The 53739-nt window shown below is 68.4% G+C and carries 59 protein-coding genes (2 of these 59 only partly in view); 29 read left to right on the top strand and 30 right to left on the bottom strand.

Features of this window, described 5'->3' with window-relative positions:
* A protein-coding gene (locus ACK4FB_RS02600) for an S-(hydroxymethyl)glutathione dehydrogenase/class III alcohol dehydrogenase (protein WP_409747530.1) crosses the window boundary here: on the bottom strand, positions 1 to 1010 show its 5' portion. 97 nt of this gene lie to the left of the window's left edge; the window shows 1010 of its 1107 coding nt (coding positions 1–1010); its start codon is at positions 1008 to 1010; the stop codon falls past the left edge of the window.
* Between the two features lie 60 nt (positions 1011 to 1070).
* Here ACK4FB_RS02600 and ACK4FB_RS02595 point away from each other — a divergent pair, with 60 nt between their 5' ends.
* A complete protein-coding gene (locus ACK4FB_RS02595) occupies positions 1071 to 1781 on the top strand; it encodes an NAD-dependent deacylase (protein ID WP_409747528.1) in 711 nt (236 codons plus the stop codon).
* Here ACK4FB_RS02595 and ACK4FB_RS02590 read toward each other — a convergent pair.
* Positions 1778 to 2350, bottom strand: a complete 573-nt coding sequence (locus ACK4FB_RS02590; protein ID WP_409747526.1) for an OmpA family protein — start codon at positions 2348 to 2350, stop codon at positions 1778 to 1780. The genes ACK4FB_RS02595 and ACK4FB_RS02590 overlap by 4 nt on opposite strands.
* A gap of 300 nt (positions 2351 to 2650) precedes the next feature.
* Here ACK4FB_RS02590 and ACK4FB_RS02585 point away from each other — a divergent pair, with 300 nt between their 5' ends.
* A complete protein-coding gene (locus ACK4FB_RS02585; protein WP_409747524.1) occupies positions 2651 to 3463 on the top strand; it encodes a hypothetical protein in 813 nt (270 codons plus the stop codon).
* Between the two features lie 37 nt (positions 3464 to 3500).
* On the opposite strand, the gene ACK4FB_RS02580 is transcribed toward ACK4FB_RS02585, so the two are convergent.
* Genes ACK4FB_RS02580 through ACK4FB_RS02570 form a run of 3 tightly spaced genes read right to left on the bottom strand, consistent with a single transcriptional unit; the run spans position 3501 to position 6799 of the window.
* Positions 3501 to 4271: an RNA methyltransferase gene (locus tag ACK4FB_RS02580; RefSeq protein WP_409747522.1), complete on the bottom strand. Its 771-nt coding sequence runs from the start codon at positions 4269 to 4271 to the stop codon at positions 3501 to 3503.
* 36 nt (positions 4272 to 4307) lie between these two features.
* On the bottom strand, positions 4308 to 5771 hold the full coding sequence (locus tag ACK4FB_RS02575) for a tetratricopeptide repeat-containing sulfotransferase family protein (protein ID WP_409747520.1): 1464 nt from the start codon (positions 5769 to 5771) through the stop codon (positions 4308 to 4310).
* Between the two features lie 5 nt (positions 5772 to 5776).
* Positions 5777 to 6799 carry a S1/P1 Nuclease gene (locus tag ACK4FB_RS02570; RefSeq protein WP_409747518.1) on the bottom strand — a complete coding sequence of 341 codons (1023 nt, stop codon included), beginning with the start codon at positions 6797 to 6799 and terminating at the stop codon, positions 5777 to 5779.
* A gap of 141 nt (positions 6800 to 6940) precedes the next feature.
* Here ACK4FB_RS02570 and ACK4FB_RS02565 point away from each other — a divergent pair, with 141 nt between their 5' ends.
* Positions 6941 to 7462: a 3D domain-containing protein gene (locus ACK4FB_RS02565; RefSeq protein WP_409747516.1), complete on the top strand. Its 522-nt coding sequence runs from the start codon at positions 6941 to 6943 to the stop codon at positions 7460 to 7462.
* Between the two features lie 86 nt (positions 7463 to 7548).
* Complete coding sequence (locus ACK4FB_RS02560; protein ID WP_409747515.1) at positions 7549 to 9009, top strand: alanine/glycine:cation symporter family protein; 1461 nt, start codon at positions 7549 to 7551, stop codon at positions 9007 to 9009.
* Between the two features lie 58 nt (positions 9010 to 9067).
* On the opposite strand, the gene ACK4FB_RS02555 is transcribed toward ACK4FB_RS02560, so the two are convergent.
* Positions 9068 to 9388, bottom strand: coding sequence for an Mpo1-like protein (locus ACK4FB_RS02555; protein ID WP_045319004.1), 321 nt, complete (start codon positions 9386 to 9388; stop codon positions 9068 to 9070).
* 108 nt (positions 9389 to 9496) lie between these two features.
* Positions 9497 to 11353, bottom strand: coding sequence for a DEAD/DEAH box helicase (locus ACK4FB_RS02550; protein WP_409747513.1), 1857 nt, complete (start codon positions 11351 to 11353; stop codon positions 9497 to 9499).
* Positions 11354 to 11544: 191 nt separating this feature from the next.
* Between ACK4FB_RS02550 and ACK4FB_RS02545 the strand changes: the two genes are divergently transcribed.
* Positions 11545 to 11754, top strand: a complete 210-nt coding sequence (locus ACK4FB_RS02545; RefSeq protein WP_409747511.1) for a flagellar hook protein FlgE — start codon at positions 11545 to 11547, stop codon at positions 11752 to 11754.
* A gap of 47 nt (positions 11755 to 11801) precedes the next feature.
* On the top strand, positions 11802 to 12812 hold the full coding sequence (locus ACK4FB_RS02540) for a ThuA domain-containing protein (RefSeq protein ID WP_409747509.1): 1011 nt from the start codon (positions 11802 to 11804) through the stop codon (positions 12810 to 12812).
* A 177-nt stretch (positions 12813 to 12989) separates the two neighbouring features.
* On the opposite strand, the gene ACK4FB_RS02535 is transcribed toward ACK4FB_RS02540, so the two are convergent.
* A complete protein-coding gene (locus ACK4FB_RS02535) occupies positions 12990 to 13514 on the bottom strand; it encodes a hypothetical protein (RefSeq protein WP_409747507.1) in 525 nt (174 codons plus the stop codon).
* Positions 13511 to 14209, bottom strand: coding sequence for a winged helix-turn-helix transcriptional regulator (locus ACK4FB_RS02530; RefSeq protein ID WP_409747505.1), 699 nt, complete (start codon positions 14207 to 14209; stop codon positions 13511 to 13513). Before ACK4FB_RS02530 ends, ACK4FB_RS02535 begins: the two co-directional genes overlap by 4 nt.
* 57 nt (positions 14210 to 14266) lie before the next feature.
* Here ACK4FB_RS02530 and ACK4FB_RS02525 point away from each other — a divergent pair, with 57 nt between their 5' ends.
* From ACK4FB_RS02525 to ACK4FB_RS02505, 5 genes are all read left to right on the top strand, one after another.
* A complete protein-coding gene (locus tag ACK4FB_RS02525; RefSeq protein WP_409747503.1) occupies positions 14267 to 14704 on the top strand; it encodes a VOC family protein in 438 nt (145 codons plus the stop codon).
* A gap of 2 nt (positions 14705 to 14706) precedes the next feature.
* On the top strand, positions 14707 to 15369 hold the full coding sequence (locus ACK4FB_RS02520; protein ID WP_409747501.1) for a dihydrofolate reductase family protein: 663 nt from the start codon (positions 14707 to 14709) through the stop codon (positions 15367 to 15369).
* Between the two features lie 4 nt (positions 15370 to 15373).
* A complete protein-coding gene (locus ACK4FB_RS02515; protein WP_409747499.1) occupies positions 15374 to 15862 on the top strand; it encodes a VOC family protein in 489 nt (162 codons plus the stop codon).
* A 24-nt stretch (positions 15863 to 15886) separates the two neighbouring features.
* Positions 15887 to 16234: a DUF1428 domain-containing protein gene (locus tag ACK4FB_RS02510; protein WP_409747497.1), complete on the top strand. Its 348-nt coding sequence runs from the start codon at positions 15887 to 15889 to the stop codon at positions 16232 to 16234.
* Between the two features lie 82 nt (positions 16235 to 16316).
* Positions 16317 to 16799 carry a YbhB/YbcL family Raf kinase inhibitor-like protein gene (locus ACK4FB_RS02505; protein WP_409747495.1) on the top strand — a complete coding sequence of 161 codons (483 nt, stop codon included), beginning with the start codon at positions 16317 to 16319 and terminating at the stop codon, positions 16797 to 16799.
* On the opposite strand, the gene ACK4FB_RS02500 is transcribed toward ACK4FB_RS02505, so the two are convergent.
* A complete protein-coding gene (locus tag ACK4FB_RS02500) occupies positions 16796 to 18565 on the bottom strand; it encodes a methyltransferase domain-containing protein (RefSeq protein WP_409747493.1) in 1770 nt (589 codons plus the stop codon). The two genes, ACK4FB_RS02505 and ACK4FB_RS02500, sit on opposite strands and share 4 nt — an antisense overlap.
* 147 nt (positions 18566 to 18712) lie before the next feature.
* On the opposite strand from ACK4FB_RS02500, the gene ACK4FB_RS02495 reads away from it, so the two are divergent.
* Positions 18713 to 19927 carry an MFS transporter gene (locus ACK4FB_RS02495; protein ID WP_409747491.1) on the top strand — a complete coding sequence of 405 codons (1215 nt, stop codon included), beginning with the start codon at positions 18713 to 18715 and terminating at the stop codon, positions 19925 to 19927.
* A gap of 3 nt (positions 19928 to 19930) precedes the next feature.
* Here the strand turns inward: ACK4FB_RS02495 and ACK4FB_RS02490 are convergent, their stop codons facing one another.
* Complete coding sequence (locus tag ACK4FB_RS02490) at positions 19931 to 21184, bottom strand: TIGR02281 family clan AA aspartic protease (protein ID WP_409747489.1); 1254 nt, start codon at positions 21182 to 21184, stop codon at positions 19931 to 19933.
* 138 nt (positions 21185 to 21322) lie between these two features.
* Here ACK4FB_RS02490 and purQ point away from each other — a divergent pair, with 138 nt between their 5' ends.
* The 8 genes from purQ (at position 21323) to ACK4FB_RS02450 (ending at position 25851) form a co-directional block, all read left to right on the top strand.
* The gene (gene purQ, locus ACK4FB_RS02485) at positions 21323 to 21985 is read left to right on the top strand and encodes a phosphoribosylformylglycinamidine synthase subunit PurQ (protein ID WP_409747487.1); all 663 of its coding nucleotides are present in this window, start codon (positions 21323 to 21325) and stop codon (positions 21983 to 21985) included.
* Positions 21986 to 22040: 55 nt separating this feature from the next.
* Positions 22041 to 22181, top strand: coding sequence for a hypothetical protein (locus ACK4FB_RS02480; protein ID WP_409747485.1), 141 nt, complete (start codon positions 22041 to 22043; stop codon positions 22179 to 22181).
* 60 nt (positions 22182 to 22241) lie between these two features.
* The gene (locus ACK4FB_RS02475) at positions 22242 to 22910 is read left to right on the top strand and encodes a glutathione S-transferase (protein WP_409747483.1); all 669 of its coding nucleotides are present in this window, start codon (positions 22242 to 22244) and stop codon (positions 22908 to 22910) included.
* 81 nt (positions 22911 to 22991) lie between these two features.
* Positions 22992 to 23180 (top strand): hypothetical protein, encoded by a 189-nt coding sequence (locus ACK4FB_RS02470; RefSeq protein ID WP_409747481.1) that lies wholly within the window; start codon positions 22992 to 22994, stop codon positions 23178 to 23180.
* A gap of 107 nt (positions 23181 to 23287) precedes the next feature.
* Positions 23288 to 23761 carry a transcription elongation factor GreA gene (gene greA, locus ACK4FB_RS02465; protein ID WP_409747479.1) on the top strand — a complete coding sequence of 158 codons (474 nt, stop codon included), beginning with the start codon at positions 23288 to 23290 and terminating at the stop codon, positions 23759 to 23761.
* Positions 23752 to 24726 carry a mitochondrial fission ELM1 family protein gene (locus ACK4FB_RS02460; RefSeq protein ID WP_409747477.1) on the top strand — a complete coding sequence of 325 codons (975 nt, stop codon included), beginning with the start codon at positions 23752 to 23754 and terminating at the stop codon, positions 24724 to 24726. Before greA ends, ACK4FB_RS02460 begins: the two co-directional genes overlap by 10 nt.
* 4 nt (positions 24727 to 24730) lie before the next feature.
* On the top strand, positions 24731 to 25357 hold the full coding sequence (locus tag ACK4FB_RS02455; protein ID WP_409747475.1) for a 2OG-Fe(II) oxygenase: 627 nt from the start codon (positions 24731 to 24733) through the stop codon (positions 25355 to 25357).
* Positions 25358 to 25422: 65 nt separating this feature from the next.
* On the top strand, positions 25423 to 25851 hold the full coding sequence (locus tag ACK4FB_RS02450) for a hypothetical protein (protein WP_409747473.1): 429 nt from the start codon (positions 25423 to 25425) through the stop codon (positions 25849 to 25851).
* Here ACK4FB_RS02450 and ACK4FB_RS02445 read toward each other — a convergent pair.
* On the bottom strand, positions 25848 to 26084 hold the full coding sequence (locus ACK4FB_RS02445) for a hypothetical protein (RefSeq protein ID WP_409747471.1): 237 nt from the start codon (positions 26082 to 26084) through the stop codon (positions 25848 to 25850). The two genes, ACK4FB_RS02450 and ACK4FB_RS02445, sit on opposite strands and share 4 nt — an antisense overlap.
* 49 nt (positions 26085 to 26133) lie before the next feature.
* On the opposite strand from ACK4FB_RS02445, the gene trxB reads away from it, so the two are divergent.
* On the top strand, positions 26134 to 27144 hold the full coding sequence (gene trxB, locus ACK4FB_RS02440) for a thioredoxin-disulfide reductase (RefSeq protein ID WP_409747469.1): 1011 nt from the start codon (positions 26134 to 26136) through the stop codon (positions 27142 to 27144).
* Positions 27145 to 27147: 3 nt separating this feature from the next.
* On the opposite strand, the gene ACK4FB_RS02435 is transcribed toward trxB, so the two are convergent.
* The 4 genes from ACK4FB_RS02435 to ACK4FB_RS02420 all read right to left on the bottom strand — a co-directional run bounded on the left by ACK4FB_RS02435 (position 27148) and on the right by ACK4FB_RS02420 (position 30533).
* Positions 27148 to 27555: a response regulator gene (locus tag ACK4FB_RS02435; protein WP_409747468.1), complete on the bottom strand. Its 408-nt coding sequence runs from the start codon at positions 27553 to 27555 to the stop codon at positions 27148 to 27150.
* Positions 27556 to 27611: 56 nt separating this feature from the next.
* Positions 27612 to 28688 carry a sensor histidine kinase gene (locus ACK4FB_RS02430; RefSeq protein ID WP_409747466.1) on the bottom strand — a complete coding sequence of 359 codons (1077 nt, stop codon included), beginning with the start codon at positions 28686 to 28688 and terminating at the stop codon, positions 27612 to 27614.
* Between the two features lie 94 nt (positions 28689 to 28782).
* Positions 28783 to 29964, bottom strand: a complete 1182-nt coding sequence (locus ACK4FB_RS02425; RefSeq protein ID WP_409747464.1) for a cell wall hydrolase — start codon at positions 29962 to 29964, stop codon at positions 28783 to 28785.
* A gap of 95 nt (positions 29965 to 30059) precedes the next feature.
* Positions 30060 to 30533, bottom strand: a complete 474-nt coding sequence (locus tag ACK4FB_RS02420) for a Dps family protein (protein WP_409747462.1) — start codon at positions 30531 to 30533, stop codon at positions 30060 to 30062.
* Between the two features lie 184 nt (positions 30534 to 30717).
* Between ACK4FB_RS02420 and ACK4FB_RS02415 the strand changes: the two genes are divergently transcribed.
* The 6 genes from ACK4FB_RS02415 to ACK4FB_RS02390 all read left to right on the top strand — a co-directional run bounded on the left by ACK4FB_RS02415 (position 30718) and on the right by ACK4FB_RS02390 (position 39039).
* A complete protein-coding gene (locus ACK4FB_RS02415; protein WP_409747460.1) occupies positions 30718 to 34374 on the top strand; it encodes a PAS domain S-box protein in 3657 nt (1218 codons plus the stop codon).
* 145 nt (positions 34375 to 34519) lie between these two features.
* Positions 34520 to 35602, top strand: a complete 1083-nt coding sequence (nadA, locus tag ACK4FB_RS02410; protein WP_409747458.1) for a quinolinate synthase NadA — start codon at positions 34520 to 34522, stop codon at positions 35600 to 35602.
* Positions 35602 to 36438, top strand: coding sequence for a metalloprotease (locus tag ACK4FB_RS02405; protein WP_409747456.1), 837 nt, complete (start codon positions 35602 to 35604; stop codon positions 36436 to 36438). The genes nadA and ACK4FB_RS02405 overlap by 1 nt, the downstream gene beginning before the upstream one ends.
* Positions 36435 to 37955, top strand: coding sequence for an L-aspartate oxidase (locus ACK4FB_RS02400; protein WP_409747454.1), 1521 nt, complete (start codon positions 36435 to 36437; stop codon positions 37953 to 37955). The genes ACK4FB_RS02405 and ACK4FB_RS02400 overlap by 4 nt, the downstream gene beginning before the upstream one ends.
* Positions 37952 to 38791, top strand: coding sequence for a carboxylating nicotinate-nucleotide diphosphorylase (gene nadC, locus ACK4FB_RS02395; protein WP_409747452.1), 840 nt, complete (start codon positions 37952 to 37954; stop codon positions 38789 to 38791). Before ACK4FB_RS02400 ends, nadC begins: the two co-directional genes overlap by 4 nt.
* Before the next feature lie 44 nt (positions 38792 to 38835).
* On the top strand, positions 38836 to 39039 hold the full coding sequence (locus ACK4FB_RS02390; RefSeq protein WP_409747450.1) for a hypothetical protein: 204 nt from the start codon (positions 38836 to 38838) through the stop codon (positions 39037 to 39039).
* Here ACK4FB_RS02390 and ACK4FB_RS02385 read toward each other — a convergent pair.
* Positions 39036 to 40097, bottom strand: coding sequence for a cell wall hydrolase (locus ACK4FB_RS02385; RefSeq protein WP_409747448.1), 1062 nt, complete (start codon positions 40095 to 40097; stop codon positions 39036 to 39038). The genes ACK4FB_RS02390 and ACK4FB_RS02385 overlap by 4 nt on opposite strands.
* A 497-nt stretch (positions 40098 to 40594) precedes the next feature.
* Between ACK4FB_RS02385 and ACK4FB_RS02380 the strand changes: the two genes are divergently transcribed.
* Positions 40595 to 40780: a hypothetical protein gene (locus tag ACK4FB_RS02380; RefSeq protein WP_409747447.1), complete on the top strand. Its 186-nt coding sequence runs from the start codon at positions 40595 to 40597 to the stop codon at positions 40778 to 40780.
* Between the two features lie 22 nt (positions 40781 to 40802).
* Here the strand turns inward: ACK4FB_RS02380 and ACK4FB_RS02375 are convergent, their stop codons facing one another.
* The 8 genes from ACK4FB_RS02375 to ACK4FB_RS02340 form a co-directional block, all read right to left on the bottom strand.
* Complete coding sequence (locus tag ACK4FB_RS02375) at positions 40803 to 41324, bottom strand: methylated-DNA--[protein]-cysteine S-methyltransferase (protein ID WP_409747445.1); 522 nt, start codon at positions 41322 to 41324, stop codon at positions 40803 to 40805.
* Positions 41308 to 42411 (bottom strand): bifunctional transcriptional activator/DNA repair enzyme AdaA, encoded by a 1104-nt coding sequence (locus tag ACK4FB_RS02370; protein ID WP_409747443.1) that lies wholly within the window; start codon positions 42409 to 42411, stop codon positions 41308 to 41310. Before ACK4FB_RS02370 ends, ACK4FB_RS02375 begins: the two co-directional genes overlap by 17 nt.
* Before the next feature lie 51 nt (positions 42412 to 42462).
* Positions 42463 to 44982 (bottom strand): membrane-bound PQQ-dependent dehydrogenase, glucose/quinate/shikimate family, encoded by a 2520-nt coding sequence (locus ACK4FB_RS02365; protein WP_409747441.1) that lies wholly within the window; start codon positions 44980 to 44982, stop codon positions 42463 to 42465.
* Positions 44983 to 45124: 142 nt separating this feature from the next.
* Positions 45125 to 46120: an SDR family oxidoreductase gene (locus ACK4FB_RS02360; RefSeq protein WP_409747439.1), complete on the bottom strand. Its 996-nt coding sequence runs from the start codon at positions 46118 to 46120 to the stop codon at positions 45125 to 45127.
* Between the two features lie 99 nt (positions 46121 to 46219).
* The gene (locus ACK4FB_RS02355) at positions 46220 to 46525 is read right to left on the bottom strand and encodes a hypothetical protein (protein ID WP_409747437.1); all 306 of its coding nucleotides are present in this window, start codon (positions 46523 to 46525) and stop codon (positions 46220 to 46222) included.
* Positions 46522 to 49065 carry a cbb3-type cytochrome c oxidase subunit I gene (locus ACK4FB_RS02350; protein WP_409747435.1) on the bottom strand — a complete coding sequence of 848 codons (2544 nt, stop codon included), beginning with the start codon at positions 49063 to 49065 and terminating at the stop codon, positions 46522 to 46524. The genes ACK4FB_RS02355 and ACK4FB_RS02350 overlap by 4 nt, the downstream gene beginning before the upstream one ends.
* A complete protein-coding gene (gene coxB, locus ACK4FB_RS02345) occupies positions 49062 to 50039 on the bottom strand; it encodes a cytochrome c oxidase subunit II (RefSeq protein ID WP_409747433.1) in 978 nt (325 codons plus the stop codon). The genes ACK4FB_RS02350 and coxB overlap by 4 nt, the downstream gene beginning before the upstream one ends.
* Entirely contained in the window at positions 50008 to 50355 is a 348-nt protein-coding gene (locus ACK4FB_RS02340; RefSeq protein WP_409747431.1) for a c-type cytochrome, read from the bottom strand. Before ACK4FB_RS02340 ends, coxB begins: the two co-directional genes overlap by 32 nt.
* 125 nt (positions 50356 to 50480) lie before the next feature.
* Between ACK4FB_RS02340 and ACK4FB_RS02335 the strand changes: the two genes are divergently transcribed.
* Positions 50481 to 51152, top strand: coding sequence for a c-type cytochrome (locus ACK4FB_RS02335; protein WP_409747429.1), 672 nt, complete (start codon positions 50481 to 50483; stop codon positions 51150 to 51152).
* Here ACK4FB_RS02335 and ACK4FB_RS02330 read toward each other — a convergent pair.
* The 5 genes from ACK4FB_RS02330 to ACK4FB_RS02310 all read right to left on the bottom strand — a co-directional run.
* The gene (locus tag ACK4FB_RS02330) at positions 51085 to 51771 is read right to left on the bottom strand and encodes a cytochrome b (RefSeq protein ID WP_409747427.1); all 687 of its coding nucleotides are present in this window, start codon (positions 51769 to 51771) and stop codon (positions 51085 to 51087) included. The two genes, ACK4FB_RS02335 and ACK4FB_RS02330, sit on opposite strands and share 68 nt — an antisense overlap.
* The gene (locus tag ACK4FB_RS02325; protein WP_409747424.1) at positions 51768 to 52535 is read right to left on the bottom strand and encodes a cytochrome c oxidase assembly protein; all 768 of its coding nucleotides are present in this window, start codon (positions 52533 to 52535) and stop codon (positions 51768 to 51770) included. The genes ACK4FB_RS02330 and ACK4FB_RS02325 overlap by 4 nt, the downstream gene beginning before the upstream one ends.
* Before the next feature lie 53 nt (positions 52536 to 52588).
* A complete protein-coding gene (locus ACK4FB_RS02320; RefSeq protein ID WP_409747422.1) occupies positions 52589 to 52966 on the bottom strand; it encodes a hypothetical protein in 378 nt (125 codons plus the stop codon).
* 21 nt (positions 52967 to 52987) lie between these two features.
* Positions 52988 to 53323, bottom strand: coding sequence for a hypothetical protein (locus tag ACK4FB_RS02315; protein WP_409747420.1), 336 nt, complete (start codon positions 53321 to 53323; stop codon positions 52988 to 52990).
* A gap of 121 nt (positions 53324 to 53444) precedes the next feature.
* Positions 53445 to 53739, bottom strand: the final stretch of a protein-coding gene (locus ACK4FB_RS02310; protein ID WP_409747418.1) for a DUF6999 family protein. The gene runs 656 nt beyond the window's last position; only the last 295 of its 951 coding nucleotides appear in the window; its start codon lies beyond the right edge, outside the window; it ends in the stop codon at positions 53445 to 53447.

Raw genomic sequence — 53739 nt, 5'->3', positions numbered from 1 at the left:
TCGATCTCGATCTTGCCGTCCATGTACCAGTCCACGATCTTCGGCGTGTCGGTGCGGCCGCGCGCCCCGCCGAAGGCCGAGCCGCGCCAGACCCGGCCGGTGACCAGCTGGAACGGGCGGGTCGAGATCTCCTTGCCCGCCTCGGCCACGCCGATGACGATGCTCTCGCCCCAGCCCCGGTGGCAGGCCTCCAGCGCCTGACGCATGACCGTGGTGTTGCCGGTGCAGTCGAACGTGTAGTCCGCCCCGCCGCCGGTCAGCTCCACCAGATGGGCCACCACATCCGCATGGTCCTTCGGATTGACGAAGTGGGTCATGCCGAACTTGCGGCCCCAGTCTTCCTTGTCCGGGTTCAGGTCCACGCCGACGATCATGTCGGCGCCCACCATCTTCAGGCCCTGAATGACGTTCAGCCCGATGCCGCCCAGGCCGAACACCACGCAGTTGGCCCCCGGCTCCACCTTGGCGGTGTTGACCACCGCGCCCACGCCCGTGGTCACGCCGCAGCCCACGTAGCAGGCCTTGTCGAAGGGCGCGTCCTTGCGGATCTTGGCCAGGGCGATCTCGGGCAGCACGGTGTAATTCGAGAAGGTCGAGCAGCCCATGTAGTGGGCGATGGCCTGGCCCTTGTAGCTGAACCGGCTGGTGCCGTCCGGCATCAGGCCCTTGCCTTGCGTGCCGCGGATGGCGGTGCACAGGTTGGTCTTGCGGCTGAGGCACGACTTACACTGGCGGCATTCGGGCGTGTACAGCGGGATCACGTGGTCGCCCACCTCCACCGAGGTCACGCCCGTCCCCACCTCCACCACCACGCCCGCGCCCTCGTGGCCCAGGATCGAGGGGAAGATGCCCTCGGAGTCCAGCCCGTCCAGCGTATAGGCGTCGGTATGGCAGATGCCCGTGGCCTTGATCTCCACCAGCACCTCGCCCGCGCGGGGCCCTTCCAGATCGACCTCGACGATTTCGAGGGGACGTTTGGCTTCGAATGCGACGGCGGCGCGGGTCTTCATGGGCAGGCTCCAGAGTGATGGCCCCCCTTCTAGGCCATGCCGGGGATGCTATGAAACCGCATGAGCAAACGAAATCTCGTCGTCCTGACCGGCGCCGGCATCTCGGCCGAATCCGGCGTGCCCACGTTCCGGGCGGCGGACGGGCTGTGGCTGGGCCACCGGGTCGAGGACGTGGCGACGCCCGAGGCGTTCGAACGCGACCCGGCGCTGGTGCAGGACTTCTACAATCAGCGGCGCCGGCAACTGGCGACGGTGCACCCCAACGCCGCCCACCGGGCCCTCGCAGAACTGGCGGCGCGGTGGAATGGCGACTTCCTGCTGGTGACCCAGAACGTGGACGACCTGCACGACCGCGCCCATGCGGAGACGCCGCCGGGGCCGGGATTCAACCTGATCCACATGCATGGCGACCTTCGCAAGGCGCGCTGCACGGCTTCCGGCGTGGTCTGCGACTGCCCCGGAGATCTGGAGCCGGACCACGCCTCTCCCCACCATCCGGCCGGGCGGCTGCGGCCGCACATCGTCTGGTTCGGCGAGATCCCGCTGGAGATGGACCGCATCGAACAGGCGCTCGGCGGCTGCGACCTGTTCCTGTCCATCGGCACATCGGGCGCCGTCTGGCCGGCGGCGGGGTTCGTGCAGCTGGCCCGCATGGCGGGGGCGCGGACGGTCCAGATCAATCTGGAGCCGACCCGGGGCGGCCACCTGTTCGACGAAGCCGTGCATGGCCCCGCCGGACAGATTCTGCCGCCCTTTCTGGCCGACCTTTAGGACAGGACGACGATGGCGACGCGGCGGTTCTGGGCGCGGCCTTCAGGGGTGTCGTTGGAGGCCACCGGTTCCGACGGACCGTAGGAGATGGTGGACATGCGGTTCAGCGCCACGCCCTGACGGTTCAGATAGCGCCGCACCGCCTCGGCCCGGGCAAGACCCAGTTCGTCGTTATAGGCTTCGCTGCCGGTGGAGTCGGTGTAGCCTTGGATTTCAAGATAGACGTTGGCGTTCTCGGCGCGCAGGCGCTGGGCCAATTCACTGAGGCGCTGCTCGGCCTCCGGGGACAGGCTGGCCACATCGGTGGGGAACTTCACCGAGTCGTCCGACAGCACCACCTCATAATGAAACTTGCCTTCCGCCAGCACATGGGCGGCGTTGGCGCGGGCCAGGGCCTGACCGGCGGTGCCCTCCACGGTCGAGACCCGGGCGTCAGTCGCCGTCACGCGGTCATCGACCACCTGTACATTGTCGCGCACAAACTGATGGCTGGCGCAGGCGCTGGCCATGAGGCCCAGGGCGGCCACGGCGGCGCCGGTCTTCGCCAGTCGGTAAGTCGAGGTGCTCAAGTTCTTCACTCCATCCCTTGGGGTGCGCCAGGCCCATCGCCGCGCAACGTCACGTTTTTCGGCGCGCGCGGCGGAGTGATGACGCGCTTTTGACCGGAAAATGTCAGCTTCGCCGTAGAAACGATGCCTCTCTGTCAATAGTATTGTTCTTTGAGGAACTCCCTTCGCTCTATCTGCGTTGGGCCGCACGAGCCTATGGCCAGACGCGGACCGAAAATGATCTATCACTGATCTCATTTTCATGGCTACATCGTCTCAGGACGCCACGATGATGACGCGGACGAACTTTTTTCTGAGGCGGTGAGCGTTTTTTCCATATTCGACGAACGTAGGCCTCGACGTGGCGGCCTGTGGCTGCGGTTCGGGGTGCTGCTGGCGGTCAGCGCCATGCAGTTCGCCCTGTTCATGAGTCTGTCGCGCGTCGGGCCGACCCAGATGCTCATTGCGCCCCCGCCCATGATGGTGAGCCTGGTCACGCCGCCTTTGCCGGCGTCGCCTCCGCCCGTCACGCCTGAGCCCATTCCCGAAGACGCACCCGCCGCCGAAGCGGCCCCCGCGGACACAGCGCCCCGGGTCGCGCCGCCTTCACCACCCCCGCCGCCGGCCAGACCGCGCCAACCGCCGCCGCCGCAGGTGGAGATCGTAGCGTTGACGCCCTCCCCGCCCGCACTGCCGGTTCTGACGGCGTCGCAGACGGCAGGGGCGCGCACCGCCGGACCCGGCGCCGGAGGCGGCTCCGGCGGCGCAGGCTCCGGGTCCGGCGCGGGCGGGACCGGCGGCGGCTGCGACATGGTGCGCCGTTTGCAGGACGCCCTGCGGAGCAGCGCCTCCGTGCGCGCCGCCATCGATACGGCCGACCGCCGCCTGAACGCCTCAGGCCGCGCCATCCAGGTCTGGGACGGCGACTGGCTGAGAAGCGGCGATGAGGCGGGCAAGGGACTGGCGGGGGTGCGGCAGGCCATCGCCCTGGAAGTGGCGTTCGCCCCCGCCGATTGCCGCGCCGAGCCCATGCGCGGGCTGGTGGTTCTGTCGCTTGGCGACGCGCCCGGCGCATCCCGCATCGCCCTCGGAACATCGGCCTGGCGCTGGTCCGACCTGCTGGAGATCGACTGATCGCTATCTCCCTTCGCCCCTTGAGGGAGAAGGAACCTTATTCCCCCCGCGCCTTCTCCGCCATCTTCGCCAGCAACCGGCCGCGCCCCTTCGACAGGGCGTGGATCACGCCGCGAAAGGTGGCCACTTCCTGCTCGGTGAAGGCGGCGCGGCCCAGCATGACGCGCAGGTTCTGGCTCATGGAGCGCTTCTTCTCGGGCGGATGGAAGAAGCCCCCGGCGTCCAGTTCGGACTCCAGATGCTCGTACATGCCCAGCAGCAGGTCGCTGGACGCGGGCGGCTCGCCCTGGCGGAACTTCGGCGGCGGGGCGTCCAGCACAAGCATGCGCCACTCATAGGCGTTGATGGCCACGGCCTGGGCCAGGTTCAGGGAGTGGTGGCGCGGGTCTATGGGGATGGTGACGATGCCCGAGGTCAGGGCGATGTCGGTGGTCTCCAGCCCCGCCCGCTCGCCGCCGAACAGCAGGCCCGCCTTCAGGCCCGAGGCGGTGTCGTCGTAGAGCATGCGCGAGGCCTCGCGCGGGGTGCGCACGGGCTGGCGGGTCTCGCGGGGGCGGGCGGTGGTGGCGAAAACGGTGTTCAGGTCGGCGATGGCCTCGGCCACCGTATCGAACACGCGCACCCCCTCCAGCACCCAGTCGGCGCCGGAGGCGGTGGCCCAGGCGCGGTCCTGCGGCCAGCCGTCGCGCGGCGCCACCAGCCGCAGCTCGGTCAGGCCGAAGTTGGCCATCACTCGCGCCACCGAACCGATGTTGTCGGCCATTTGCGGCTTGTCGAGGATGACGGCGGGCGGGGTCAGGTCGGTCATGTCGCTCCCCTACAGCGCCGGGCGCGTCGGCGAAAGTCAGGCCCGGCCCAGGGCCGCCTTCAGCGACCCCAGATGGGGTTCGTAGTTGCGCCAGCGGCCCGAGGCCCGGCGATAGAGCGGCTCGCGCACCTGCCACACACTGGCTGTCCGCACAGCGTTGTCCAGGGCGTGGAATGACAGGCAGCCATCCTCCCAGTCCAGACCGCAGAAATTCAGCAAGCCGCGCACCTTCTCCTCGGGCTCGGCCACCAGGGCGTCGTAGTCGAGGGTGTAGATGTCGTCCGGCCACAAGGATTTCCAGTGATCCATCAGCCGCTCCTGCTGGATCAGCCAGTGGGCCGCGTCCTCCAGATCCAACGCCCATGGCATGGCGTGGCCCAGGTGCAGGAACCAGCACGACAGGCAGTTGTCGAGCGGATCGCGGCGGGTGTGGATGATGCGCGCCCGGGGGAACAGGGTCTTGATCAGGCCCACGTGCAGGAAATTATCCGGCCGCTTGTCTGTGACCACATCGGCGCCCGGCAGGCGAGTATGCAGGCCGTCCAGATAGGCCGCACGCAGGAACGCGATGCGCTGGCCATCCAGGTCCTTCAGGCTGTGCGGCCACGGTTGCAGTTCACGGCTGACAAGAGCGGGCAAAAGCTCAAGCTCGCCTCCCGGCGTGACCCGGCTGTGGGCGGCGAGTATCTGTTCGGTCAGGGTCGAACCGGAGCGGAACATTCCGCAGATGAAGATGGGCGCTTCTTCGCCCTCGCCGCCGCTCGTTGCGTTTGGAAACGCCGCGATGAGCCCGTCCACCACAGCCTCCTGCGCCCCCCGGTCATAGCGGGCTCCGGGCGGGCCGGAAATCAGGCGGCTGTCACGGTTGGCCTGTGCATAGACCGCGAAGGCCTCGTCGAAGGCTTTCGCCTCGTCCAGCATCCGCCCGAGGGCGAAGCCAAGGTCCGCCCGCGCCATACGCTCGTCCGGCGTCCCTGAGCCGATGACCTTCAGAGCCGCACGCAGCCGGGCGATCAGCGAATCGTCAGGCCCCGAGGCCCGCGCGACGCCCGCCAGTCGCGCCAGCGCCAGAACATTGCCGGGCTCCAGCGCCAGGGCCTGTTCATAGGCCGCGCGGGCCGGATCGCGCCGGCCCCGATCCTCATGCAGATTGCCCAGATTCAGCCAGGCGGCCGCGAAACGGGGATTCAGTGTGAGGGCGGCCTGCAGTTCGATCTCGGCCTCATCCGGCCGGTGCAAGTCCTCCGAAAGGATGACCGCCCGGTTCAGACGCGCCTCCTCGGGTCCGCGCACGTCCTGTTTCAGCGCCTGGTCATAGGCCTGAAGCGCCGCTTCCGGACGGCCGATCCGCCGGCGCAATCGTCCCAGATCGAACCACACGTCGGGCAGGCCGGGCTGCAGCGCCAGCAAGGCCTCGAACGCCGCCGTCGCCTCCTCCAGCCGCCCGGCGTTCTGATGGTCGACGGCCCGCCTGAGCCAGTCTTCGGACGACGGAGACAAAGGGTTCAGTCCGTCCCGATCATGGCGTCCCAGGGATCGGCGGTTCCGGCCTCCACCTCTGCAACCGCCACGGCCGGCCAGCCCACGCGGGCGTTGGCGCTCTCGCGCCAGGCCATTACGATCAGGTCGCGCAGTTCGCCCGCCCCGGCCCCCAGCCGTTCCACCGCAAAGGCGGCGCCGCGGGCGTCGCCCTCGTTAAAGGCGCCGTCGCGCTCCAGCCGGTAGAAGGGCGTCACCTGGACAAGGCTCTGGCCGAGATAGCGGGCGGTTCGCCGGTCGATGGCCGCGTCTCCCAGATCGGCGTCCGGCATGGCGGCCTCCACGGTGTCCAGCCGCGCAACCCGCCGCACATACGCGCCCTCGAACAGGCCGTGGGTCTGCCGGGAACGGGTGAAACCTTCCGGATTGGGGGTGTCGCGGTCCCAGCCGTTGTAATGAATCGAGGTGTGCAACGGCTGGCTGGCGTCCCCCACATAGTGGGACCAGACGCCCAGATCGCGGATGAGAAGGCCCTCGCGCCGACGGCGGTCCTCGGCGTACCACGCGCGCCTGGCCGGATCGGTCTCGCGGGCCTCGGCGGCGTTCAGCACGCGCCAGTAGGCGAAGTCGCGCACCAGTTGCTGCCAGCCGTCGATGAGGGCGTAGTAGAGCCAGCCGGCCGTGTCGACGCTGAGCCCCGCCTGCGTCAGCCGGGCTTCATATTCGCTGCGCAGCTCGGGCATGGCGTCGATGTGCGGCCCCTGGGGCGTCAGCACGTAACCGTTGTCGTCGAAATCAATGAAATGCGCCGTGTCCCGCTCCCGCGCGTGGGTGCGCGGTCCGCCCTTCCAGCGGTCCGGCTCGCGGGCCAGTTCGCCCACCTCGGTCGCGGCCTCCGTGGTGCGCAGGAAGGCGGGAATCTCGTCCGGCAGCGCCCGCATGGCCGCCACCGCGATCAGCCGGTGCCCGGTAGCGCCCCAGGCGCCCACATCGGCGGCGGGCGCGGCGATCAGGGCCACCGCAGCGAGGGCGATCAGGGTGCGTTTCATGGGGCGACTCCGATGATGATGGATGCGACTTAACGGATCGGGCGGACAGGCTCTACCGCCTCGCCACTTTTTCGCCCGGAGAGTGCGTCATTCAGCCCCCGCCGGCGATCACGGGGGCCGGCGCCACCCGAGTCCGAATTCATGCTGACCATCGCCGCCGCCATGGCCGCCCTGATGATGTTGTTTGTGGATCCGGCCCAGGCCGACCCCGCGCCGGAAGGCCCCGTGGCCTACACGCACATCGTCGCAGAGGAACAGGCTGAGGCGGAGGCGCAGGCGCTGCTGGAAGCGTCGCTGCACGAAGCCGAGCCAGACTGGCGGCTGTCGGCCCGGCTGTATCATGCGGGCGGGGGCGGCGCGACGGGGAGGGATTCCCTGGGTTGCCCGCCGGTGGCCATGCGTACCGTGGCGGTGGATCCCCGCGTGGTGCCGCGCCGCACCCGCCTGTACATCCGCGAAACGGTCGGCCTGCCCCTGGGCGATGGCCGCACCCACGACGGCTTCTGGTACGCATCCGACACCGGCGGGGCCATCAAGGGCGCCAAGATCGATCTCTACACCGGCCACGGCCGCGGCTCGATGGCGCCGGTCATGCCGCTGAACCTGGCGACCCTGACGGTGGTGGACGCAGGCTCGTTCGACGGCTGTCCTCCGGCGGAGTAATCCGGGGGCTGGTCACGTCGTCCGTTTACCGTCTAAGTAACCCCGAGTAACGGCCCGTGAGTGCGGGCGTTGGGGGATTATCCGATATGACGACACCGGCGCCGCAGGGCATCGAGGCCTTCTATGAGGCCGTGACCAACGTCAGCGATTTCATCTGGGCCGGGTTGTGGAACGGCGAGGCGCTGATTCCCTTCCCGCCAATGGTCATCGTGCTGCTGGGCGTCGGCGCCTGGATCATGATCGGCCTTCGTTTCTATCCGATCCTGAAGCTGGGCGAGGCCTTCGCCGGCCTGTTCAAGAAAGAGAAGTCGGGCAAGGGCGAGATCTCGCCCTTCGCGGCCCTGTCCACCGCCCTGTCGGGTCAGGTGGGAACGGGCAATCTGGCGGGCGTGGCCACGGCCCTGACCCTCGGCGGCCCCGGCGCCCTGTTCTGGATGTGGATCACGGCCCTGTTCGGCATGGCCCTGGCTTTCGCCGAGGGCTCCCTCGCCATCCGCTATCGCTCTGTCGGCCCTGACGGCGCCTATCGCGGTGGTCCCATGAGCTACATCATGATGGGCCTTGGCAAGAAGTGGACCTGGCTGGCCGTCCTGTTCTGTCTCGGCACCCTGTTCTCGGCGATCGCGACCGGCAACATGATCCAGGCGAACTCCATCGCCTCGTCGATCACCAACCTGGCGCCGATCCCGTCATGGGGCGCGGGCGTCATCGTCGCCCTGATCGTATTCGTGGTCATCATCGGCGGCATCAAGTCCATCGGACGAGTGGCGGAAAAGGTCGTGCCGTTCATGGCCATCGCCTATCTGCTGATGGCCCTGCTGGCCCTGATCCTGAATATCGAGGACCTGCCGGCCTCCTTTGCCCTGATTTTCGGCAGCGCCTTCACCGGCACCGCCGCCACCGGCGGCTTCCTCGGCGCCGGGGTCATGATGGCGATCCGGGCGGGCGTGGCGCGCGGCCTGTTCTCCAACGAGGCCGGTCAGGGCTCGACTCCCATGGCCCACGCCGTGGCGCGCACCGACGATCCCGCGCGTCAGGGCCGTTTCGCCATGATGGGCACCTTTATCGACACCATCATCATCTGCACCATGACCGCCCTGGTCCTGCTGACGGTGCAAGGCGCCTTCCCCGCCGGCGACGGCACGGTTGAGCACGTCTGGAACTCGGACCTGCGCGGGTTCGAGATGACCCTGGCGGCCTATTCGGCGGTGTTCCCGCACCTGCTGTTCGGCTCCACCACCATCGGCGGCTTCGTGGCCTCGGTCGTGCTGATCATGTTCGTGTTCACGACCCTGCTGACCTGGAGCTACTACGGCGAGCGGGCGGCGACGCATCTGTTCGGAACGAAGGTCGCCATTCCTTGGCGTCTGCTGTGGGTGGTCATGATCATGGTCGGCGCGGTGCAGGAGATCGAGTTCGTCTGGCGCTTCGGCGACATCGCCAACGCGGCCATGGCCCTGCCCAACCTGATCGCCATCGCCGCCCTGTCCGCCGTGGTCTTCGCCCTGGCGCGAGGCGAGAAGACGGCGGGCAAGGATCACGAGTGATCGCCGGGTCACCGCGAGACTGATCAGAGGCGGCGCTTCGGCGCCGCCTCTTTTGGTTTCAGAACTTCCGCTTCCCGCTGACCGTCTCGAAGAACAGGCGGAAGTCGCCCATCAGGCTCCACAGGGGGTATTTGAAGGTGGCGGGCCGGTTCTTCTCGAAGAAGAAATGCCCCACCCACGCAAAGCCGTAGCCGATCAGCGGCATGGCCAGCAGCCACCACGGGTTCAGGGTCACGATGGCCAGCGCCAACGCCCCGAACACCAGCCCTGTCCCCACCACATGGATGCGGCGGCAGGTGCGGTTGGAATGCTCGTGGATGTAATACGGATAGAAGGCTTCGAACGACGGATAGCGTTCGGCCGCTGCGGGCTGGGTCATGGCGTCCTCCGGCCCCAAGCTTGCGACGGCCCCGGCCTCACTGCAAGTCGGAGGCGGTGTCGCCAGACATCTCCCTTCTCCCGCAAGGGGAGAAGGGTATCGCTGAGCCTACTCTGACCGGTGCTTCTTCTTGAACGCCGGCTTTCCGGGCTTGGCGCCGGGTTTGAAGCCGGGCTTGGGCTTGCCCTTGTAGGGCTTGCGCTCGAACGGGCGAGCATCGCCTTCCGCCCGCGGCGGCGCCGAGGCCGTCCGTTCGGGGCGGTAGGGCGCGGGGCGGTTCTGGGCGTTGTCGTCGTCGCGGCGCTTGAACGGCTTCTTGGGGCGCGGTCCGCCATAGCCCTGGTTCGGGGCCTCGGACGGGGTGATCGCCACCTCGGCGCCCTTGGCCGCCTTCACCGAGGCGAGGAACCCGGCCTGGGCCGCCAGGGAAATCTCGAACCGGGTCTCGTCGGGGAACACGCGGATCGAACCGATGTCCTTCTTGGTGATTCCGCCCAGACGGCAGATCAGCGGGATCAGCCATTTGGGGTCGGCGTTCTTCTGGCGGCCGATGTCGGCGCGGAACCAGGTCACCTCGTCGGGCTGCAGCCGGTCGGTGGGCCAGGCGGAGGCGTTCGGCGCCGCGCCGGGCTCACGCCGTCCGCGCGGCCCCTCGCCCGGGTCCACCAGATCCTCGGGCGCCGGCATTTCCTTGCGCATCAGACGAACGAGCGCGCACGCCAGTTCTTCCGGCGTGCGCTCGGCGGCAAACTTCCTGGCCAGGGCGAAGTCCTCGTCGGTCACGGTCTGGTCGAAAATCGGGGTGGCCAGCAGGCGCTCTTCATCCCGGGCCAGAATCTCGTCGATGCCCGGCGCGGCGCTCCAGGTGGCTTCCAGCCCGGCTGAGCCCAGCAGCATCTCGGCCTTGCGGCGGCGGGTGGAGGGGACCAGCAGGACGGAGACGCCCTTCTTGCCCGCGCGCCCGGTGCGGCCCGAACGGTGAAGCAGGGTCGCCTTGTTGACCGGCAGTTCGGCATGGATCACCAGCCCCAGATCGGGCAGGTCCAGGCCGCGCGCCGCCACGTCGGTGGCCACGCACACGCGGGCCTGACCGCTGCGCAGGGCCTGCAGCGCATCGGTGCGCTCGCGCTGGCTCAACTCTCCCGACAGGCCGACCGAGGAGAAGCCGCGCTCGCGCAGGGCCGCCTGCAGATGCTTGACCGCCTCGCGGGTCGAACAGAACACCAGGGCGCCGGGCGCCTCGAAGAAGCGCAGCACATTGACCACCGCGTGCTCGATCTGGTTCGGCGCGATGCGCATGGCGCGGTATTCGATGTCGCCGTGCGGCTGGCTGCGGTTGGTGGTGTCGATGCGCACCGCGTCCCGCTGATAGCGCTTGGCCATGGTGGCGATTTCGCGGGCGATGGTGGCCGAGAACATCAGGGTGCGGCGCTCTGCGGGCGCCTGCTCCAGGATGTATTCAAGGTCCTCGCGGAAGCCCATGTCCAGCATCTCGTCGGCTTCATCCAGCACCACGACCTTCAGGGCCGACAGGTCCAGATTGCGACGGTCGATGTGGTCCTTCAGACGGCCGGGCGTGCCCACCACGATGTGGGCGCCGACGTTCAGGGCGCGGGCTTCCTGACGCGCGTCCATGCCGCCCACGCTGGTGGCGATGCGCGCGCCGGTGTCGGCGTAGAGCCAGGTCAGCTCGGTGGCCACCTGCATGGCCAGTTCGCGCGTCGGCGCGATCACCAGCGCCAGCGGGGCGCGGGTCTGGCCGAAGCGCTCCGCCTCGCCCAGCAGGGTCGGGGCCGCCGCCAAACCGAACGCCACCGTCTTGCCCGAGCCGGTCTGGGCCGAGACCAGCAGGTCGGCCTCGGTCAGCCCCGCTTCCAGAACGGCGTCCTGTACGGCGGTGGGTTCGGCGTAACCGCGCTGGACGAGCGCGCGATCGAGCGCGGGGTGAATGGCGGGAAAGGGCATTGGGAACCTGATCTGGACTTGGGCGGCCGTGGAAACGACCGCGCCCGGCCGGTTGTGCACCGGGCCGGGCGTTGGAAAGCGGGCACTATACACGAATAGCGGCGGTATTGCGTTCACTTATGGATTCACCCTGTTCCTGAACGGTCCGGTTACGCCGTCGCGTCACTGTGGCGGGGTAAGAGGAGACCGCCATGCAGGCCCTGTCCATCGCCGCCGCCGGAATGACAGCCGCCGCCGAACGTTTCGACGCCTCCGCGCGCCGCACCGCCGTCGCGCCGCTGGACAACCTTGCCGAAGACACCGTGGAGCGGATCACGGCCGAGCATGCGTTCAAGTCCAACGCCGTGGTCATCCGCACCGCCGTCGAGATGATCGGGACCCTGCTGGACAAGACGGTTTAACCCGCCCTCCCCCGCCGCTAGACTCCTGCCGTTCGCGGGAGGAAACCATGATCCATCGCCGTCAGGCGCTGCTGGGCGTCGGCGCCGCCGCCCTGGCCGCGCCCTCCATCGCCCATGCCCGGCCCCGCCGGGCCCAGCGCGTGCTGTATCTCAGCCAGTCGGTCGGATGGCTGCACGATACGGTGGCCCGGCCCGACGACGGCGGTCTGGCCATGTCGGAGCTGGCCATGACCCAGATCGGCCGCGCGTCCGGCGCCTTCACCACCCGTGCGACCCAGGACGCGTCCGAGATCACCTCCGCCCTGCTGGCCGAGCTGGACGTGCTGGTGGTCTACACCACCGGCGCCCTGCCCATTTCGCGGCAATCCTGGCAGGCCGTTCAGGCGTGGCTCGCTTCGGGCCGGGGCGGGTTCGTGGGTCTGCACAGCGCCGCCGACACGGGGATGGACTTTCCTGGCGGGCGCGAGGCCTGGGTCGGCATGGTCGGCGGCGATTTTGCGGGCCATCCGTGGAATCAGGGCGACGCCGTCAGCATCCGCAAGCACGGTGGCCATCCGACCGTGGACATGTGGCCCGAGGTCTTCAACTACCGCGAAGAGATCTACCAGTATCAGGGCTTCGACCCGACCCGGGTCCGGGTCTTGCAGAGCCTGGATTTCGCCGGGACGCCCACAAAGCGACCGTGGGCCGTGCCGGTGACCTGGGTGCGCCAGATCGGCCATGGGCGGCTGTTCTACACCAACCTTGGTCACACCCCATCCACCTGGAGCGACCCGCGCTTCCGCGACCAGATCGTCCAGGCCGTGCAGTGGGCGGGCGGCGCCGGGCGGATCGATGCGGACCCCAACCCCGTGGATCAGGCGGCGGACGCCATCGCCGCCCTGCTGGCGTGGTCGGGCGACGATCCCGCCATCGCGCAAGGACTGACCGACCAGCGTCCGGCCTGGCTGCTGAGCATGGGCCGGCGCATCACCGCCCTGATCGAGCACGAGGGCGACGACGACGCCCTGGCCGCCGCCGCCACGCCCCTGCGGCGTGAGGTGTTGGAGAGAGCGTAGGCCTGAGGGGCACTTCCAGGATCGCCGATGCCGAGGGTCCGCTGCCAGGCATAAAGCCTAGGGGGCTCACGACCCGAAGCGGACGTTACAGAATTCCGCTTTCAAACTCTGACAGGCGCACCGCCCTGACATTTCATGCCTGTGCCACTTTCCGCAATGGTGGGCGGAAAGGCATCTTCATGGAACAGAGAAGTCCGTCACCCATAGCTCCCATCCGCCGAACTCGCCCGCCGGTCTAAGGTCCCCGATGAAAATGATCGGGTAGGCTACCCAACCGCCACGACGACCGTTTCGAACGCTGCTCAAATACTCGTCCAATGCCTCTCGCCGTCCCGGTGACATGGCCCCGGTCCGGACACCAAAGCCGACATTGGCGCAACTGGGCGAGGTGAAGCCGCTGTGCAGTTCGTCCGACTCGTAGACTCCTTCGACAGCGATGGTCCTTCCGCCAAATGACATTCTGTCAGCATAGGCCGAGCACAGACTGATCGGAGCCAGGTTGGCAGACGTCTGGAGCGAAGCCTCGGCGGCATCAACGATCTCGGGCGTGACGGTGTTGGGTGCCCACGCTGCGACCGCCAGAACGAACAATGTTGCGGATAGCTTTGCCATGGAGCGAAGGTCGCAGATCGAAGGTCCGCTTTCCACCCTTTGCGGCGATTTGGGGCGGCTGCTTTTCGGCAGGTCGCCTGCGTAAATCATGAGTCCCTGACCTGAAGCGCAGCCTTGGGCGGCAGGGCGTACAGATCGATGAATCGCTGGGCCAGGGCCTTGTCGCCGGTAACCGTCAGCGCGCCCGCCGCCTCCATCGCCGTAAGGGGCTGATCCCCATACACCGCCGCCGCAGTCATCTCGGGCGCGGCGGTGATGGCGAAGTCGGCGCCCTCCACCTCGCCCCGAGCAACCACCAGCTCCCCGTCCGCCAGTTGCGCGCGATAGGTCTCGTCGCCGAACAGGAAGCCGGCGTCCAGCCGCAAATCCCCTGCCTTTTCACTGTCGATCATGGTCCTGAGCGACAGCATCATGGACACTCCGCTCAGCGGCAGGGTCGGGTCGTGGCCGGGCGACCGCGCCGCCCAGCGCCCGAGGGTCATGATGATCGGCTCGGCCTCGCGGCCCCAGTCGGTCAGGTCATAGACCTGCACAGAGGCCGGCGGCGGCAACTTCCGGCGCGTGACGATGCCGACAGCCTCCAGCCGCTCCAGCCGCTGGGTCAGCACATTGGCGCTGATGCCCATCAAATCCGCCTTGAGATCCCCGAACCGCTTGGGCCCCAGCATCAGTTCGCGCACCACCAGCAGCGCCCAGCGCTCTCCGATCAGCTCGAGCCCGTGGGCGGTGCCGCAGGCGTCGTTATAAACACGCCCGGACTGCTTAGTTATTTTTTCTAACTTCATACTTGCACAACATAACAGATGGGGGCAGGGTTTCCATCACAACGAACGGAGAGCCCCATGACGCGGATGATCTTCATCAACCTGCCCGTTGCCGACCTGAACCGGTCCATCGCTTTCTATGAAGCCGTCGGCGCGGTGAAAAACCCCCTGTTCTCGGACGAAACCGCCGCCTGCATGGTCGTGTCCGACGTGATCCACGTCATGCTCCTGACCCACGCCAAATGGTCGACGTTCACCGACCGGGCCATTCCGGACGCACACAAGAGCGCCCAGGTGCTGCTGTGCCTCTCCGAGGACAGCCGCCAGGCGGTCGATGACGCGACGGCGCGCGCCGCCACGGCCGGCGGCCTCGCCGATCCCACGCCCACCCAGGACTTCGGCGTCATGTACGGCCGCAGCTACGCAGACCCCGACGGCCACATCTGGGAAGTCATGTGGATGGACCCGGCCGCCGCCGCGCAGGGCGCCGGGGCGCTCGAGCCCGCGGGAGCCTGATCATGCGCCGGCTCCACGTCGCCGCCTTCGTCAGCCTGGACGGTGTCATGCAGGCGCCGGGGGGGCCGGAAGAAGACCGTTCGGGCGGCTTCGCCCATGGCGGCTGGGTCGTCCCCCATTTCGACGAGGCGCTGGGCGAGGAGGTCGACCGCTTCTTCTCCCCGCCCCGGGCGCTGCTGCTGGGCCGCAAGACCTACGACATCTTCGCCGCCCACTGGCCGCACCAGACCGACGCCTTCGCCGATGCGCTGAACGCCATGCCCAAATATGTGGCCACCCGCGCCCCGCGTCCGCTGGACTGGACCAACAGCCAAGCCATCGGGCCGGACGCCGTGTCGGCCGTGCAGGCGCTGAAGGCCGGGGACGGCCCCGACCTGCTGACCCAGGGCTCGGCGGACCTGATCCAGTCGCTGCTGAAGGCCGATCTGGTCGATCAGTTCACCCTGCTGATCTTCCCTGTCCTGCTTGGTCGCGGAAAGCGGCTGTTCGGCGGCGAGGCCGCGCCGGCGGGCCTCGAACTGGCTGGCTCGCGCACCACCGACAAGGGCGTCGTGGTCGCCCGTTATGAGCGCGCAGGCGAGGTTCCCAGCGGCTCCTTCGCCATGGACACACCGTCGGAGGACGAGGTGAAACGCCGCGCCGACATCAACGGCAAACCGGATTAATCCAATGACCGACAAGATCATCCCCTGCATCTGGTACGACGTGGGCCAGGCCCGCAAGGCCGCTGAATTCTACGTCTCCCTGGGCCTGCCCGACAGCCGGATCGACGGCGTCCACGCCAGCCCGGCCGACAACCCCTCGACCGCCGAGGGCCAGGAGCTGGTCGTCCAGTTCACCCTCGCCGGCCGCGAGTATCTGGGTCTGAACGGCGGTCCGACCTTCCCGCAGACCGAAGCCGTTTCCTTCATGGTCATGACCGACGACCAGGCCGAGACCGACCGCCTGTGGGACGCCATCGTCGGCAACGGCGGCGCCGAAAGCCAGTGCGGCTGGTGCAAGGACCGCTGGGGCGTCAACTGGCAGATCACGCCGCGCCGCCTGATCGAATTCTACGACGACCCGAACCCGGCCCGCGCCAGGGCCGCCTTTCAGGCCATGATGTCCATGAAGAAGATCGACATCGCCGCCCTGGAGCGGGCAGCCGCAAACGCCTGACCCCATGCCCAAAGGAGACGACCCATGAGCTACGTTGACGGATTCCTCGCCGCCGTGCCCGACGCCAACAAGGACGCCTATCTGGAGCACGCCAAATTCGCCGCCGACATCTTCAAGGAGTTCGGCGCCGAGCGCGTCGTCGAATGCTGGGAGGACGATGTGCCGGACGGCAAGGTCACCGACTTCCGCCGCTCGGTCCAGCGCAAGGACGGCGAAAGCGTGGTGTTCTCCTGGATCGCCTGGCCGGACAAGGCGACCCGCGACGCCGGCTGGGCGAAGATGATGGAAGACCCGCGCATGGCCAACATGGAGATGCCGTTCGACGGCAAGCGCATGATCTACGGCGGGTTCAGCCCGATTCTGGACGTCTGACGTGTTGACGCGCGCCACGCGCGTCCTGCATCCCCTGTCCGGCGAGCGCGTTCAGAGCGCATTACCGGACAGGGAGACGCCCATGACCTTCACAGTCACATCCAGCGACATCAAGGACGGCGGCACGCTGCCCGACGCCCATGTGAAGGCGCACGGCGACACCTCGCCCCACCTGACGTGGTCCGGCGCGCCGGAGGGGACGAAGTCGTACGCCATCACCTGCTATGACCCCGACGCTCCCACCGGCTCCGGTTTCTGGCACTGGACGGTGGCCAACATCCCCGCAGACGTAACCGAACTGGCCCGGGGCGCGGGCGCAGTGGGCGGTGCGAACCTGCCCAAAGGCGCGGTTCAGGGCCGAACCGATTACGGCGACGCCGGTTTCGGCGGCGCAGCCCCGCCTCCCGGCCACGGCCCGCACCGCTACATCTTCACCGTCTTCGCCGTGGACACGGACAAGCTGGACGTGACCTCGGACAATTCCGGCGCCGTATTCGGCTTCAATCTGCACTTCCACACCCTGGCCCGGGCGCAGATCACCGCCATCTACGAAAACGAGGGCTAACCCAGCCTGCGGATATCGCCGTTGAAGCCCTCGCGGAAACCCTCGGGGAGCCATGGGGCGATGCGGTCAATGTCGCCCTTGTCGAACACCAGCCCCACGGGGCTGATCGTCCGCTTCTGGATCACCACCGAGATATTGTAGCCGTATTGCCGGATCCATGGCGTGCGACAGTCGAAGCCCGCCAGCACCAGATTGTAGAGCACCAGACCAGCGTTCCACAGGGTCAGGTGTCCGCCCACGATCTGGTGCTTCAGCGGCGGCACGGAGATGGCCACGATCCCGTCCTCGCGGACGCTGGCGTGCAGCGCCTTCAGAAAGGCGTTCACGTTCATCTGGTGCTCCAGCACGTGGGAGGCGATGGCGCAGTCAAAGGGCGTCTCGAACCGGGTCTGCAGGAAATCGCCGATGATCACTGCGCCGCCATCGTCGCGGCTGAGGAACGATGGACTTTCGCCGTAGTCTAGCTCGGTGACCCTTTTCCCATGCCGGCGCAGGGCCTCGGCCTGTTCGCCGGCGCCGCTGCCGATGTCCAGCACCGTCTCGAAGACGCGATCGTCAACAAGGTGCTGGATCATAAGGCCGCTCTTGCGCATGGCCCGGAATTCCGGCCGGATCTCCGACAGGGTGTTCTGCTCCCTGGCGTTCTCATCGTACGCGGCTGAACCGGAAATTTGCGCCGCCCGGGTCCACAGGGCCGACGACTCCTCATGCCGGCCACAGCGCGCGGCGATCAGGGCGTTCAGCGTCAGGCCCGAGACATGATCGGGCCGTCGCCGCCGAAACCGCGCGATGTCGGTGGCCGCCTGCTCCAGATCACCCAGGCGATACCGGTTTTCGGCGCTCAAACGGTCCAGGTCGATCACCGCGCCGGTCGCCTTGCCGCCCGCCGCCGCCCGCGCCTGCTCGATGACGGCCAGGGCGGCCTCGCCATGCCGCGCCCTGGTGCGCCACTGCGCCAGGCGGTGCAGCCCCGTCAGCCAATCAGGTTTCGCAGTCGTGGCTTCCTCAAGAAGCGAGATGGCGGTGGTTCGCTCGCCGCGCGCCCACAGGCTGGCCGCATGGGCAAGGTCATCGGCGGCGCGGCGGCCCGGAGGCGGCTTGCGATAGACCTGGATCGCGGCCTCGAAGCGCGGGCTGCGCGACAGGATGCGAAAGCAGAACCCCTGTTCATCCAGCCACTCGCACAGGGCGCGCCACTCGCCCTCGCGCCAGAGGGGATAAACCCCTTCGTCCTTCCAGTCGGCGAGTTCGTCGAACACCAGCACCGCCCCGTCAGCGAGCCGATCCGTCAGACGATCCAGTACAACTTTGGCGGCGGAATACAGATCCGGATCCACATGCACGAAGCCCACAGGTCCCGGGTTGGCCTCAAGCCATGCGTCCAGCGTATCCTCGAAGAAGCCCGCCACCAGCTCCACATTGGGAGGCATGGCCGGCAAGGCCTTCAAGGCGAAATGGCCCGCCTCATAGGTGCTGGTTTCGCTGCGACGCCAAGCTTCCGGCAGGCCCTCGAAGGAATCGAACCCCGTGAAACGTCGCCCGGGAAAGGCCAGGGCCAGGGCTCGCAGGGAGACGCCCTTGAACACGCCGAACTCAAGCGCAAGACCTGCCGGCGGCGACAGGTCGAGGGCCGACTTCAATTGCGCCAGCCGGTCGATCACCACAGGAAATTGCTGGAACGGCTCGATGGCGATGGATGCGCCGTCATAAACACGATTCAGGGCGGGACGAAGAGTCCCTTCCAGGGGGCGCGGGCTTGCGGGCATGAAAAACGACGATCCTGAGGTTCGCCGCCACGGTAGTGGGCCCGGGGTGCGGGGCGCAATGGCTGATCACTTTGGGTGACGCAGGTTGCGGTCATATGATCATTGATTATATTGCGACGCACCATTCCTTTATTTCCGAGCTTGCCCGTGGCGCCCCCCTCCCTCGCCTCAGCCCCTGAAGGCGCGCCCAATGTTCGGCTGATCCTGCTGGCCCTGGGCATGGGCGGCTTCGCCATCGGCGCCACCGAGTTCGCGTCCATGGGCATCCTGCCCTGGTTCGCCGCCGGCCTCGGCGTGGACGAGCCCACCGCGGGCCACGTGATCAGCGCCTATGCGCTTGGCGTCGTCATCGGCGCGCCGGTTCTGGCGGTGCTGGGCGCGCGCATGTCGCGGCGCGTGCTGCTGATCGTTCTGATGGGCCTGTTCGCCCTGGCCAACGGGCTCAGCGCCCTGGCGCCCACCTATGAGTGGATGCTGGTGTTCCGCTTCCTGTCGGGCGTGCCCCACGGCGCCTATTTCGGGGTCGCCGCGCTCGTAGCAGCTTCCGTGGCGCCCCCGGGCAAGCGCGCCCAGGCCGTGTCGCGCATCCTGCTGGGCCTGGCCATCGCCACCATAGTGGGCGTGCCCTTCGCCACCCTGGTCAGCCAGACCTTCGGCTGGCGCTGGGCCTTCGTCATCGTCTCGGTGCTGGCGCTGATCACAATGACGCTTGTCTATTTCCTCGTTCCGCGCGATCCGCGCCGCCCCGACGCCAGCCCCCTGCGCGAACTGGACGCCCTGAAGCGTCGTCAGGTCTGGCTGACGCTGGGCGTCGGCGCTGTGGGCTTCGGCGGCATGTTCGCGGTCTATGCCTACTTCTCCGCCACCCTGCTGGCCGTGACCGGCGTCAGCGAGCCGGTGGTCCCGATTATGCTGGCGGTATTCGGTCTGGGCATAGCGGCGGGCAACATCGGCTGGGGCTGGGCCGCCGACAAGCTGGGCTTCAGGGCCGCCGCCGTGCTGCTGGCCTGGAGCGCCGTCACCCTGGCCATCTATCCCTTCGCCACCGGCCATCTGTGGTCCATGGGGATTCTGGCCTTCATGGTCGGCATGGGCGGCGGGCTGGGCACGATCCTGCAGACGCGCCTGATGGACGTGGCCGGCGACGCCCAGACCTTGGCTGCGGCGCTGAATCACTCCGCCTTCAACACCGCCAACGCCCTGGGACCGTTCCTCGCCGGCGCCGCCATCAGCGCAGGCTATGGCTGGTCCGTCACCGGCTGGGTCGGGTGTGCGCTGTCCATCGGCGGGCTCATCATCTGGATCGCCGCGTGGCTGGACCAGAAGCGGACCGACGCCCGCGCCTGCGCCCCCGCGTCCTGATCCCTACTCCCTGCCGATCAACGCGAAGACCCCGGCCGGGAAATCCAGCACGAAACCCCCGGCCAGAGCGTCGCGGCCAAGGCGCCCCAGCACGCCTTCCCGGCTGATCGCCTCATCGACGACGCTGACGTCCTGCAACGACACGGTCACGCCGTTCACGACCAGATCCAGGCTGGGCAGAGTCCAGCCCTGCGTCCGGGTCTCGCCGCCCGCCCCGCCGAACGCGTGGCCGGCGCGGCGCGCGCGATCCAGCAGTTCGGGATTGCGCTCTATGGCGGACTGCCTGAGCGAGGTGGTGTTCGCGCCGGTGTCCAGCGCGAACACGGCGGTCTGGCCCGCCAACTCCAGATAGACATGAGGCGTCAGGCCCGCCACGAACAGGTTGCGATGATCCGTCGCCGGTCCGCTGCGGGCCCACGCCAGACGCTCGCCGTTCTCCGCCTGCTCGAAGCTGAGACGCTCCAGCGACGAGAGTACAGGAAAGCCGAGAATGCCGTCGATGCGATAGGCGCCGTCGGCGAAGGTCAGCGCCTCATCGGGCATGACCAGAAACACCACGTCGTGAAAAACCAGAGAGCCGAGGATCACCTGGTCCGCCACGGCCAGATTCGCGGCCGCAGAGCTGGATGTGACGCTGCCCACGGTCACGTCGCCGGCCACCGGTCTCAATCCGAGGGCGCGGGCCTGGCTCTCGGTGGCGACGGACAGGTTGGCTCCGGTGTCCACCACGAAGCCTCGCGTCTGCCCATTGATCTCCACCTCGGCGATGGCGAGCCCCGCCAGATCGCGCCCCAGGGGAACAGACCCCGCCTCATAGGCCGCCAACCGCTGGGCCGGTGTTGAAGCCAGCGCCGCGCCGACCGCCCGGGACTGCTGCAGACCCAGGCGCCGCTCCTCATCCAGGCCATGATCCGCAAGGGCGATATCAAACGCCGCGGCGGCCTCGGCGTAGCGTCCCTGGCGCAGCAGAACCCCGCCCAGGGTGGACGCGGCCGCCTGGCTCACGGAGGCGTCCACGCGGCCGTCTTCCGTCAGCGGAGCAAGAAGGCGGATCGCCCCTGCATCATCCATGGCGAAGGCGGCGAGCACACCGTCCAGCAGACGCGCTTCCGGGCCGCCGGGCGCCACCTCGTCGCGCGCCGCCTCGGCCCCCTCCGGATGAACCCAGGTTTCGGGGCGGGGATCACCGAGGGCGACTCCCGCCGTCAACGTCAGACAGAGCGCCCCGGTCGTCAGGGCGCGCAACACTCGCTGCATGAAATCCGTCCTCTTCGTCTCGGGCCCCCATCAATGCCACGGGCCGCTGTCAGGGTCCGATGAATAATCGGTAAGCTGGCGCAGTTCCCCCGGTCCACATCCTGACAGCGGCCGCGAACCCTGCTACAGGCCCGCGCCATGAGCGCAGCCGTCATCGTTTTCCCGGGTTCCAACTGTGACCGCGACTGCAAGGTCGCCGTCGAACGCTCCACCGGCGCCAGGGTGGACATGGTCTGGCACGCCGACACCGAGCTTCCCTATGGCGTGGACCTGGTCATCCTGCCGGGCGGGTTTTCCTATGGCGACTATCTGCGCGCCGGCGCCATGGCGGCCCGCGCGCCGATCATGGAGGCGGTGAAGAAGGCCGCCGAAGCGGGCGTTGCGGTGGTGGGCATCTGCAACGGCTTCCAGATTCTGTGCGAGGCCGGGATGCTGCCCGGCGCCCTGATGAAGAACGCCGGGCTCAAATACGTCTGCAAGCCCATCGAGCTTGAGGTCGCCAACGGCCAGACCCGCTTCACCGCCGCCTATCAGGGCCGGCGCGAGGTGGTCATGACCCAGGGCAACGGGGACGGAAACTATTTCGCCGACGAGGAGACCCTGAACCGGCTGGAGGGCGAGGGCCAGGTGGTGTTTCGCTATGTCGCCAACCCCAACGGCTCCGCCCGCGACATCGCCGGCATCGTCAACGAGCGGGGCAATGTGCTGGGCATGATGCCCCACCCCGACCGGGCCTTCGAAGCCGAGCTGGGCTCCGCCGACGGCGCTGCGCTGTTCCAGAGCGTGATGGCCTCGGCCTGAACCAAGGCGCGGCTTCATCCGTTTGACCGGCAACGGAAAATGACGGAGTCCTCCCATGCCCAGACTCGCCACCCTCGTCGGCGGACTGCTGCTCAATCGCGGCGCGCGCCGTTTCGCCGGCCGCAACGCCGGAAAGCTGGCCCTGGCCACCCTCGCATGGAGACTGTTCGCGAACAGCCGTCGCAAGCGGCGCTGATCGCGCTTTACGGCGCCGCTCGCCGCGCGTCATGATGGCGGCCTGTCAAAAGGGCCGTTCATGATCATCGTCCATCACCTCGCCGATTCCCGCTCCCAACGCGTCCTGTGGCTGCTGGAGGAGCTTGGCCTGCCCTACGAGGTGCGCCGCTATGAGCGCGATCCCCAGACCATGCTGGCCCCCGCCGAGCTGAAGGCCATCCATCCGCTGGGCAAGTCGCCGGTTCTGGACGACGGCGACATTCGCGTGGCCGAGACCGGGGCGATCATCGAGTACCTGCTGGATACGCACGGCCAGGGCCGTTTGCGGCCTGCCGCCGGTTCAGCGGAACGTCTTCGCTTCACGTACTGGCTGCACTACGCAGAAGGCTCGGCCATGCCGCCCCTGCTGCTCAAGCTCGTGTTCAGCCAGCTGCCTAAGCGCGCGCCGGGTCTGGTCAAGCCCATCGTGGGCGGCATCGTCAAGGCGGCCAACAAGAGCTTCATCGACCCCCAGCTGAAGACCCACGCCGATTACTGGAACAGCGAGTTGGCCCGCACCGGCTGGTTCGCCGGGCCGGACTTCACGGCCGCCGACATCATGATGAGCTTTCCGCTGGAGGCCGCCGCCACGCGCATGGCCGTGACCGAGGGACGGCCGAACATCGGAACCTTCCTTGAGCGCATCCATGCCCGCCCGGCCTGGCAGGCGGCGATCAAGCGCGGCGGACCCTACGCCTATTCTGCATAGCCCCGCTCACGTTCGCGCGAGACCGCCCGGCCGTAGGCGACATCGACGCAACCCTATACGGCCGTCGTCCGTTAGATGGCCATGCGACTTTCAGTTATTCAGTACGTCTCCCTGGCGCTGGCCGGCATTACCCTGGTCTTCGCCTTCCTTGCCGCAGGCGTGGCGGCGGCTTCCGGTCTGGCGGCGCTTCTTGTGGGCGCGGGCCTTGTCTGGCTCGGCTGGCGCCTGGTTCGCCATCGTCTTTCGCAAACGCGAGACACGACCGCTTGAAGTCCGCCGCGACGCAACCTATCCTCTCTGGCCGGTCGAAACGCCCTCGACCGGCATTTGTTTGCGTAAACACCTTGTCTTTGGGCGAATAAGAAAACCAATCGCACATGGAAAAAGTGCCGATGACGGTCGAGGGCTACGCCGCCCTCGATAGCCAGTTGAAGCAACTCAAGTCGGTCGAGCGCCCTGCGGTGATCGCCGCGATCTCGGAAGCGCGCGAGCACGGCGACCTGTCGGAGAACGCGGAATACCACGCCGCCAAGGAGCGCCAGGGCTGGATCGAAGGCCAGATCGCGGAGATCGAGGACAAGATCAGTCGCGCCCAGGTCATCGACGTGTCCAGGCTCAACGGCGACCAGGTGAAGTTCGGCGCCACGGTCACCGTGGTCGACGAGGACACCGAGGAAGAGGGCCGCTACCAGATCGTCGGCGAACACGAAGCCGACGTGAAGCAGGGCAAAATCTCTGTCACGTCTCCCATCGCCCGCGCCATGATCTCCAAGGAGGTCGGCGACGTGGTCGAGGTGAACACCCCCGGCGGCGTGAAGGCCTACGAGATCCTCAAGGTCGAGTGGAAATAAGCCCGACTCCCGTCTGGCTCATCACCAACGGGGCGACCGGCTCCGATGTTCAGGCGCGCGGCGTGGCCGAAGCGCTCGGCGTCCGTCACGACCTGTTCCATGTGGCTCCCAAAGCGCCCTGGCGCTGGCTGGCGCCATGGGGGCCGGTCGCGCCTGGCGAAGTGGGCGACAGAGGGCGCTTTTCGCCGCCTTGGCCGCAGCTTGTGATCTCGGTCGGGCGACAGGCTGCGCCTTACGCCCGCGCCATCCGCACCGTCTCCGACGGCAAGGTTTTCACCGTCGCCCTTCAGGACCCGAAGACCGGTCCCCGCGCCTTCGATTTCATCTGGGCGCCCGATCATGATCCGGTGCGCGGCCCCAATGTTCTCAAGACCCTGACCTCGCCGCACCGCCTGAACGCCGCGCGTCTGGCCGGGGAAGGCGCCCGGGCCGCGGCCGACCTCGCCGCCCTGCCCCGCCCCTTGGTGCTGCTGATGGTGGGCGGACCCAACGGCGTCTATCGCTTCGACGCGGTTGAACTGGACCGCCTGCTGGCCCTGACCGATCAGGCGGCGAGCGGCGGAACCGTCCTCGTCACCGCCTCGCGCCGCACCCCGCCCGCCTTTATCGAACGCCTGCGCCAGTGGGCCGCATCCCGGTCCGCCCGGCTCTATGACGGTTCCGGTCCCAATCCCTACGCCGGATGGGTCGCCATGGCCGACTCCATCATCGTCACCGCCGATTCCGTGAACATGGCGGGCGAGGCGGCCTCCACCGGCAAGCCGGTGCATGTGTTCCATCCGCCCGGGGGCGGGGGATCCAAGTTCGACCGTTACCATCAGGCCCTGGCCGCTACCGGCGCCACCCGGCCTTTCGAGGGGCGTCTTGACGCATGGAGCTATGCGCCGGTGGACGCGACCACCTATATTGCCGATGCCCTGCGGCGACGTCTGTCCGAACGGGGCGTCGTTCTGAACGCGGAGTAGGCCCATGGCCCTGCTGGACATCGACAAGCTGAACGCCGCCCCCCTGCGGCGCGAGCCCTATGACTTTCTGGTGGTCGAGAACTTTGTGAAGACCGAGGTTTTCGGCGAGGTCAGCAGGGATTTCCCATCCATGGACGTCCCCGGCTCGGTGCCCCCCAGCGAACTGGACATCCATGGCCGCTTCGCCGAGATGCTCGCCGAGATGGACGGCCCGGCGTTCCGCAAGGCGGTGGAGGCGAAGTTCGATATCGACCTGCGCGGCAAGCCCACCATGTTCACCGTGCGCGGCCGCTGCCGCGCCACCGACGGCAAGATCCATACGGATTCGAAGTCCAAGATCATCACCGTCCTGCTCTACATGAACGACGACTGGGACGCGGACGGCGGGCGCCTGCGCATCCTCAACAGCGACGACCTGAACGATGTGGCCGCCGAGGTGCCGCCCAGCGGCGGGACCCTGCTGATCTTCCGCCGCTCGGACACCTCGTACCACGGCCATGAGCCCTTCGAGGGCAAGCGCCGCGCCATCCAGATGAATTGGGTAACCAGCCGCCGCGTCGTGGCCTGGGAGCAGTTCCGCCACCGCCTCTCGGCCATGTCCAAGAAGCGCAAGGCCGCCGAAATGGCGTGACCCTTGTCAGATATCGACAGGGAGGCGTTCTGGACACGCCTTGAGGCCCGTGGTGCTATCGGTTCATGATCCTGGCCACCTTCATGGTCTTTCTGGCCGCCGTTCAGATTTCCGCCGAAGACGCCCGGCGTCCGCGCGTGGACATCTGCTCCGCCCAGCCGGGTTATTTTGACCGCCACCGGGGCGTCGAGCGTCCAGACGGCTCCATCTGGTGGTGGCCTGGGAACGGCCCCGCCGTCCCCTTTGACGCCTCCGCCGAAACGACCGCGCGGCAGCGGCCCTGGTTTCGGGCCCGAGAGCCCTTGGTGATCGACGGTGTGACCTACCAGTACTCAGGCCTGGGGCAACCCGGCGATATCCCGTTCAACCGCTACTATGGTCCTGCAGATTGGGTGGACGGCGTTCCCAGAACGTCGAACCGGGGACGCGACGTGATGATCCTGCTGGATCCGGTCGATTGCGTATTCGCAGTGTGGTCACGCGACGAGGACTAGGACTCAGCGTCCATCCCGCCGGCGTCACCCTCGTTGCCGCCGTTCTTGTCCTTGTCACGGCGCGAAGCGTTCATGCTCAGGCCGATGCCGACGCCGATGGCGACGCCCAGACTGATCCCCAGCGCGATGTTGTTCAGGGCGACGCCGAGCGCCGTGCCGATGGCGATGCCCATGGCGATTCCGAGCGGCAGACCCGCCGCCCCCGCGCCGTCCGACTTTTTGTCCTCAGCCATCTGCGTCCTCCATGTCGCAAACGTGATGATTGCATCCTAGATTGGGACCATGTCGAATCCCAACGCACCCCGCACAGTCCGTGTCGCCATCATCGGTTCAGGCCCCGCCGGCTGGACCGCCGCCATCTACGCCGCCCGCGCCATGCTGGAGCCGGTGGTCATCGCCGGCCTGCAGCCCGGCGGCCAGCTGACCATCACCACCGAAGTCGAGAACTATCCCGGCTTCGCCGAGGTCATCCAGGGCTCCTGGCTGATGCAGCAGATGCAGGCCCAGGCCGAGCATGTGGGAACCGAGGCGATCCACGACATCGTGGTGGAGGCGGACCTGTCGCAGCGTCCCTTCCGGTTGAAGCTGGATTCGGGCGGCGAGATGCTGGCCGAGACCGTCATCATCTCCACCGGCGCCCAGGCCAAATGGCTGGGCCTGCCGTCCGAGCAGAAATTCCAGGGCTTCGGCGTATCCGCCTGCGCCACCTGCGACGGCTTCTTCTATCGCAACAAGGAAGTGGTCGTGGTCGGCGGCGGCAACACGGCGGTGGAGGAAGCCCTGTTCCTCACCAATTTCGCGTCCAAGGTCACGGTGGTCCACCGCCGCGACGAGTTCCGCGCCGAGAAAATTCTTCAGGAACGCCTGTTCGCCAACCCCAAGGTCGAGGTGATCTGGAACCACGGGGTGGACGAGGTGCTGGGAACGGCAAACCCCATGGGCGTCACCGGCTTGCGCCTGAAGAACACGCAAACCGGCGAGACCCGGGAGATTTCATGTGACGGCTTCTTCGTCGCCATCGGCCATGCCCCGTCGTCGGAGCTGTTCAAGGGCCAGCTGGAGATGAATGAAGGCGGCTATCTGAAGGTGAAGCCCGGAACCACCGCCACCGCCATCCCCGGCGTCTGGGCCGCAGGCGACGTCACCGACGACGTCTACCGTCAGGCCGTGACGGCCGCAGGCATGGGCTGCATGGCGGCGCTGGAGGCCGCACGCTTCCTGGCGGAGGTCGACCACGCGAAAGCGGGCGACCCCATCAGCCACAAGGAAGCGGAAAAAATCGGCGCCTGGTAAGCCTTAGCCGAACAGTCTCAGTTCCGCAGGCGCGGGCGGCGACATCTCGCCCTGACGGCGACGCAGGGCGTAGTCGACAGCGGTCTGCACCGCCCGTTCGTCGGTGGGCTTTGTGAGGACGCCGATCGTCCCGGCCACGCCGTCACGCACCATGCCGGGGTTGGCCGTCATATAGAGGACGCTGACATTCTGCTCGTTGGCCAGTTCGCGGCCGAGTTCGACACCAGTCGGGCCGTCCGACAGATGGATGTCTACCAGAGCGAGATCCACCGAGGTCTCAAGCACGATATTTCGGGCCGAACTGGCGTCGGCCACGGTGTCCACGACCTCGTATCCGAGATCCTCCAGCACGAAGCGCAGCTCCATCGCCACGATCGCTTCGTCCTCGATGATCAAAATCCTCGGTTTCATATCTTCAACTCACAAACCCGCTAAGGGCCCTCCGTCGACGATAACGCCGAACGGCGTTACCGGGTTTCATTGGTCCTGGCCGCCGCCCTGCGGCGAGACAGCGCAGTGGACGGAAGATCTGCAATGATGATCAAACCCTGCGGCTCCCATCTTCGTTCCAATTTTCCACCCAACTGATTTTCAACAGAAAGTGTTGTCAGGCTGGAGCCGAAGCCCACATGGCGGGGCTCATGGCTGATGGTAGGTCCGCCCTCCTCGACCCAGGTGAGCACAAATCGGTCCTCGCGAAGCTCTGTCGTCAGCCGAACATGCCCCTCAGGCATGGACAGGGCGCCGTACTTGGCCGCGTTCGTCGCCAATTCATGGAACAACAACGCCACGGACGTCGCCGCCTGGTCGTCGAAGGCGGCGTCATCGCCGGCCAGAATGACGCGAGGCGTCCCGTCCTCCGCCGCATAGGCCCGGAACAGGTCCGCCAGAAAGGCGTGCAGGGTCATGTCGCCGACGGTGGGGCGCGACACATCCGTATGGGGCCGCACGAACTCGTGGGCGCGTGCCAGGGCCGCGATCCGCGTGCGCAGGTCGCGGGCGAATGGCGCCGCCTCCGGATGCTTGCGCGCGGACAGGGCGGTCAGGGACGACACCACAGCGAAGATGTTCTTGATCCGGTGGCTAAGTTCCTGGCTCAGCACTTCCTTGTGCTGCTCCATGCGCTTCAGGTCGTCGATATCCGTACAGGTGCCGAACCAGCGGGTGATCTCGCCCTTCTCGTCCTTGAGCGGCACGGCCCGGCCCAGGGTCCATCGATACACGCCGGACCGGTGCCTCAGCCGATATTCGATTTCGTACGGTTCGCCCGTCCGCAACGAGTCTTCCCAGCGCTTTCGAGCCTTCGCCTGATCTTCAGGATGGAACATTCCGTTCCACGCCTCGCCGTCGGTCGACCCCTCGGGCACGCCTGTGAATTCGTACCAGCGAGCGTTGTAATAGTCGTGGAATCCGTCGGGCCGGGTGGACCAAACCATCTGCGGCATGCTGTCAGCCAGCACCCGGAACCGGGCCTCGCTGGCGGACAGGGCCTCCTGGGCCTTGCGCAGATCGTCGGCGTCGTCGGTCTTCACGGTATCCTTCACGGGCGCTCCATAACCCGCCCCGTCTTCACCATGAAGGGAGCGTCAGTCCAAACGCCAACTTCAGACAATCGTTGCAAAGTCAGGGACCTGGCGCTCACCCGGCGGGGCGGCCGACTTCCTCGACGTCCAGGGGTGTCACCCCGGGGGGCAGCGACGCCGCCGGGGCCGCAGCCGCATCACGACCGCCTTCGTAATCGGCGAGGCGGGCGTTGATGGCCGCCACCTCCTCTGCGGTGGGCTGGCGCCGTCCGCCTAGGCTGATGACGCCGACCACGCGAGTGACGCCGTTGATCTCGACCGTACGCGGGGCCGCGCCTGACGCCTGGGCCAGACTCTCGACATCGGACCCGGTCGATGCGGTCTGGAAGCGCGCCCGGGCGAAGCGCGCCTCGTCGATCACCGGCTCACGTCCTGAGTGAGTCTGGATGAATGCAGCCGTATCGCCCAGGGCCCCGTTCCAGCGATAGAAGATGTGCGCGCCGATCTGACGGATCTTGGTCACCGTCGGCGCCCACCACGGATGGACATAATCGGCGTGATAGTGGGTCGCGGTCCCTACCTCTGCGGCCACATGACCCGCCAGCGCGCGCCGGGCCACGGTCTCGGCCCGCCGCCAGGCCCAGTCCACCGGCGCCTGGGACAGGGCCCCGTCGCAGGTGAAGCTGAACTGGCAGCCGGTGGTGCGTTCGGCGCCCTGGAACACCACGCCGCAGACGGTGCTGGGATAGTTGGGGTCACGCACGCGGTTCAACACCACCTGCGCCACCGCCTCCTGCCCCAGGGTGCTTTCCAGCGCCGCCTCGTAATAGACCGCTTGGGTCAGGCAGCGCTCGGCGCGGCGCCGGTCATCGGACGTGGCCGCGTTGAACACGAAAGGTCGTGCGGGCCGCAGGGCGTCCGTCCGGGCGCCCATGGCCGCGTTCAGACGGAACGCCTCCGCACCGGAGGCCGTGGCGTCCAGACGGGGGCGTCCGTTCAGGGTCAGGGTCTCCCAACCCGGCGTCAGCCCGGTCAGATCCGGTCCGCCGAACGCGGGATCATGCCGCCGCGCCAGCGCAAGGCTCGCCGGGTCCAGCCGCTCTGAAATCGCCAGCAGGCCGGCATCGTCAAGCCGCCCCTGGGTCAGCCGGGCCAACCCTTCGGCGGTGCGGTCGCTCTCGGGGCGCACGGTCGAGCTGGCCGACATGGCCAGCGCCAGGGCGCCCACGACGACAGGCGCGGCCGTGACGATGCGCCACGTCCGCTTCAGGGCCTGTCTGACGTCATGGGTCCGCATCGGCGCTCCGGGTTTCGGCGTGATATCGCGCCTTCACACTTTGAATACCCGCATTTTCCGGCGGTTTCTTGTTCCGACCTTACGAGAGGTTCACGTCACTGGGTGGTGGCGCGCAGCATCCAGGCGGTCTTTTCGTGGGCCGCCAGGCGCTGGGTGAGCAGGTCGGCGGTGGCGTCGTCGCCGGCCTCATCAGCCGTCTCGATGGCCTGACGAAGGGTGGCGATGACCGTGCCGTGATCGCTGACCAGTTCCTCGATCATGGCCTGGGACGCCTTCTCGGGGTCGCCGTCCTTGATGCTGGTCTGGTTGCCGAAGGTGGCGAAGCCCTGGGGCGCGGTTTCGTCCAGCGAACGAATGCGCTCCGCGATCTCGTCCAGCGCCGCCCACTGCTCGCGGTACTGTTCCTCCAGCATGTTGTGCAGGCCGAAGAACTGGGGCCCGCGCACATTCCAGTGATAGCCGTGGGTCTTCAGATAAAGGGCGAAGCTGTCCGCCAGCACCTTCTTCAGCTCGGCGGCGATGTCGGTGCGGTCGGCCTTTTTCAGGCCGGTGTCCATCTTGGCGGTCATGGTTGCTCCTTGAGGTCGACTCGGGATGATGTTGAGGTAGGAACGGCAGAGCTGACTGCAAGAGCCTCTGCGCCCGGCCCGCTGTTCATTCAGCGCCGGAACGCGTTTGACGTCAAAGCGTTGCCAAGCATCACCGCGGCCTCCGTGAACGGACGCCCTGGGCAGGCGGACAATCGGGGGAGCGATGTCCTCAGGGACGAGCCAGGAGGACAAGCCGGAGCACGCGGCGGACCGGATATTCCGGCGCATCGCCCTCTCGCGCGACCGGGGGTGGAGCTACGCCTTGCTCGTCGGCGTGGCGGGCGCGGGGGTGGGCGTCCTCATCCGTCTCAGCCTGCAAGGAGTCTACGGCGGCGCCTCCGGGCTGATGGTCTACCTGCCGGGCATCCTCATGGCCGCCCTGTGGGCCGGACGCGGGGCCGGTTTCACGGCCCTGTTCCTGGCGATCCTCACCGCCTGGGGCATGACGATCCTGCCCGGCATGTTCCCCGCCGATACCCTGAGGAACGTCGTCAACACCGTCACCTTCTCCGTGACCAGCCTGTTCGGGATCATCCTGGCCGCCTCCCTGCGCCAGACCCTGCGGTCGCTGGACCGTTCCCTGACCCATCTGAAAGCGACCACATCGGCGCTGGACGAAGGCGAGGCCCGGTTCAGGCTGGTCAGCGAGGACGCCCCGGTCATGCTGTGGATGAGCGATGAACAGGGGGCGTGCGTCTACCTGAACAGGGCGCAGCGCGCGTTCTGGGGCGCCCCTGACGATCTCAGCCAGTTCGACTGGGGGGCCACCCTGCATCCCGAAGACACGGAAAGGGCCCAACGGGTCGCCATCGAGGCCGCGATGGCCGGCCAGGGCTTCGAGGTGGAGGCCCGATATCGCCGCCATGACGGCCAGTGGCGCATCGTGCACACCAACGCCCGCCCGCGTCTCGATTCAGAGGGCCGCTTCTTCGGCATGATCGGCGTGAATCTGGATGTCACCGACGCCCGGACGGTCGAGGAGGCGCTGCGTGAGAACGAGGCCGAACTGACCGCCATGGTCGAACAGGCCGCCGCCGGAATCGTCAAGGCCGACCTCACCGGCGAAATCCTCAAGGTCAACGACCGTTTTTGCGAGATGCTCGGCTATTCGCGGGACGAGATCGTGGGCATGACCACCGCCGACATCACCCACCCCGATGACCTCGCCCGCAGCCAGGCCACGCTTCAGAGCGCTGCAGTGCAGACCGACGGGGTCAAGATCGAGAAACGCTACCGCCGCAGGAACGGGGAGGATTTCTGGGCCCTGACCACCGTACGCGTGGGCCGCGAAGCGCCTGACACCACACCCTGGCTCATGGCCGTGATCACCGACATCTCCGACACCAAGGCGGCCGAGGCGGCTTTGCGCGAAAGCGAATCCCGTTTCCGCCTTCTGGCGGATACGGCGCCCGCCCCGGTGTGGCTGACGAACGAGAACGGCGAGGTGGAATTCGTCAACAAGGCCCTGGTGGAGTTCTATGGCCGGCCGGCGGAGGCGCTGCGTGGTCATATCTGGAAGGACACCCTGCACCCGGACGATCTGGACGCCGTTTCGGCGCTGCAGGCCGAGGCGCGCGCCGCCCGGCGTCCCTACGGCTTCGAGGCCCGCTTCCGCGACGGGTCAGACGAGTGGCGCTGGATGCGCGTGCGGGTCAAGCCGCGCTTTGACCCTGATGGGGCCTTCCGGGGCTACGTGGGAATGTCCTTCGACGTCACCGAAACCCGTCACGCCCTTGACCGCCTGGCCCGCAACGAACGTCGACAGACCTTCCTGCTGGACCTCACGGACCAGCTGCGAAACCTGGATAACCCGGACGACATCATGAGCGCCGTCGAGACCGCCCTCGGCGAAACCCTTGATGTCCAGAGGGTGGGCTATGGTGAAATCGACGAGGGCCTCGGCATCGTCACTTTCGGCCGCGACTGGACCGCGGATGTCGCCAGCGCCGAAGGAGCATGGTCTCTGGACGCCTTCGGCGAGGCCATCATGAATGATCTGTCCGCAGGCGCTGTCGTGCGGATCAGCGACGTGCGCGAGGACCCCCGGACCCGCGCCGCGGCGGCGACCTTCGAGTCCATCGACACCCGTGCGCTGGTGCGCGCCCCGCTGGTCCGCGGCGGCCGGCTGCGCGCCTTCCTCTATGTTCACGATCGCAAGCCTCGCCAGTGGACCGACGCAGAGGTCAATCTGATCGAGGAGGTGGCCGACCGCACCTGGGCGGAACTGGAGCGAGCCCGGGCCGAGGCCCACCTGCGAGAAAGCGAAAGCCGCTTCCGGGACATCGCCGACACCGCTCCCGTGTTGATCTGGGTCACCCGCGCCGACCGGGTCCGGTCCTTCGTCAACCAGGCCTATGTGGAATTCATGGGCGCGGACTACGAGACCGTCCGCGCCGCGGAGTGGCGTGAATATCTCCACCCCGACGACCACGACCGGATTCTCGCCGAGTCCCTCGCCGGAGAGGCCACGGGCAAGCCGTTCTCGCTTGAAGGCCGCTACCGTCATAACTCGGGCGAATACCGCTGGCTGCGCTCCTTCTCCCGTCCCCGCCTTGACGCTCATGGCGAGGTCATAGGCTTCGTGGGCGTGGCCTTCGACGTCAACGAAGCCAAGCGGGCCGAACAGGACCTGAAGCGCATCAATGAGTTGCTGGCCGAAAAGGTCTCCGAGGCGCTGGAGGAAAAGGCGCGCGCGGAACAGGATCTGATGCACGCCCAGCGCATGGAGGCCGTGGGCCGCCTCACCGGCGGCGTGGCCCACGACTTCAACAATTTGCTGACCGTGGTCATCGGCGCCCTGGACATGATCCTGAAGCGGCCCGACGACGCAGCCCGACGTCAGAAGATGGGCGAGGCCGCCCTGGCCGCCGCCCGGCGCGGCGAGCGGCTGACCCATCAGCTGCTGGCGTTCTCGCGGCGGCAGGCCTTGCGGCCGGAGCCGTGCGACCTCAACGCCCTGATCCGCGAGAGCGAGCCCCTGTTGCGCCGCGCGGTGGGCGAGGCGATCGACTTCAGGACCCGGCTCAGGCGCGGCGGCGCCTTCGCCCGTGTGGACGCCGCCCAGTTCGAGGCGGCCCTGCTCAACCTGGTGGTCAACGCCCGTGACGCCATGGGCGAACAGGGAAGCCTGCGCATCACCACCGAGAGCTGCGACCTGCCCGGCGGCGCGGTCGGCGTCCCCCACGTCTGTGTTACGGTGAAAGACTCCGGCGAGGGCATGACCGACGAGGTGCGGGGCCGGGTCTTCGAACCCTTCTTCACCACCAAGGCCGTGGGCAAGGGCACCGGCCTGGGACTGAGCCAGGTCTACGGCTTCGCGCGCCAGAGCGGCGGGGACGTACGGATCGAAAGCGCGCCGGGCAAGGGAACTCGGGTCCGCCTGTACCTGCCCTCTCTTGCCCGTGAGGAGATGGGCGACGTGATCCTGGCCGATGAGAGCGCGCCCGCCTCCGTCACCGGCCGGCGTGTTCTTCTGGTCGAGGATGATCTGGCCGTGGCGGCGGTGGCCATGGACATGCTGATGAGCTTCGGTCTGGAGGTGGTGGCGGTCGAGAACGCCGAACAGGCCCTGACGGCGCTGGAGGCCAGCGCCTTCGACCTGATGCTGACCGACATCGTCATGCCCGGCGGCATGAGCGGAATCGATCTGGCTCGCGAGGCTGCGGGACGCTGGCCGGACATGCACATCGTCCTGACCTCCGGCTATGCGGGCGACGACGTGGACCGGGCCCTCAAGGATGCGCCCTGGCCCCTGCTGCCCAAGCCCTACGCCAGCGAAGAGCTTCAGCGTCGGCTGGGCGAGATCCTGGCGCTCGACTGATCGATTTCCCTTGCATCAAGGCGGCGGCGTCCTACATTAAGCCCACTTATGCTCACTTTCAGCATAAGTCCCCGGTCTGAACCCTTGCCAGGCCGGTCCTTTTTGAACCTGGATTTGCTCATATCGAGCAAAACTGGAGGCGACCATGGCGGACGGACAGATGCTTTTCGCGCCCGAGCTTGACCGGAACAGCGACCCGGTGTGGGACAAGGTCAAGGACCACGTCACGCCCGCCGAGTGGGCGCTGCACGCGCCCCTGATCGCGGAGATCAACGCCCTCAAGGTTCAGCGCGACGCGGTGATCCTCGCCCACAACTACATGACGCCGGAAATCTTCCACGGCGTGGGCGATTTCGTGGGCGACAGCCTCGCCCTGGCCAAGGAAGCCGCGCGCTCGGACGCGAAGGTGATCGTCCAGGCCGGCGTCCACTTCATGGCCGAGACCTCCAAGATCCTGTCCCCCGACAAGACCATCCTGATCCCCGACCCGCTGGCCGGCTGCTCGCTGGCCTCGTCCATCACCGGCGCCGACGTGCGCCTCATCAAGCAGCGCTATCCGGGCCTGCCGGTGGTCACCTATGTGAACACCACCGCCGACGTGAAGGCCGAGACCGACATCTGCTGCACCTCCGCCAACGCCGTTCAGGTGGTGGAATGGGCCGCGAAGGAATGGGGCGTGGACCGCGTCATCCTGATCCCCGACGAATATCTGGCGCGCAACGTTGCCGCCCAGACCGACATCAAGATCATCGCCTGGAAAGGCGCCTGCGAGGTGCATGAGCGCTTCACCGCCGCCGACATCGCGGACATGCGCGATGCGTGGCCCGGCGCTGTCGTTCTGGCGCACCCCGAGTGCCCCGAGGACGTGCTGAACGCCGCCGACTTCGCCGGCTCCACCGCCGCCATGAACGACTATGTGGTGAAGAACCGGCCCGCCCAGGTGGTGCTGATCACCGAATGCTCCATGGCCTCCAACATCGCCGGCGAGGCCCCGGAGGTGAAGTTCATCGGACCGTGCAACATGTGCCCGCACATGAAGCGCATCACCCTTGAGAAGATCCGCGACTCCCTGCGCGACATGACCTTCGAGGTCACCGTGCCCGAGGACATGGCCGAACGCGCCCGTCTGGCGGTCCAGCGCATGGTCGACCTGCCCCCGCCCGAAAAGCCCGCCCGCTACGATCTGGTCCGCGCCCGCGGCCACCAGGTCGCGGTCGAGATGATCTGATGAGCGATACCCGCCCCGGTCATGTGGGGCCGTGGGGCGCCGTGGGCGACGGCCCGCCTCGCCCCACACCCGTCCGCCCCCGCGCGGACAGGGATGAAAACCCCGGCCAGGGCATGGTCTGGGCGCTGGTCTCCACCGCCCTGCTGGCCGGCCTGCTGTGGTGGCTGATGGGCTGGGTCTATGCGCTGGCGGGCATCGTCGGCCTTCTGGTCCACGAATACGGCCACGTGCTGGCAATGAACCGCCTCGGCATGGGTCCGGCGCGCATCTACATCATTCCGTTCCTCGGCGGCGCGGCCCGGGGCGCGCGCGGCGCCGCCAGCGAGTGGATCGGCGTGCTGGTCTCGCTGGCCGGTCCCGCCTTCGGCCTGATCGCGGCCATCCCCTTCTTCGCCGTCTGGGCCGCCACCGGCGACCCGGTCTGGCTGCAGGGGGCGTGGTTTGTGGCCATCATCAACCTGCTCAACCTGGCCCCCGCCCCGCCGCTGGACGGCTCCAAGGCGCTGGGCCCGGTGCTGGCCCGCGTCCACCCCCTGCTGGAGAAGGCCGCCCTGCTCGGCATAGGCGCCCTGGTGGTGTTCTGGGGCCTTCAGAACGGCGCCTACATCCTCGCCGTCTTCCTGGCGCTGGGCGTCATCAGCCACCTGCGGCGCGGCGCATGGCGCCCCGACACGGCCCCGCTCAGCTGGACCCAGGCGGGCGCCAGCCTCGGCATGTTCCTCGCCACCGGCGCGGCCTGCGCCGCCGTCGGCCTCACCGCCATGGCGCTCTACACGGGCGACGGTCTGGGCGCCGCCCTGAGCACCTCGGGTCGCTTCCTCGGACTGGCGTCATGAGCGCCCGGCGCCTCCGTCACGACGGCCCGCTGATCGTGGGCGCAGGGCTGGCGGGTCTCACCGCCGCCCTGGCCGCCGCGCCCCGCCCGGTGCTGGTGGCGACCCCCGCCCCCGTAGGCCAGGCCGCCGCCTCCGCCTGGGCCCAGGGCGGGATCGCCGCCGCCCTCTATCCCGACGACAGCGCCGAGCTCCACGCCGCCGACACCGTCGCCGCCGGGGCGGGCCTGAACGACGCCGACGCCACCCTGGCCCTGACCCGCGCCGCGCCCGAAACCATCCAGCGCCTGTTCGATCTGGGCGCTCCGTTCGACCGGGACGCCTCAGGCCGCTTCGCCCAGAGCCTCGAGGCCGCCCACTCCCGCCCCCGCATCGTGCGCGCGGGCGGCGACGGGGCGGGCCGCGCCATCGTGCAGGCGCTGGGCGCCGCCGCCCTGGCCGCCCCCCACGTCACCCTGCGCTCCGGGCTCACCCTCGCCGCCCTGATCCAGGACGCGGACGGCCGCGTGCGGGGCGCCGCCTTCCGTCAGGACGACGGGTCGCTGATCGAGATTCTCGCCCCTTCCGTGATCCTCGCCACCGGCGGCGTTGGCGGCCTCTACGCCGTCACCACCAATCCGGCCCAACTGCGCGGCGAGGGTCTGGGGCTGGCGGCGCTCGCTGGGGCAGACATCCTCGATCCGGAGTTCGTCCAGTTCCACCCCACGGCGCTGGACGTGGGCGCCGATCCCGCCCCCCTGGCCACCGAGGCCCTGCGCGGCGAGGGCGCGCGCCTCATCGACCGCGACGGCGCGCCCATCGTGGAGCACCCCCGGGGCGATCTGGCCCCCCGCGACATCGTCGCCCGCAGCGTCCACGCCGCCATCGCCGCCGGACGCGGCGCCTTCCTCGACGCCCGCGAGGCCATCGGCCCGACCTTCCCGCAGCACTTCCCCGCCGTCTTCGCCGCCGCCATGGCCGCCGGGATCGACCCCCGCGTCCAGCCCATGCCCGTGGCCCCCGCGGCGCACTATCACATGGGCGGAATCGCCGCCGACGCGGACGGCCGCACCAGCCTGCCCGGCCTGTTCGCTGTGGGCGAGTGCGCCGCCACCGGCGTTCACGGCGCCAACCGTCTGGCCTCAAACTCCCTGCTGGAGGCCGCCGCCTTCGGCTGGCGCTCCGGTCTGGCCGCCCGCCACGAACCGGACGCCCCCGCCGCCCCGCTCGCGACCATAGACGCGCCCGAGGCCCTGCCCGCCGCCGCCTTGCAACAGTTGCGCGCCGCCATGAGCCTGCACGCCGGCGTGGTGCGCAACGCCGACGGCTTGTCGGCCCTCCTTGGGATCATTGATGGCCTCGAGACCGCCCACGGCCCCGCCCCCGCTCTCATCGCCGCGCGCCTGATCGCCCGGGCCACTCTGGAGCGCCGTGAAAGCCGGGGCGGCCACTTCCGCGCCGACCATCCAAATGCCGCCGCCGTCGCGCGCCATACGCGCATCACCCTGTCCCCCTCACCCGTCGCCATGGCCGCCGCATGAGCCTTCCAGCCATCCTGATCGAACCGGTGATCCGCGCCGCCCTGGCCGAGGATCTGGGCCGCGCCGGCGACGTCACCGCCGCCGCCTGCATTCCCGCCGGAACCCGCTGGACCGCCGTCTTCGCGGCGCGACAGGCTGGCGCCATCGCCGGACTGGACTGCGCCCGTCTGGCCATGATCACGCTGGATCCCGAAGCCCGCTTCACCGCCCGCGTGCAGGATGGTGACACGGTCGCCGCCGGGACGGTGCTGGCGGAGATCGAGGCCGACGCCCGCGCCATCCTTTCAGCGGAACGCACGGCCCTGAACCTGCTGGGACGTCTGTCGGGCATCGCCACCCTCACCCGCGCCCATGTGGACGCCGTGGCCGGAACCGGCGCCCGCATCGCCGACACCCGCAAGACCACCCCCGGCCTGCGCGCGCTGGAGAAGCACGCCGTGGCCATGGGCGGCGGACTGAACCACCGCTTCGGTCTGGATGACGCCATCCTTATCAAGGACAACCACATCGCCGTCTGCGGCGGGGTGGGCGAAGCCATCCGCCGCGCCCGCGCCCACGCCGGACACCTGATGAAGATCGAGGTGGAGGTGGACGGCCTGCACCAGCTGGACGAGGCCCTGGCTGAACGGCCCGACGTCGTCATGCTGGACAATTTCAGCCTCGACGACCTGCGCACCGCCGTCGCGCGGGCCAGGGGTCAGCTGGTGCTGGAGGCGTCCGGCGGGGTGAACCTTCAGACCGTGCGCGCCATCGCCGAAACCGGCGTGGACGTGATCTCTGTGGGCGCCCTGACCCACTCAGCCCCGTCGCTGGACGTGGGCCTCGACGCCGGGTGAACATCGGTCTGGAACCGGACGGCCTCGCCGCCGGTTTTCATATCATGTTCAAGCGTAGGAAGCGCCCTGAGCGCCCCGTCATCCATCCCGTCGACGCCGTCCCCGAAGAAGACAAGGTCTTCAACAACACGGACGGTCGCCTCAGCATGTCCAGACCGAATCTGGACGAGGGGCAGGCCGATTTCGGCGGAACCCGCCTCAACGCCCCGCCCGCCTCGCTGGGGACCGCGCCCCAGCCGACCGACTAGGCTGCGGCATCCGCCTCGGAGGTCGTCGCCGGAGCGGCCTGCGGGCGAGCCTGGGCGCGCGGCGCGGCCGGCGTTTCCGGGTTCGCAGGCTCGGCGGCCGGGCGCGTTTCCCGCTCCGCCATGCTTTCCTGGGCCCACAGCACCGTATAGGCCACCGCATTGCCCGCCTGACGAACAGTTTCGGACGGGTCCAGACTGGCCTGGATCACCTGGGTGTCGGACGCCGTGGACGGGCGCGCCGCATAGGTGAAGGCGCCCGACGAACCGTTGCGGCCACCGAAACGGTAGAACAGATGGCTGCCCACCTGGCCCACCGGCACCAGCGAATGGCGCCAGCTCGGCGACACGGCCGTGGTGTGGAAATGGGTGGCGTTGCCGACAGCGCCGTAAACCTGTCCCGACAAGGCGGCTGACGCCACATCATGAGCCCTGCGCCACGCCGCCTGGCTCACGCCGCGCCGCATGGCGCCGTTGCAGGTGAAGCTGAACTGGCAACCGGTGGCGCGCGCCGCGCCTTGATAGACGACGGCGCAGACGCTGTTGGGAAAAGCGCCGTGGCGCGCGCGGTTCAGGACCACCTGGGCCACGGCCTGCATGCCGGCCCGGCCTTCGCCGCGGGCTTCGTAATAGACAGCCTGGGTCAGGCACTCCAGATCGCGGGAGGCGTCCAGGGCGCCGGCGAGACGGAAGGGCTGCGCCGCCCCGCCCGTATGGCTGACCCGGCGAAGCCCCGCCTCGGCGCTGGAACTGGCGCGAAGGCTTTCCAGCCGGGCGGTCAGAAGTTCGGCCTGCCGGTCGCGCTGGGCCGAACCGGCCACAGTATAGGGGTCATGGCGCCGCGCGATCGTCAGCGCGCTGGCGTTCAGGCCGCCGGCCGCCGCCGACAAGGCTTCCTCGGTGAATCCCACGGCGGTGGCGCCGGCGATCCGCTCGGCCTGCACCCGCGTGGTGGTCGCCTTGGCGACGGTGCCGCCCAGATAGGCGCAGCCGATGGCCAGACCCACCAGTCCGCCGAACGCTGCGGCCGCCGTCGTCGGACGCAATTTCGGCGCTCGCATCGAGACTCTGAAATCAGACGCGGGCGTGGGCTTCCGTGAGGAATTCGACAAGGATGCAGTCCTGAGCAGCAGGGGCAGGATTGCGCCCCCAGGCAGTCTGCCCCCTCGACGCAAGATCGGCGCCGGTTACGCAGGGGCGGGTCCGCCGGTCAACTTCCCGTGACTGGCGAGGCCGCGCTTAAGCCACCGGAATATGGCGTCAATGTGGACGATTCGCAATCGCCCTTTGCAGCGCAGCAATTCGTCGCACCCTTGCAACACCCGCAAGATAAACCTGTATCCTAAAGCCCTGATTATCGTCGCTTATCTTGCCTCTGTCGTATTGGTTGATCTCAGAGCCAACTCATGGAGGCTCAACCAAATGGAAAAATGACCCGGGACGCCGCGCAAATAGTCATTGCATGTCATCCCGGCATGGGAACATCTTGCGATGACGCTGGCGGCGGAACTCAAGGCGGCCCCACAGCGTTACCCAACGGTTAAGCTGGAGAATAGCCATGCGTCGTCTCACTCAAGTTCTGATCCTTTCCGCCGGTCTGGCCGGTCTGGCCGCCTGCGGGGCCACCATGGAGCAGCGCGCCGCCACGGGCGCCATCACCGGGGCGGTCGTCGCCGGCCCCGTCGGCGCCGCCGTGGGCGGGGCAGCGGGCGCAGCCGTCGCCCGCACCCAGGGCGAGGACTAGTCTCCGGGAGCTGGCGTAACCCTCACACCTTCAGGGCGCCTTCGTGCTCCAGAAGCCATTTCTTGCGCTCCAGCCCCCCGGCATAGCCGGTCAGCTTTCCCGATGATCCCACCACCCGGTGGCACGGAACGATGACGCCCACGGGATTCGCACCGTTGGCCAGCCCCACGGCCCGCACCGCCGTGGGCGAGCCGATGCGCGCCGCCAACTGGCCGTAGGTCTCGGTGCGCCCGGCCGGGATCTCGGTCAGGGCCGCCCACACCCGCCGCTGGAACGCCGTCCCGCCTGTGGCCCAGGGAATGCGCTTCAGCGCCTCCACCTCGCCGCCGAAATAGTCCAGCACAGCCTGGCGCACCCCCGCCGGGACCACGCCCGCCTCCAGCATCACCGTCCCATAATGCAGGCGCAGCAGCCGCCGCATGCGCTCTTCGTAGTCCGAAAAGTCAAAGGCGCGCACGACCCCTTCGCCATCGAACACCACCAGCACCTCGCCCAGCGGCGTGGCGATCCGGTCCAATTGAAACGTTTCAGGCCGCTTCGTCATGTTTCGTCTCCTGTTCGATCAGGGCCCCCACGCCCAGGCCCTCAGCCTTCAGGTGCGCCGCGCCATAAGCCCGCCACGGCCGCCAGCCCTCGGCCCGGGCCTCAATCCGCTCGTCCGGGTCATCCAGCCGGTCGCTCATCAGGGCGCCCGGGTCGTCCACATACCAGTCGCCCGCCAGCCTCAGCCCCGGCCGCCGACTCACCAGCGGCGCCAGAGCGGCATCGGCGGACAGATGCGCTGCAATGATCTCGGGGTCGGCGGTCAGATCGAACACTCGCCGCACCCGCGCCAGCACGCCCGGCAGCCCGGTGATGTCGGAAATCGACACATCCACCACCAGACGATCACCCGGCCCCTGCTCTACCGTCACCGCCCCGCCGCCCTCAAGCGTGCGCATCCAGCGGCCGTCCTCCACCCGCTCCATCGGCTCGGCCCGCGCCGCCAGGGCGGCGATCATCCCGTCCCAGTCATAGGGCGGGCGGTACGCCAGCATCAGTCGCACCCCCTCCCCCGGCGCCGCATCGGGCGCCGTGCCGCGCCGCAGGGCCGAGGGCGGACGGCGGTACAGACGCTGGAAGGTCTCATTGAACCGCCGCACGCTGCCGAAGCCCGCCGCGAGGGCGACCTCGGCCATGGGCATGCGCGTTTCCTGAATCAGCTGCTTGGCCAGCAGCACCCGCCGCGTCTGGGCCACGCTGACCGGCGCGGCGCCCAGATGCTGGCGGAACAGCCGGCGCAGCTGGCGCTCGCCCACCCCCAGCCGTCCGGCCAGGGCCTCCACGTCGCCCTCATCCAGAGCCCCCGCCTCGATCAGGGCCAACCCGCGGCTGACCGTGTTGGACGTGCCCCGCCAGGCCCCCATGTCGGGCGCGGTCTCCGGGCGGCATCTAAGGCAGGGCCGGAACCCCGCCTCCTCCGCCTCGGCTGCCGAACGGTAGAAGCGGATGTTCTCGCGCTTGGGCGTGCGCGCCGGACAGATCGGGCGGCAATAGATCCCCGTCGTCTTCACCCCGCCGAAGATCTTCCCGTCGAACCGGGCGTCCCGGGCGACGATAGCGCGATAACAGGCGTCCTGATCCAGTTCCATGCCGCCCAGGATGCGCCCGGCCGCCCATCATGTCTCGCGGTTTTCGGACCTCTAGCCCACCCGGCGGTCCGGCAACGCATAGGCGATCACCTGATCCCCCGCGCGAGTCTCCATGAAGTGGTGCCCGCCGGTCATGATGATCAGATACTGGCGTCCGCCCTGCTCATAGATCATCGGATTGGACTGGCCGCCCGCCGGCAGCGCGTCCTGCCACACGGTCTCGCCCGTCTCGATGTCGATGGCCCGGATCAGGTCGTCGGTGGCCGCCGCGATGAAGATCAGGCCCGAGGCGGTGATCACCGCGCCGCCGTTGTTCGGCGTACCGATGTTGATGGGCATCATCGAGGGGATGTTGAACGGCCCGTTCTTGCGCGCCGTGCCGAACACCCGGTCCCAGATGGTGCGCCCGGTGCGCAGGTCGATGGCCCGTATGCCGCCGTAGGGGGGCTGCTTGCACAGCAGATTGGTGAAGGGCATGCGCCAGCCCGCGTTGACGTCGATGGCGTAGGGCAGGCCCCACTGCGGATCGCCCGCCCCCTCGGCGCTCAGATTGCCGCCGCGCGGGTTCGTCTCGGCGTTGCGCGGGTCGCCCCGTGGGAACCAGCCCCGTTCACTGGCCTCCTCGCGCGGGACCAGACGGTTGTAGTTGGGCGTGTCGTTGTAGTTGGCGATGATCACGCCCCGGTACGGGTCGATGGCGATGCCGCCCCAGTCCGAGCCGCCGTTGTAGCCCGGATACTGGATCCAGCGCCGGTCCGTGGTGGGCGGAGTGTAGATGCCCTCATAGGACGCCTGGCGGTACTGGATGCGGCAGATCATCTGGTCGATGGGCGACATGCCCCACATGTCCCGCTCGGTCAGGTCCGGCTTGGCCAGGCTGTGGAACAGGCTGAAGGGCTGGGTGGCAGTGCGCTGGTCAGGCTCCACCCCGCCCTGCGGCGCGGGACGCTCCTCGACCGGCGTCAGCAGCTCGCCCGTGGCCCGGTTCAGCACATAGATATCCCCCTGCTTGGACGGCAGGACGATGGCCGGAATCACGCCGCCGGAAGTGGGAAAGTCGATCAGGGTCGCCTGGCTGCCCAGGTCATAGTCCCACACATCCATATAGACCGTCTGGAAATGCCACGCCGGCTGGCCGGTGTTCACATCGATGGCCACCAGAGCCGTGGCGTATTCGTTCTCATACGGGGCGCGGTCGCTGCTGTAATAGTCGCCCGCCGAGTTGCCCATGGGCAGATAGACCAGCCCCAGCTCCTCGTCCCCGGTGGCGATGGTCCACATGTTGGGCGTGCCCTCGGTATAGGTCTCCCCCTCCGGCGGCAGGCCGGTCTCGCCCGGCCGGCCCATGTCCCAGGCCCAGCGCAGCTCGCCGGTGATGACGTCAAAGCCCTGGATCACCCCCGAGGGCGCGGCGCGGTACTGGCCGTCCAGCACCTGGTGCCCGGTGACGATCACGCCCTGCACCACCACCGGCGGCGAGGTGATCGACACCATGCCGGGGATCACCTCTCCCATGCCCTGCTTGATGTCCACCTGGCCGCCCATGCCGAAATCGGCGCAGGGAACGCCGGTGCGCGCATCCACGGCGATCAGGCGCCCGTCCAGGGTCCCTTCGATGATGCGCGCCGCGCACGGCCGGGCCGCCGCCTCGGTGGAGGCTACGGTCGCCGCGGCGACCGGCGCCGCCGTGGACGCCGTCGCGCTGGCCGGGGTCGCGTCCGGCTCGGCGTAATAGACCACGCCCCGGCAGGCGGCGGTGTAGGGCACGGAATCCTCGGTCACCCCGGGATCGTACGACCACTTCTCCAGCCCCGACGCCGCGTCCAGCGCGATCAGCCGGTTCATGGCCGAGCACAGATAGAGGGTGTCCCCCACCTTCAGGGGCGTGGTCTCGGCGCCGAACTTCTCGGGAATGTCGCCGGTGTTGAACTCCCACACCCGCTCCAGATCGCCCACGTTGTCGAGGTTGATCTGGGTCAGGGGCGAATATCGCTGGGCGCCATAGGTGCCGCCATAGGCGGGCCAGTCGGCCCCGACCTGCAGGGGATTGGCCGGATCAGGCGCGCCGAACCCCGCCTCGGGCATCGGCCCGGCGGGATCGGGCCGGTTGGCCGCCGCCACCGCCACGCCCGCGATCAGGGCGAACACCGCCGCCCCGCCGAACCCGGCCAGCATCAGGGGCTTGCCGCTGACCCGCCCGTTCCAGGGCGTGACCCAGCGGTTGCGCGCCGGCGCCAGAACCGGGATCGCCGCGATGACCAGCAGCAGCAGGACGAACGGCGCGAACACGCGCGGCACCAGGGCCCAGCCGTTCAGGCCGACCTCGACCAGCGCCCAGATCACCGTCAGGACAAAGACCAGCAGATACAGCCAGAAGGCCTCCATCCGCCGCACGAACAACAGCGCCCCGGTCCCGATCAGGCCCAGTCCCGCCAGCAGATAGTACCAGCTTCCGCCCACCGCGATCAGCCAGCCGCCGCCGATGGTCAGAACCACCCCGATCAGGGCGAACAGCAGCCCGAGCGCCATCACCGCCCAGTCGCCCGCGCCCAGTCTATCCTGTCCGAACATGTCAAAGCCCCTTCAGCCGCTACAGGGCCAACCCCTCACGGCCACGCTGGTTCCTGATCCTCCCCCATCGGGGGAGGGGGACCATCCGAAGGATGGTGGAGGGGGCTCGCCTCAAACCCGGTGTTTGAAGGAGAAGGAATCCTCATCCCCCGCCATACCCCCCGATGATCGGCAGCACCTCGCCGGTGATGTAGCTGGAGCACTGGGGCGAGGCGAAGAACACGAACGCGGGGGCGATCTCCTCCGGCTGGGCGGGGCGGCCCATGACCGTGCCTGAGCCGAACTCGCTCGTGCCCTCCGCGTCCCGGTCCGCCGGGTTCAGGGGCGTCCACACCGGCCCCGGCGCCACTACGTTCACGCGGATGCCCCTGGGCGCCAGATGGGTGCCCAGCGAGCGGGCGAAAGCGTGGATGCCGCCCTTTGTCAGGGAATAGTCCAGCAGCATCTCATTGCCCATGATGCCGGTGACCGAGCCGGTCATGATGATCGACCCGCCCGGCTTCATGTGCGGAACCGCCGCCTGGGCCATGTGGAAATAGCCGTAAAGATTGGTCTTCATGGTGCGGTCGAACTGTTCGACCGTGATGTCGGCGAAGTCCTGCACATGCTGCTGGAACGCCGCATTGTTGACCAGCACGTCCAGCCGCCCGAACGCCTTCAGCGTCTCGTCCACCGCCATTTTGGCGAACGCCGGATCGGCCACGTCCCCGGCCAGAATGATCGCCCGCCGGCCTTCGGCCTCCACTGCCTTCTTCGTCTCCTCGGCGTCCCGGTCCTCGTCCAGATGGCAGATGACCACGTCCGCGCCCTCCCGGGCGAACAGCACGGCCACCGCCCGGCCGATGCCGCTGTCGGCGCCGGTGATCAGGGCCGCGAAGCCCTCCAGCTTGCCCGAGCCCTTCCAGAACGGCGCGTCATACATGGGCGCGGGGTCCAGCCGGTGCTCCTCGCCCGGCTTCTTCTGGTGCTGCTTGGGGAACGGCGGCACGGGGTATTCGCGGGCCCCGGCCTGCATGGCCTTGTCTTCTTTGCCGCCGCCCGAGTCCTTCGCCTCCCTGGCGTCGATGGGCGCCTGAATCTCGCGCCCCTGCTCAGCAGCCTTGTCGCCCTCGCGCTCGAATTGCTCTGTGCGATCCATGTCCGGCTCCTTCTGATGGGGTCACGGGACAATCAGGAGCGAGCCGGATGGTTCCCCTCCGCTCATCCCGGAGAAGGCTGGGACCAGCGGATGATCTGACTACCCCACCACCGCCGGCAGCCCCTGCCACAGGATCGAAACCGCCGAGACCGCCCCGCCCGTGGCGGCGATGATGTCGGCGAAGCCCGCCATTTCGTCGCCCCCGCGCCGCCAGCGCCGCCCCGCGTCCACCGTCAGCCAGCCCGCCGCGATCAGGCAGGCCAGGGTGAACACCCCCACCGCGGCGCGCGACAGCGGGTGCCCGGCGTGGGCGGCCACATCGGCCACGCTGGCGATGCCGTAGACGCCCAGGAAATGGACCGTCCACACGATCAGTCCGCCCAGCATGTAGGCCCAGCGCTTCACAGGACCGCGCCCGGGAACAGCCGCGTCAGCAGGACCGCCAGTCCGGCCATCGAGGCGATGAACACATAGAACAGGGCGATCACGTCAAAGCTGGTGGCGTGCGTGTGTCGTACCCGTCCCCGCATCCAGCGCAGGAAGATGTACAGCGCCATCAGGCCGCAGATGATCACATAGAACCCCTGCCAGCCGAGGAAGGCGAACACCGACGCCCCCTGCCCGCTGCGGGTGGGGTCCAGCCCCGCCCCGCTCCATGTGGACCAGTCGGTCCACCAGCTGGCGGCCATGAGCACGCTCGCCAGCACCACCATGCCCGTGGCGACCATGCCCGCGCGGGGCCGGTCCATGCGCACAACCTTGCGGACCCCCAGCATCAGGGCGATGACCCCGCCGTAGCCGCCTGCCACCGCGATCAGGCTCCACACGGGCGGCGGCGCGATCCACATCTCCGCCCCCCGGCTCCACAGAAAGACGTAGGAGAACATGCTCATGGCCGCGATCATCCCGGACACGAACAGCAGGCAGACCATGGCCCACCAGCCGTGGCTCAGGGTCCCCGAGGCGTAGGTGGGCACGCGGATCCCCCCGCCGATGTCCACCGTCTCCTCCGCCAGGGGCTCGTCCAGCTTCCAGGCCCAGCCCATCATGCAGAACACCCCCGCGACGCCCGCGACGGCCGCTGCGTAGTAGGCGCCGGGCACCAGCAGCATGAAGAAGGCGGCCGTGAACAGCGCCGCCCAGAAATGCCACGGCGACGGCCGGGGGATGCGCGCCATGTACTGCGGCTCGGCGTTCAGGGGGCTGGTGATCAGGGTCTCGCGCTCACCGGTCACCGTGCCGGGCAGGAACCAGCGCCCCTCCGGCACAGTCCGCTTCAGCTCGGGCTGGTCCCACAGGGGATACAGGCTCTTCACCACCGGGATGGAACGCAGGGAATAGGTGCCGGACGGCAGCCACTCCAGCCCCGGCGCGTCGTGAACATTGCCCGCGTTCTGCTCCAGCGAGGGCCGGAAATTCCTCACCATGTCGATGATCACCACCAGCACGCCCAGGGCGAAGATGAACGCCCCCACGGTCGAGATCAGATTGACCAGATCCAGCCCCCGGTCCGGCAGGAAGGTGAAGACCCGCCGGGGCATGCCCATCATCCCGGTCAGGTGCATGGGCAGGAAGGTCACATGCATGCCGGTGAACATCAGCCAGAAGGCGCTCTTGCCCATCCGCTCGGACAGGGCCCGCCGGCTGACCACCGGGGTCCAGAAATAGATGGCCGCGAAGATCGGGAACACCATGCCGCCGATCAGCACATAGTGCAGGTGCGCCACGATGAAGTAGGTGTCGTGCACCACCCAGTCGAACGGCACCATGGCCACCATCACCCCGGTCAGCCCGCCCATCACGAAGATCAGCAGCCCCCCGATGATGAACAGGCCGGGGGCCGAGAATTTCATCCGTCCCGCCGCCATGGTGGCGATCCACGAGAACACCTGCACCCCCGCCGGAATGCTGACGGCCATGGAGGCGGCCGAGAAGAAGCCCACCGACATGGTGGGCATGCCCGTGGTGAACATGTGGTGCGACCACACCCCGAAGCTGATGAAGCCGGTGGCCAGCATGGCCATGACCACCAGGGGATGCCCCACCAGCCGGTGACGGGCCACCACCGGGATCATGGTCGACATGGCCCCGGCCGCGGGCAGGAAGATGATGTAGACCTCCGGGTGGCCGAAGAACCAGAACAGGTGCTGCCACAGCATCGGATCCCCGCCCCTGGCCGCGTCGAAGAACGGCCAGTCGAACATCCGCTCCATCTCCATCAGGGTCGTCGCCAGGATCACCGAGGGGAAGGCGATCAGGATCATTACTGCGAAGATCAGCATGGCCCAGGCGAAGATCGGCAGCCGCGCCAGGGTCATGCCCGGCGCCCGCGTGCGCATCACACCCACCACGATCTCGATGGCCCCGGCGATGGCCGAGATCTCAATGAAGCCGATCCCCAGCAGCCAGAAGTCGGTGTTGATCCCCGGCGAGAAGGCCTTGTTGGTCAGGGGCGGGTACATGAACCAGCCGCCGTCCGGGGCCAGGCTGAAGAAGATCGAGCTGAAGAAGATCAGCCCGCCCACCACATAGGACCACAGCGCATAGGCCCCCAGCCGGGGAAACGGCAGGTCCCGCGCCCCCAGCATCTGGGGCAGCAGCAGCACCGCCATGGCTTCCACCATGGGCACGGCGAACAGGAACATCATCACCGTGCCATGCATGGTGAAAAGCTGGTTGTAGGTGTCCACCCCCACAAACCCGGCGTCGGGCACGGCCAGCTGGGTGCGCATCACCAGCGCCAGGATCCCCGCCAGCACGAAGAACAGGAAGGCGGCGCCCACGAACAGGATGCCCACATAGCTGTTGTTGATCGCCGTGAACCAGCCCCAGCCCTTGGGCCCGCACCAGACATCCTGCAGCGCCTTCAACTCGCCGTCGGGCCGGGCCTCCTGCGTCGGAAACCGGTCGTAGCGTTTCGGGTCGAACCCGGTCTCGGATGTCATTCCAGCCCGTCCAGATACGCGGCCACGGCCTGCAGTTCATCGCCCGACATCGTGGTGTAGGACGGCATCCGGTTGCCCGGCTTGATGCCCTGGCTGTCGGCGATCCATCCCGCCAGCGTGCCGCGGTTGTTGGGCAGGATTCCCGCCCCGAGGGTCCGCCGGCTTCCCACATGGGTCAGGTCCGGGCCGGCCAGTCCCGTGGCCTCCGGCGCCCCGCGCACCACGTGACAGGCCCCGCAGCCGTTGTCCTGGAACACCTGCAGCCCCTGGGCCGCCAGCGCATCCGTCGGCGCCGCAGCGGCCCGGGCCTCCTGCGCCATCCAGGCGTCGAATTCGTCCCGCGGCATGGCCACCACCACCAGCCCCATCAGGGCATGCGGTCCGCCGCAGTATTCAGCGCACTGACCACCGTAAGTTCCGGCTTCATCTGCTTGAAGCCTAAGAATATTCGTCCGCCCCGGAATCATGTCCAGCTTGGGCCCCAGGCGCGGAACCCAGAAGCTGTGGATCACATCGGCGGACTCCAGTTCGAAGGTCACCGGCTCGCCCACCGGGATGCGCACCTCATTGGCCGACTGGACGCCCGGGCCGCCCTGCCCGTCCAGATAGGCCACCCGCCACCACCACATCTCGCCGGTCACGCGCACCCGCATCTCGCCCGGCTCGGGCTCCCCGCTCAGGGACGACGTCAGCGACAGGCCCCAGATCAGCAGCGCGCTCAGCACCACCACGGGAAACGCCAGCCCGCCGAACCAGATCAATCGTTGATCGCCCAGCCGCTCCTTCAGCCCGGATCGCCCCGCCAGCGCCCCGACCAGCGCCACGATCACCACCGCCAGCACCGCGGCGCCCATGAACATCACGCCCCACGACAGGGTGGTCAGCGGCTCGGCGAACGGCCCCGCCGGGCTCAGCACCGGGGGCGGCCAGCCATGGAACGGTTCAGAGGCCATAGAGATAGGCGGCGATGTCACGGGCCTCCTCCTCGGTGATGGGCATGGGGGGCATGGGCGAGCCTTCGTCCACGGACGGCGCATCGATCAGATAGGGGATCAGGGTCTCCGGACGGTTGGGCAGTCCCGAGCCGATCAGGGCCCTGCGGCCCATCGCGTTCAGGGGCGGACCCACCTGCCCTTCGGGCCAGTCGACGCCGGGAATGGCGTGACACGATCCGCAGCCGACCCGGTTCATGACTTCCAGCCCGTGCTGCGGGTCGCCCGCCGGCACGGTCCGCGCCGGATTGTCGGCCGCGCCCGAACACGCGGCCAGCGCCAGCGTCGTCAGGATCATGCTCTTCGCCCCCGTTCGGCTCATCCAGACCTAACCCGGCTTGACTGTAACGGTTCCGCCGAATTCCCGTCGAGGGTGGAGAAGGATCTCAGGAACCCCCGCCGCCACCCGGCGTTGGCCAAGCGATGCCGTATCGCCGCCTCTCCGCCCTCCTCGCCGCGACGACCCTGGCCGCCTGCGCGCCGGGCGCGTCGGACTATGAGGATCCCTTCGTGGCCACCGGCGAGGTCATCGCCCTGTCGGGCGGTCAGGCCGGACCGGCCGCCGCCTGCCTGACCTGCCACGGCATTGACGGCGAGGGCGACGGCGAGGGCGCCCCCCGCATCGCCGCTCTGGACGAGGGCTATATGCTCAAGCAATTGAATGACTACGCCTCGGGTCTTCGCCCGCATGACGAAATGTCGCCCATCGCCCGCAGGCTCTCCGACGCGGACCGGGCGCGGGTCGCCCGGTACTACGCCCGCATGCCCGGCCGCGCCGCTGCGCCCGCCGTGCCGCCCCGCGCAGCCCTGATCGCCGAGGGCCGCGCGCTCTATCATCAGGGCCTGCCCGGCCAGGTCGTGGCCACCTGCTCCGCCTGCCACGGCGCCGACGGCCAGGGCGTCGGCTCCGGCAACCCCCAGATCACCGGCCAGTCTCCCGCCTATCTGGCGGCCCAGCTGCGCCTGTGGAAAAACCGCGACCGACGCAATGACCCGCTGGACGCCATGGGCGCCGTCGCCCGTCCGCTCAGCGAGCGCCAGATCGAGGCGGTGTCCGCTTACGCGGCGTCTCTTCCTCATCCGTCCCCGGAATGATCTCGATGGGTTCGCCCTCCAGCTCCTCCACCACCGGCAACATGCCGGACAGCACATTGTCCTTGTCGAACAGATAGTGCTTCAGGGCCGCCGCCACGTGGCCCATGATCAGGAAGGTGATGCCCCAGACCATGAAGAAGTGGATGCGCTCCGCCGCCCACATCAGGTTCCACAGGGCTTCCCGGGACAGCTCGCCCACCGGCAAGCCCGGCACGGGAACCAGCCCGCCGATGCGCAGCGGAATCTCCGGCGCCACCGTCGACAGCATCAGCCACCCCGACAGGGGCAGCCCCACGATGAAGATGTAGAACAGGAAGTGGGTCACCCGCGACACCTTGCTCTCCCAGCCCGGCTTGTCGGCGTCATTGACCGGGCCCGGCAGCATCAGCCGCCAGATGGCCCTCAGCACCGCCAGCAGCAGGATCAGGATGCCCACGTCCGCGTGCAGCTGGAACGCCGCCACCTTGTCGCCCCCCACCGGGATGCCCGACATCCACCAGCCCCACACCAGCTGGAACATCACCAGCGCCGCCATGGTCCAGTGGAAGGTGATCGCCACGGGCGTCCAGCGCCCCTCGGACGTGTGGCTGTCCGCCCAGGCCCTCAGCCGCGTGATCATGCGATCCGCTCGCCCGCGCCGGCCTCGCCGAAGCCCACCCGCCGCATCAGCAGGATCAGCGCCGCCGCCAGATAGGCGCCCGCCGCCGGGGCCCACATGATCAGTCCACCCGCCTGTTGGTCCTCCAGCGGCGTCAGGCCCCAGGCCAGGGTGGTGGCGAAGTGCGGCGTATACAGCGGCTCGCCCGCGAAGGTGATCAGCGCGCCCAGCGCGCCCATCTGGACCATGGTGGCGATCAGGGCCAGCAGGCCGTGCTCCACCGGCGCCAGCCGCACCCCGCGCCAGAACATCAGCGCCGCCCCGATCAGGCTCGCCTGCATGATCCAGTACTGAACGTCCCCCGTCAGGGACCAGCCATAGGCCTCCGGCGCATGCCAGAACCACAACAGGACCGCCTGGGCCGCCGTGGCGCTCCACAGCAGGCTCCGCCCGCCGAACAGGCGCTCGAGCCGCCCACGCGGCGCCGCCAGCACCAGCAACCCGGCCCCGAGCGTCATCACCGCCACATGGTGCCCCACCCGCGCGGCGAACAGGGCCGAGGTCAGGGCGCACAGCGGCGACACGAAGGCGATGAAGAACAGGCTCCAGCCGGCCCCGAACACCATCCGCTCACGCGTCGAGGCGCCGCGTCCCCAGGTCATGCCATACGCCACGGCCACGGCGATCAGGGCGCCGATCAGAATCGGGTCCAGATTCCACGCAGCCCACACGGCGCCCGGCTCCGGCGCCGCTCCGCAATAGGGTTGGAAACTCAGAATCGTCATGCCCCCGCCAGGTCAGCCCGCCTCCCGCAATGGAGGTTCAATCCCTCGCCCGGTCAGCGGTTCCCCGCACCCCTCCCCGGGGCGGCCATCCGGCATCGCTGCGCCGCGCCGTCCAGCGTCTGGTAGCGATAGGCCGCGACGAAGCACGCCTCCTGCACATGGCGGCACAGATCCGCCGAGCGCTGGAGGGGGAAATGGATCATGGCCGCGCGAAAACAGCCCTCCCCTTGCACATGGCGACAGAGGTCGGCGGCGCGCTCGAAACTCATGAACTGCGCGGCGGTCCCGTAGCATACGTTGCTGTTCACCCCCGCGCACAGGTCGGCCACGCGCACGTCGCCATAGCGATGCCACAGCGACTGCACACAGGCCCCGCCCGTCGGTCCCGGCTGGACCGCCATCACCACCAGCGCGGCCATCGCCCCGATCAACTCACCGCTCCCCCGACGCCATCACCAGCCCGACCCCCGCTTCCCGTCCCGCCGATCCCGATCCCGCCCGCCCCGGTCCCGGTCGCGTCCCCGGCCATGATCATGACGCGGGCGCAGGCGCGGCGGCGGCGCCACCTGGCCGTACGGCAGCGGACACAGGGTCACCCATTCCCCGCTGTTGGACAGGTGCCGGTAACAGCGCGCGTCTTCGGCCATGTAGGCCGTCTCCACCGCGATATCGTCCATGGCCATGGCCAGCCCCTCCATGAACGCCGGATCCGTCACGCATCCGGACAGCCCCACCGCCGCCGCGACGGCCATGGCCAGCCCCCGCGCCCGCTTCATCAGTTTCGTCATCGCGACCCCTCGCCCCTGCGGGCACGGCTGGAGCGCCGCGCACATCCGGGTCACAACATGCGGTCAGGCTTCATGAACCCGGCATGAATGCAAACCGGCGTTCGGCGACGACCGTCCGGCCTCAGCCGGCCGCCGTCGGGTTGCGCGGGTCCAGCGGCAGGCCCGCCGCCTGACGCGCCTTCAGCAGCCGCAGCCAGCCGTGCAGCGCCTCGCAATCCAGCCCGTGCATCATCAGCCGGAACCCCGCCTGCAGGGTCGACAGGGACACCATCGGATGGCCGTTCTTGATGAAGGCCAGGTGATAGTCCGTGCCCAGGATGCGGGCGATATAGATGGCCACCGTCTCGTCCAGCTGCAGCGAATGGGCCGCCCGCACGAAGTCCCGGCGCGGCAGCATCAGCGCGTACAGCGGCGTG

This window comes from Brevundimonas sp., from assembly GCF_046299535.1.
Lineage (GTDB): Bacteria > Pseudomonadota > Alphaproteobacteria > Caulobacterales > Caulobacteraceae > Brevundimonas.
This window is presented reverse-complemented; position numbering and strand designations above follow the sequence as displayed.

Coding starts and splice junctions, on each gene's coding strand:
- ACK4FB_RS02595 (WP_409747528.1), top strand. CDS start 1,071: ATGAGCAAACGAAATCTCGTCGTCCTGACCGGCGCCGGCATCTCGGCC.
- ACK4FB_RS02580 (WP_409747522.1), bottom strand. CDS start 4,271: ATGACCGACCTGACCCCGCCCGCCGTCATCCTCGACAAGCCGCAAATG.
- ACK4FB_RS02570 (WP_409747518.1), bottom strand. CDS start 6,799: ATGAAACGCACCCTGATCGCCCTCGCTGCGGTGGCCCTGATCGCCGCG.
- ACK4FB_RS02565 (WP_409747516.1), top strand. CDS start 6,941: ATGCTGACCATCGCCGCCGCCATGGCCGCCCTGATGATGTTGTTTGTG.
- ACK4FB_RS02560 (WP_409747515.1), top strand. CDS start 7,549: ATGACGACACCGGCGCCGCAGGGCATCGAGGCCTTCTATGAGGCCGTG.
- ACK4FB_RS02555 (WP_045319004.1), bottom strand. CDS start 9,388: ATGACCCAGCCCGCAGCGGCCGAACGCTATCCGTCGTTCGAAGCCTTC.
- ACK4FB_RS02550 (WP_409747513.1), bottom strand. CDS start 11,353: ATGCCCTTTCCCGCCATTCACCCCGCGCTCGATCGCGCGCTCGTCCAG.
- ACK4FB_RS02545 (WP_409747511.1), top strand. CDS start 11,545: ATGCAGGCCCTGTCCATCGCCGCCGCCGGAATGACAGCCGCCGCCGAA.
- ACK4FB_RS02540 (WP_409747509.1), top strand. CDS start 11,802: ATGATCCATCGCCGTCAGGCGCTGCTGGGCGTCGGCGCCGCCGCCCTG.
- ACK4FB_RS02535 (WP_409747507.1), bottom strand. CDS start 13,514: ATGATTTACGCAGGCGACCTGCCGAAAAGCAGCCGCCCCAAATCGCCG.
- ACK4FB_RS02530 (WP_409747505.1), bottom strand. CDS start 14,209: ATGAAGTTAGAAAAAATAACTAAGCAGTCCGGGCGTGTTTATAACGAC.
- ACK4FB_RS02525 (WP_409747503.1), top strand. CDS start 14,267: ATGACGCGGATGATCTTCATCAACCTGCCCGTTGCCGACCTGAACCGG.
- ACK4FB_RS02520 (WP_409747501.1), top strand. CDS start 14,707: ATGCGCCGGCTCCACGTCGCCGCCTTCGTCAGCCTGGACGGTGTCATG.
- ACK4FB_RS02515 (WP_409747499.1), top strand. CDS start 15,374: ATGACCGACAAGATCATCCCCTGCATCTGGTACGACGTGGGCCAGGCC.
- ACK4FB_RS02510 (WP_409747497.1), top strand. CDS start 15,887: ATGAGCTACGTTGACGGATTCCTCGCCGCCGTGCCCGACGCCAACAAG.
- ACK4FB_RS02505 (WP_409747495.1), top strand. CDS start 16,317: ATGACCTTCACAGTCACATCCAGCGACATCAAGGACGGCGGCACGCTG.
- ACK4FB_RS02500 (WP_409747493.1), bottom strand. CDS start 18,565: ATGCCCGCAAGCCCGCGCCCCCTGGAAGGGACTCTTCGTCCCGCCCTG.
- ACK4FB_RS02490 (WP_409747489.1), bottom strand. CDS start 21,184: ATGCAGCGAGTGTTGCGCGCCCTGACGACCGGGGCGCTCTGTCTGACG.
- purQ (WP_409747487.1), top strand. CDS start 21,323: ATGAGCGCAGCCGTCATCGTTTTCCCGGGTTCCAACTGTGACCGCGAC.
- ACK4FB_RS02480 (WP_409747485.1), top strand. CDS start 22,041: ATGCCCAGACTCGCCACCCTCGTCGGCGGACTGCTGCTCAATCGCGGC.
- ACK4FB_RS02475 (WP_409747483.1), top strand. CDS start 22,242: ATGATCATCGTCCATCACCTCGCCGATTCCCGCTCCCAACGCGTCCTG.
- ACK4FB_RS02470 (WP_409747481.1), top strand. CDS start 22,992: ATGCGACTTTCAGTTATTCAGTACGTCTCCCTGGCGCTGGCCGGCATT.
- greA (WP_409747479.1), top strand. CDS start 23,288: ATGGAAAAAGTGCCGATGACGGTCGAGGGCTACGCCGCCCTCGATAGC.
- ACK4FB_RS02455 (WP_409747475.1), top strand. CDS start 24,731: ATGGCCCTGCTGGACATCGACAAGCTGAACGCCGCCCCCCTGCGGCGC.
- ACK4FB_RS02450 (WP_409747473.1), top strand. CDS start 25,423: ATGATCCTGGCCACCTTCATGGTCTTTCTGGCCGCCGTTCAGATTTCC.
- ACK4FB_RS02445 (WP_409747471.1), bottom strand. CDS start 26,084: ATGGCTGAGGACAAAAAGTCGGACGGCGCGGGGGCGGCGGGTCTGCCG.
- trxB (WP_409747469.1), top strand. CDS start 26,134: ATGTCGAATCCCAACGCACCCCGCACAGTCCGTGTCGCCATCATCGGT.
- ACK4FB_RS02435 (WP_409747468.1), bottom strand. CDS start 27,555: ATGAAACCGAGGATTTTGATCATCGAGGACGAAGCGATCGTGGCGATG.
- ACK4FB_RS02425 (WP_409747464.1), bottom strand. CDS start 29,964: ATGCGGACCCATGACGTCAGACAGGCCCTGAAGCGGACGTGGCGCATC.
- ACK4FB_RS02420 (WP_409747462.1), bottom strand. CDS start 30,533: ATGACCGCCAAGATGGACACCGGCCTGAAAAAGGCCGACCGCACCGAC.
- ACK4FB_RS02415 (WP_409747460.1), top strand. CDS start 30,718: ATGTCCTCAGGGACGAGCCAGGAGGACAAGCCGGAGCACGCGGCGGAC.
- nadA (WP_409747458.1), top strand. CDS start 34,520: ATGGCGGACGGACAGATGCTTTTCGCGCCCGAGCTTGACCGGAACAGC.
- ACK4FB_RS02405 (WP_409747456.1), top strand. CDS start 35,602: ATGAGCGATACCCGCCCCGGTCATGTGGGGCCGTGGGGCGCCGTGGGC.
- ACK4FB_RS02400 (WP_409747454.1), top strand. CDS start 36,435: ATGAGCGCCCGGCGCCTCCGTCACGACGGCCCGCTGATCGTGGGCGCA.
- nadC (WP_409747452.1), top strand. CDS start 37,952: ATGAGCCTTCCAGCCATCCTGATCGAACCGGTGATCCGCGCCGCCCTG.
- ACK4FB_RS02390 (WP_409747450.1), top strand. CDS start 38,836: ATGTTCAAGCGTAGGAAGCGCCCTGAGCGCCCCGTCATCCATCCCGTC.
- ACK4FB_RS02385 (WP_409747448.1), bottom strand. CDS start 40,097: ATGCGAGCGCCGAAATTGCGTCCGACGACGGCGGCCGCAGCGTTCGGC.
- ACK4FB_RS02380 (WP_409747447.1), top strand. CDS start 40,595: ATGCGTCGTCTCACTCAAGTTCTGATCCTTTCCGCCGGTCTGGCCGGT.
- ACK4FB_RS02375 (WP_409747445.1), bottom strand. CDS start 41,324: ATGACGAAGCGGCCTGAAACGTTTCAATTGGACCGGATCGCCACGCCG.
- ACK4FB_RS02370 (WP_409747443.1), bottom strand. CDS start 42,411: ATGGAACTGGATCAGGACGCCTGTTATCGCGCTATCGTCGCCCGGGAC.
- ACK4FB_RS02365 (WP_409747441.1), bottom strand. CDS start 44,982: ATGTTCGGACAGGATAGACTGGGCGCGGGCGACTGGGCGGTGATGGCG.
- ACK4FB_RS02360 (WP_409747439.1), bottom strand. CDS start 46,120: ATGGATCGCACAGAGCAATTCGAGCGCGAGGGCGACAAGGCTGCTGAG.
- ACK4FB_RS02350 (WP_409747435.1), bottom strand. CDS start 49,065: ATGACATCCGAGACCGGGTTCGACCCGAAACGCTACGACCGGTTTCCG.
- ACK4FB_RS02340 (WP_409747431.1), bottom strand. CDS start 50,355: ATGATCCTGACGACGCTGGCGCTGGCCGCGTGTTCGGGCGCGGCCGAC.
- ACK4FB_RS02335 (WP_409747429.1), top strand. CDS start 50,481: ATGCCGTATCGCCGCCTCTCCGCCCTCCTCGCCGCGACGACCCTGGCC.
- ACK4FB_RS02330 (WP_409747427.1), bottom strand. CDS start 51,771: ATGATCACGCGGCTGAGGGCCTGGGCGGACAGCCACACGTCCGAGGGG.
- ACK4FB_RS02325 (WP_409747424.1), bottom strand. CDS start 52,535: ATGACGATTCTGAGTTTCCAACCCTATTGCGGAGCGGCGCCGGAGCCG.
- ACK4FB_RS02315 (WP_409747420.1), bottom strand. CDS start 53,323: ATGACGAAACTGATGAAGCGGGCGCGGGGGCTGGCCATGGCCGTCGCG.